Genomic DNA, 56,979 nt, shown 5'->3' with positions numbered 1-56,979 from the left:
GCACGCCGAGCCGGCCAGCGTGCGCGGCGACCTGGACGACCTCGGCATCCTCGCCCGCAACCTGATCGACAACGCGGTGCGTTACTGCGGCGAGCACGGGCGCATCGAGATCGCCTGCGGTACCGAGGACGATGGCCGCACGGCGTGGCTCGCCGTGCGCGACAACGGGCCGGGCGTGATGCCCGATGAGCGCGAACGCGTCTTCGAACGCTTCTTCCGCGGCAGCCACGGCAATGGCGAACGCGGCAGCGGCATCGGGCTATCGCTGGTCCAGCGCATTGCGCAGGCGCACGGAGCGGAGATCGATGCGGGTGACGGCATCGCCGGCCGCGGCTTCGGCTGCCGGGTGCGCTTCATCGCCGCACCCGACAACACCTGACGGCCGCTACTCGGCACGCCACCACGGCTGCGTACCCTCGGGCTGGTGGATCGCCAGCGGCGCGCCGATGACGGGCGTGGCGATATCCACGCCCGCATCGCGCGATAGTCCGTACAAAGTCTCCATCGGTTCGCTCCAGCGGTGGAACGCCAGGTCGAACGTGCTGTTGTGGATCGGCACCAGCCAGCGTCCGCGGAGGTCGAGATGGGCCTGCAGCGTCTGCGCCGGCAGCATGTGCACGTCCTGCCACCGGCGGTCGTAGGCACCGCATTCCAGCAACGTCACGTCGAACGGCCCGAAGCGATCACCGATGGTGCGGAAGCCGTCGAAATAGCCGGTGTCGCCGCTGAAGAATACGCGCGTGTCGCCGGCTTGGATCACCCACGATGCCCACAGGGTCTTGTTGCGGTCGAACAGCGTGCGCCCGGAGAAGTGCTGCGAGGGTGTCGCGGTGAACTGCACGCCGTCGATGTCGCTGTGCTCCCACCAGTCGAGCTGGCGGACCTTTTCCCGCGGCACGCCCCAGCGCACCAGGCGATCACCGACGCCCAGCGGTGTCAGGAAGACGTCGGTCTTCGCGGCGAGCGCGATGACAGTGTCGCGATCCAGGTGGTCGTAGTGATCGTGCGACAGCACCACGGCGGACAGCTGCGGCAAGGCCTCGAGCGACAGCGGCGGCGCGTGGAAGCGCTTGGGGCCCGCCCATTGCACGGGCGATGCGCGCTCGGCGAATACCGGGTCGGTGAGCCAGAAGCGGCCCTGGAGTTTCAGCAGCACGGTGGAATGCCCCAGGCGATACACCGTGCCATCCGGCGCCTGCGCCAACTGGTCCGCCGACAGTGCCTGCACCGGAATTTCGCTGGCGGGCACCGTGCCCGCCGGCTTGCCGCCGACCAGAAAATCCCACCAGAGCTTGCTGGTCTCGCGCCAGCCCAACGAGCGCGGTTTGCGCTCGTTCTGGAAGCCGTCTTCGCCATATTGCGGCGACTGCGGATAGGCGAGCGTGCTGCAGCCGGATGTACCGGCGTAGGCCGCGGCCGTCGCCGACACGCACACCGCAGCGGCCACGCGCTTCCAACGGCGACGCCGGGGCGCCTTGGCTTCGATCTGCTTACTCATCGCGCAAACTCCGCATCGATGTGGGAAACACGTACTGGATCATCGAGGCCGCCGCGGTGTGCCCCGGCAGCATCAGCGCGCTTTCCTGCGCCACCGGCACCTGCCAACGCAGATCGATGCAGCCCAACTCGTCGGCCATCGCGCGCGCCGCGTCGAACAGCGCCGAGGCGGCACCGGAGGGTCGGGCATCCGCGGATACGAACAGCGACTCCAGGTTGAAGTAGTAGGCCCGCTCGACCATCGAGAAGCCGACGGTACCGAACGCATAACCCTGCGGCACGCCATCGCGCTCGGCGATCCACGCCCACGCACGCAACGGGGCTTCAAACAGGGCCTCCATCAATTCCAGCACGCGCCCGCCGGCGGCGCGCTGGGCGCTGGCCCCGGTTGGCAGTTCCGCCATATGGCGGTCGCAGAGGTGCATCAGCGCAGCCGCATGGGTGCGCGCCACGCGGGTGACGCGGACGTGCGGCATGGGCGCGATGGCGCGGATCGCGGGCGCAGCGATGGCTTCGCGGCGCCGGGGAGATACGGTCAATGACATGGAGAGTTCCTCAGGAAGGAGACGGACTTCGCCTAGAAGCCGCGCGAAACACCGATGAACAACGAGGCCGCCTGGTCCTTGCCCTCCTCCACCAGCGGGCTGTCGCGCAGTGCGTCCGGCAGCGCGCGGTACTCCAGATTGCCGAGCAAGGCCCAGCGCTTGGCGAACGGGTGGACCACGGTGACGCTGGCGCGCGGCATCGTGACCGCGCCGGGACGGTAAGCGACCACGCCGCGTGCGATCTCCTCGTCGAGCGTGCCGTAGTAGTAGTTGGCCATGTCGTCCGATAGGCGAACGGCACCCACCGACGGAATCACCCGGGTGCGACCCAACGACCACGGGTAGCTGTAATCCAGCGCGACCGCATACCCGTCGCTGGTGCCGGTGACGTCGCCACGCACATCGAGCTCCAGCTTGCCGGCGACGCCTTTCCAACTGGCCGCCATGCCGAGGTCGACACTGTCGTTGCGGTCTTCGAGCAGGCTGCGGTCGATGCCGCGCCGCGCGAGTTCGGCCACGCCGAAATCGTCCGCGTCGATGCCGTCCAGGCGGCCGGCGACGAAGGCACGCAGCTCGAAACGGTCGTCCGCGTGCAGACGGTAGCCGAACGCGGCGCCGCGCAGGTAAAACCGGTCGCCGTCGTAGGCGATGTTCGGATACAAGCGCGTGCGCGTGCCTTCGCCGGCGTACTCGCTGTCGCGATGGACGACCGCAAGGCCGGCACTCCAGCGCGAGGACACCTCATCCTGCGCCTTGGCATCGGTGCGCTCGACGACCTGGGCGGCGGCGGACAGGGGAAACAGCAACAACAGGGGCGTGCAGGCGCGCAGCGCGCTCATGGGGGCCTCGACGTGGGGGAACCGGATACCCGGCCACGCCATGCTCCCGCAGGCTCTTTAAGAACTCCTTAAGCCCGCTTCAGAGGTCGATGATGCCCCGGCGGACCGCGATGGTGACCGCATGCGTGCGGTCGTTGGCATCCAGCTTCGCGAGGATGTTCTTCATGTGCGCCTTCACGGTCTCCTCGGAGATGGTGAGCAGCTGGGCGATGCGCTTATTGCCGTTGCCGTCGGCCACCTGCCGCAGCACCTCGATCTCGCGCAGCGTCAGCGCATCGTCGGATGCATGTTCGGCGATGCCGGCGGCGATCTCGGCAGGAATCCGGCGGCGGCCGGCGTGCACGCTGCGGATGGTATCGACCAGTTCGCGGCGCAGCATGCTCTTGAGCAGGTAGCCCGAAGCGCCGGCCTTGAACGCGCGCAATGCCTGGGCGTCGCCCTGGTAGGTGGTCAGCACGACGACCTTCGCATCAGGGAATTCGCGATGGATCGCCCCGATGGCTTCCACGCCGTTCATCTCCGGCATCTGCAGGTCCATCAGGGTCACGTCGGGGCGGCAATCCCGGAACACCTGCAGCGCCTCGACGCCATTGGCGGCCTCGCCGACCAGTTCCATGTCGGACTGGCCTTCGATCACCGCCGCGATGCCTTCGCGCAGTAGGGGATGGTCATCGACGGTCAGGATGCGGATCGGCATGGGCGTGGTCTTGGCGGATGCCAGGCACCGGATCCCGGACCTGTTTCGCCACGATACGGGGGGCGTCGCTACACAGGCAACTACACGGCCGTTGGCGCGTGCCGCCCACCCCCATTCGGGGGATCGGGCACTTGCCCCGATTGGGGTTATCGATGACGCGGCCACCCCGCACGATGGCGCTGGCTTGCCGCCTCCCCGTTGCTCGCCCCTCCCCCACATCGCCGCTCGAGGACAACGCCGTGGATGCCTCCCCGTCCCTGTTCCCGCACGTCTCCGCCGTTGCCGCGCCGTCCGCCTGCTACGTGTCCCCGCCCGATGCGCATCTGGAGAGTCGCGGCCTCAGCCCACGCGCGCTGACGCGTGCGCTGGACTACATCGAACGCCATATCGGCGACACGATCACGCTCGCCGACATCGCCGGCGCCGCCTGCATCAGCCGGTTCCATTTCGCCCGCCTGTTTCGCGTCAGCACCGGCCGCAGCCCGATGGAATTCGTGCTCGCCAAGCGCATCGCGTTGGCGAAGGAACAGCTGGCCCGTGGCCCGCAGAAGATCTCCGCCACCGCGGCCTCGCTGGGCTTCTTCGACCAGAGCCATTTCACCCGCACCTTCCGTCGGATGACCGGCTATTCCCCACGCGAGTTCTGCCACCTGCACGCGCCGGTAACCCGCACGGCGTGACCCTGCCTGTCGCCGCCGCACCGTGCGGCGGCCCTTTCCCCGGAGTCCTGCGATGGCCAAGGTCCTGATCCTCTACTACTCCGCCTACGGGCATATCGAAACCATGGCCCAGGCCGTCGCCGAGGGCGTGCGCGCGGGCGGCGCTAGCGTCGACATCAAGCGCGTACCGGAGCTGGTGCCGGAAGACGTCGCGAAGAAGTCGCACTTCAAGCTCGACCAGGCCGCGCCCGTGGCGACTATCGCCGAACTCGCCGACTACGATGCCATCGTTGTCGGGACCGGCACGCGCTTCGGGCGCATGTCCTCGCAGATGGCGAACTTCCTGGACCAGGCCGGTGGCCTGTGGGCCAAGGGTGCGCTGCACGGCAAGGTCGGCGCCGCGTTCACCTCCACCGCCACCCAGCACGGTGGGCAGGAGACCACGCTGTTCTCGATCATCACCAACCTGCTGCACTTCGGCATGGTGATCGTGGGGCTGGACTACGGTTTCGCCGGGCAGATGAAGCTGGACGAAGTGACCGGCGGCTCGCCCTACGGCACGACGACGATCGCCGGCGGCGACGGGTCGCGGCAACCGACGCAGAACGAACTGGACGCCGCCCGCTACCAGGGCCGCCGCGTCGCGGAAACCGCGATCAAGCTGCACGGCTGACGTCCGCGGGCAGCGCGCACGCCGATGCAAGCCGGCGTGCGCGCCGGCGCGCGACAGTGGCGCGTTTCCTTCACATCTGGAGCCCGACATGCCCACCGCCTCCCCCGCCGCCGGCAAGACCCTGCTCACGCCGAGCGACCACACGCTGGTCCTGATCGACCACCAGTCGCAGATGGCGTTCGCCACGCATTCCATCGACGTCGCGATGCTGCGCAACAACGTGGCCCTGGTCGCGAAGGGCGCCGCCGGCTTCGGCGTTTCGACGCTGCTGACGACGGTCGCCGAGAAGTCGTTCTCGGGCCCGCTCTTTCCCGAGATCCCCGAAGCCTTTCCTCAGGCGAAGGTGTACGACCGCACCACCATGAACTGCTGGGAAGACACGGCCGTCGTCGGGGCAGTGAACGCTTCCGGGAAAGGCCGCATCGTGCTCGGCGGCCTGTGGACCAGCGTGTGCATCGTCGGACCGGCCCTGTCCGCGCTCGACCAGGGCTTCGAGGTCTACGTGATCGCCGATGCCTGCGGCGACGTCACCGCCGAGGCGCACGAGCGTGCGATGCAACGCATGATCCAGGCCGGCGTGCGCCCACTGACCAGCGTGCAGTACCTGCTGGAATTGCAGCGCGACTGGGGGCGCAGCGCGACCTACGACCTGACCACCGGCATCGCCAAGGTGCATGGCGGCGGCTACGGGCTCGGCATCCAGTACGCCAAGAGCATGTTCGGCGCATCCGAAGGCGGCCACTGACGGCGCGCGCGATGGCCGCCCACACCGCTTCCGTTACGCATCCGGGCACGACATCGACCGGCTTGCTGGTGTTGCGTCTCGCTGCCGGTGGCTTCTTGCTGCCGCATGGCTTGGGCAAGTTGCTGGGTTGGTTCGGCGGGCCCGGTATCGCGGGATTCGCGGCCGAACTCCAGCACTTCGGCCTGCCCTCCGCACCACCGTTGCCACTGCTGCTCGCTGCGCTTCAGACCGCCCTGGGCCTGATGGTGGTCGTCGGTGCATTCACGCGCATCGCGGCACTGGGTTCGGCGGCGTTCCTCAGCGTTACCGTCGCCTTGAACCTGTCGCATGGCTGGTTCTGGATGCACGGGGGTATCGAGTATCCCCTGCTGTGGGTGCTGGCCAACCTCGCGGTCGCGCTAATTGGCCCAGGCGTCTTGTCCTTCGATGCCCTGCGCGCGGCGCGCACGGAAGGCGCGCATGGCCGTTGACGATACGCGCCGCCAGGTGCTGAAGACCGTGGCGGCTGCCGCCACGCTCGCGGCACTGCCCCGCGATGCCCGCCCCGGAGAGTCCCGCATGGCCGACCTGATCCTGCGCAATGCGCGCATCACCACGCTCGACACCGCCCTGCCGTCCGCCAGCGCGATCGCCTTCGCCAATGGGCGCGTACTGGCGGTGGGCGACGACGCCCAGGTGATGGCGCATGCCAACGACGGTACGCACGTCATCGATGCCGGCGGGCGCCGGCTGGTGCCGGGCCTCAACGACAGCCATACCCACCTGATCCGCGGCGGGTTGAACTACAACCTCGAACTGCGCTGGGACGGCGTGCGCTCGCTGGCCGACGCGATGGCGATGCTCAAGGCGCAGGTGGCTATCACCCCGGCGCCGCAGTGGGTGCGCGTGGTGGGCGGCTTCAGCGAATCGCAGTTCGCCGAGAAACGCCTGCCGACGCTGGACGAGCTCAACGCGGCCGCGCCGGACACGCCGGTCTTCATCCTGCACTTGTACGACCGCGCGTTGCTCAACCGCGCCGCACTGCGCGCGGTGGGCTACACGAAGGACACGCCGAACCCGCCGGGCGGCGAGATCCAGCGCGACAAGGCCGGCAACCCGACCGGTCTGCTGCTGGCCAAACCCAATGCCTTGATCCTGTACGCCACGCTGGCGCTGGGGCCGAAACTGCCGGCGGAATACCAACGCAACTCCACCCGGCACTTCATGCGCGAGCTCAACCGCCTGGGCATCACCTCGGTGATTGATGCGGGCGGCGGCTTCCAGAACTATCCGGAGGACTACCGGATCATCGAGCAGCTGCACACCGACGGGCAGCTGACCGTGCGCATCGCCTACAACCTGTTCACCCAGAAAAAGGGCGAGGAGCTGGCCGATTTCCAGCGCTGGTCCGCGATGCTCACGCCCGGCCAGGGCGACGATCTGCTGCGCCACAACGGCGCTGGCGAGATGCTGGTGTTCTCGGCGGCGGACTTCGAGGATTTCCGCGAACCGCGCCCGGACCTCCCCGCCACGCTCGAGGGCGAGCTGTCCGGCGTGGTGCGCTTCCTCGCCGAGCAGCGCTGGCCGTTCCGCATCCACGCCACCTACGACGAGAGCATCACCCGCGTGCTCGACGTTTATGAGCAGGTGAACCGCGAAGTGCCGTTCGATGGGTTGCATTGGATCGTCGACCATGCGGAAACCATTTCGCCGCGCAACATCGACCGCGTGCGCGCGCTCGGCGGCGGCATCGCCATCCAGCATCGCATGGCGTACCAGGGCGAGTTCTTCGCGCAGCGCTACGGCAAGGACGCGCTACGGCATACGCCACCGGTGCGGCGCATGCTGCAGGCCGGCGTGCCGGTCGGCGCCGGCACCGATGCCACGCGCGTGGCCAGCTACAACCCGTGGGTGGCGCTGTACTGGCTGGTCAGCGGGCGCACGCTCGGCGGGCTGCAGATGTACGGCGACGACAACCGGCTGGAGCGCGAGGAAGCGCTGCAGCTGTGGACGCACGGCAGCGCGTGGTTCTCCACCGAGCAGGCGCGCAAGGGCCGGCTGGCCGTCGGGCAGTTTGCCGACTGCGCGCTGCTGTCGGCCGACTTCTTCAACGTTGCCGAGGACGAAATTCCCAACATCACCAGCGTACTGACCGTGGTGGACGGCCGCATCGTGCACGGCACTGGACCGTTCGCGCCGCATGCGCCCGCGCTGCCCGCACCGATGCCGGACTGGTCGCCGGTCAATCGCTTCGGCGGCTACCAGGGCGGCACGCTCGCCCAAGCCAGCGCGGCACTGGCGCATGCGCACGGCCCGACCTGCCGCGTGCACGCACACGAGCAGGGACACGCCCATGCGGCGCACCGCGTCGTCCCCGCGGGCGACCTGCAGGCGTTCTGGGGCGCGCTCGGCTGCGCGTGCTTCGCGTTCTGACCATGTCCGCGTCCGCCACGCATGGCCCCTGGTCGCCACTGGGACAGCCTACGTTCCGCGCGCTCTGGCTCGCGATCCTGGTCGGCAACATCGGCACGTGGGTCCACGATGTCGCGGCCGCGTGGATCATGGCCGAGACGACCAATTCACCGCTGATGGTCGCTGCCGTGCAATCGGCCACCACGTTGCCGGTCGTGGTGCTGGCCATCGTGGCCGGTACGCTGGCGGACATCGTCGACCGGCGCCGATATCTGATCCTCGCGCAGTTGTGGATGCTGCTCGTGGCCAGCACGCTGGCCGTGCTCGCCCACCTCGACCGGCTGGGTCCATGGACGCTGGTGGCGCTGACGTTCGCGCTCGGCATCGGCGCGGCGATGGCGATGCCGGCGCAGCAGGCCACCACACCGGAACTCGTGCCCAAGCCGATGCTGGGGCCGGCGGTGGCGCTGGGCTCGCTGAGCATGAACATCGCACGCGCCATCGGACCGGCGCTGGGCGGCCTGATCGTCGCGCAGGCCGGCATCGCCTGGGCGTTCGCCGTCAACGCGGTGACCTTCCTCGGCGTGGCCATCGTGCTGTGGCGCTGGCGCCGCGCGCCGACTGCCTCGGTATTGCCGCCGGAAACCTTCGGTATCGCCCTGCGCGCCGGGCTGCGCTACGCCTCGCGCGACAGCGTGCTGAAGGCCGTGCTGGTCAAGGCGGGCTGGTTCTTCACCTTTGCCAGCGCGCTGACCGCGCTGCTGCCGATCGTCGTGAAGCAGGACCTGCACGCGAGCGCGGGCACGTACGGCCTGCTGCTGGGTTGCATCGGCGCGGGCGCCATCGGCGGCGCGATGCTGCTGCCCGGGCTGCGCACGCGCATGGATCCGGACCGGATGGTGCTGTACGCGACGCTGACGTATGCCGCGTGCGTCCTCGCCATCGCGCTGCTGCGCTGGGTGCCCCTGCTTTATGCCATCGCGCTGCTGGCCGGCTTCGCCTGGATCGCGGTGCTGTCTTCGTTGCAGATCGCCGCGCAGACCGCGGTGCCGGCGTGGGTGCGTGCACGCGCACTGTCGCTGTACATCGTGGTGTTCTCCAGCGGCATGGCAGCGGGCAGCCTGGGCTGGGGTTGGTTGGCGCAGACGTTCGGCACACCGCGTGCGTTGCTGGCCGCCGCCCTCGGCACCGCGGTGGCGGCCGTCATGGGTGCGCGCTTCCGCTTGGGCGAAGCCGCGCACGTCAATGTGACGCCCTCGGGCCACTGGCCGCAGCCGGTGGTCAGCCCGGACCTCCACGACGATCGTGGGCCGGTGCTGGTGACGATCGAATACCGCGTCGATCCGGCACGGCGCCACGACTTCCTGCAACGCCTGCAACCGCTTGGCCATGCGCGGCGCCGGAACGGCGCGCTCCAGTGGGGCGTGGCGGAGGACAGCACGCAATCCGGCGTGTACCTGGAGTACTTCGTCGACGCCTCATGGCGCGAACACCTGCGCCAGCACGAACGCGTGACCGAAGACGAGCGCGTCCTCCAGGACGCCCTGCTCGAAACGCTCGTCGATCCCGTGCAACGGCCGCAGGTACGTCATTTCATCGGCGGTGCGCCGGGCGCCATGTTGCCGACAGCACCTTCGAGCCACGGAGGTTTGGCATGAATTGGAAATTCATCGCCGGGCTCCTGCTCGGTTTCGGCATCGGCTTCGGCTGCCGCGCCTTCGGTGTGCCGGTGCCTGCGCCTCCGGTGCTGGTCGGTGCATTGCTGGTCGTGGCGATGACCAGCGGCTACATGCTCGCGGACCGTGCCATGGTCCGGCGTGAAGCGCGGCATCGACGCGATTGCGGTGGGCCGACCGGCCAGGGCGCGCGGAGGGATGCGCCGTGATCACGGCACTGGTCGGCATCGCACTCGCTCTCGCCATCGGCTTCGCCTGCCGCTGGCTCGACATCCCGGTTCCCGCGCCACCGCGTTTGCAGGGGGCACTGCTGGTGGTCGCGATGACGGCGGGTTTCCTCGCCGCGGACCGGCTGCTCGGCTGAAGCAGTCGGATACGAAGAAGGGTGCGCCATGCGCACCCTTCGCTTCACCACGCCATCGCGCTTACTGCATCGTCGGCAAGTCGAACACCAGCACCTCGGCGCCGATGCCACGCTCGATGCTGACCAGCGGCTCGTCCCGATACAGCAGCGCGTCGCCGGCCTTCAACGCCTGGCCATTCACGGTCGCTTCGCCGCGCGCGATGTGCACGTAGCCCAGACGACCCTGTGCAAGGCGCAGTTCGCCCTTTTCGCTGCCGTCGAACAAGCCCACGTACATGCGCGCGTCCTGGTGGATGCTCACCGAGCCGTCGGCACCGTCCGGGCTGATGGCCAACCGCAGGCGGCCCTGCTTGTCGGTGGCGGGGAACGACTTCTCTTCGTACGAAGGCTTTACACCCTGGCGATCGGGGATGATCCAGATCTGCAGGAAATGCGTGGTGCCGGTTTCGCTGTAATTGAACTCCGAGTGCTGCACGCCGGTGCCGGCGCTCATACGCTGCACGTCGCCGGGCACGATGCTGGAACTGTTGCCCATCGAGTCCTTGTGGCCCAGCGCGCCTTCCAGCACGTAGCTGATGATCTCCATGTCGCGATGGCCATGTTCGCCGAACCCGCGGCCGGCGGCCACGCGGTCTTCGTTGATCACGCGCAGCGGACCCCAATGGACGTGCTTGTCGTCGAAGTAGTTCGCGAAGGAGAAGCTGTGCCAGGAATCCAGCCAGCCGTGGTTGGCGTGGCCGCGCTCGTGGGCAGGACGCAGGGTAATCATGGCGGGAACTCCTTCAGTGGTGGATGTGGCGCGCAGCATGAATGAATGCATTTATGGAATAAATAAGACAAAATCTAATTACTTGTTCCATTTATGGAATTATAGCCGCTGGGCGACACCAGCGCGCCCATCCATCGAGCCTGCCCGCCCGCTGCGCCGGCGTCGCGGATCCTGGTGCGCGCCGGGGCCATCATCGGGGCCGCGTCATCGCGTCGCAGTGAAGGTAGTCGAGGATGCGGGGCGGCAATTCCCCTCACCCCTGTTGGCCGTGTGCATTAAACTTGCGCGGTTTCCGTTCGAGCCCGTGTCTTCATGCCCTTCGTCGTCACCGAAAACTGCATCAAGTGCAAGTACACCGACTGCGTGGAAGTCTGCCCGGTGGACTGCTTCCACGAAGGCCCGAACTTCCTGGTGATCGACCCGGATGAATGCATCGACTGCACCCTGTGCGAACCGGAATGCCCGATCAACGCGATCTATCCGGAAGACGACGTGCCCGCCGGCCAGGAAGGGTATGTCGCGCTCAACGCGGAACTGTCCAGGGCGTGGCCGGTGATCACCACGCGCAAGGACCCGCTGCCCGACGCGAAGGAATGGGAAGGCAAGCCGGACAAGCTTCCGCTGTTGGAGCGCTGAACATCCCCGATGCAATGAAAAAGGGCGCCGATGGCGCCCTTTTTCTTTCCAGCGATGTCCCTGGCGGGATCAGCCGCCGAGCTTGGCCTTCAGCGCCGCCAGCAGTTTGACCGCCGCCGGGTTGGTGGCCGGCAGACCACGCGGATCCACTGCGGACACATAAGCACCGGCGTCCACCGCGCTCACGCGCACCAGGAAGCTCGCGCCTTCGTAGCTGACGTCGTACGTGCCGAGCAACTGCGCGCGGCTGGCGATCGTGGCGCCCTCGACACCGGCCAGCGCCTCGCCGACGCGGGTGAACGCATCGTCACGGCTGCCCGCAACGGTGAAGCCACCCGCTGCATTCGACGTGGCACCGGCGGAAGCGGCCGGACCGACGTTCGGAACCTGCATCGCGCCGCTGGTGTTGGGCACGTTGAGATCCGGCGGTACTTCCAGCGGGCGGGCTTCCGGCGCGAGCGCGTAATCGCCCTTTGCGCCCTTCTTGAACCACGAGCAGCCGGCGACGGACACGACCAGCAGCACCAGGGCAAGCGGACGCACGAGGGAAGACGAAAGACGCATGAAATTCTCCTGGGTTCAGGCCGCGATCGTTTCGCGGCTGGATTGTGCTTCCAGCGACTGGGCCAGCGTGGCCAGTCGGTCGGCAGTGGGGGCATGGACGTCGGACAGCGACAGCAGCGGCAGGCGCAGGCCGTGGCCGATGCCCTGGCGCTGCAACAGCGCCTTGACGGGAATGGGATTGGATTCGACGCCGAAGAAGGCGTAATGCTCTTGCAGCTGCTCGTCCAGCGTAGCGACCGCATCGGCATGTCCGCCGCGCGCCAGATCGCACAGGCGACGGAACGTGTGCGGCAACGCATTGGAGCCGACCGAAATCAGCCCATCGGCGCCGGCCAGCATCGCGCGACCCGCGGTGGGATCGTCGCCACTGAGGATCGCGAAGCTTTCGCTGCGCAACGCCAGCAACGCGGCCATGCGCTCGGGTTCGGCGCGTGCTTCCTTGATGCCGATGATGTTCGGATGGTCGACCAACTGCGCCACGGTTTCCGGCAGCAGGTCGCAACCGGTGCGGCCCGGCACGTTGTAGAGCACGACGGGCAGCCCGCCCTGGTCGGCGACGGCACGGTAGTGCGCCACCAGGCCCGCCTGCGTCGGTCGCACGTAGGGCGGCGTCACGACCAGGGCTGCGTGCGCGCCACCCTCGGCGGCGCGACGGGTGGCGGCAATGGTCTTGGCGGTGTTCATCTGGCCGGTGCCCGCCAGCACCGGCAGCGCGCCACCCACCGTTTCCACAGCGATGCGCAGCAGCGTGTCGTATTCCTCGTCGGAGAGCGCGGCGGCTTCGCCTGTCGAACCGGCCACCACCACACCCTGCGTGCCCCCGTCCAACTGCTGTTTGAGCAGCGCGCGCCAGGCTTGCAGGTCGAGTTCGCCCGACGCCTGGAAGGGCGTGGCCAGTGCGGTGATGCTGCCGGAAAGGTGCAAGGGAGGTTCTCGGTGGGAGGATCCGGGCGCCCGGCGGCGCAAGTAAGCGCGGTTATCCCGGCACGCCCGCAATGTCCGCTGCATGTTACTTGCGGGCTCAAAGGGCGGGCAAGTATGCTGCCAGCGTCGCCGGGCACTGGCCCGGCTGCCATTCAGCCAGACCGCAATGCCGGAAGCTCCTTTGACCGATTCCACGCCCCGGCCTTCGCCGACCGAAAACCATCTCCTGATCACCGCCTATACGACGCATCCGGAGTCGCCGCTTCTGTCGGTGACACGCCGGATCGCGGACAGCGGCTGCAATCTGGTGGACGCACGGCTGTCGACGGTGGGCCGCGATGTCTCGGTGACGGCACTGGCTACCGGCTCCTGGGATGCGGTCGCCAAGCTGGAAGCCATGCTGTCGCGCCTGGAGCGCGACGAGGGTCTGAAGCTGGTCTTCTACCGCACCGGCCCGAAGGTGGTGCAGTCCAACCTGCTGCCCTACATCGTGGAAGTGGTCGCCGCGGACAAGCCCGGCATCCTGTTCCAGCTGGCCGACTTCTTCGACCGCCAGGGCATCACGATCGAGAACCTGCAGAGCACGCGCTATCGCGCGATGCAGACCGGCGCGGAGATGTTCTCGGCGCAGGTGACGATCGGTGTTCCCGCCAACATGCACATCGCCGCGTTGCGCGACGATTTCCTTGAATTCTGCGACCATCTGAATCTGGACGCGATCATGGATCCGATGAAGTTCTGACGATGACGGCCAAAGGCGCGAACGCTCTGCCCAAGTCGACACTGAAACTGCCGCTGGCGCTGTCCGGCGGGGAGACCACCACCCTCGCCGACTACGCCGGCCAATGGCTGGTGCTGTACTTCTACCCGAAGGACAGCACGCCCGGCTGCACCACCGAGGGCCTGGACTTCAACGCCCTGCTGCCGAAGTTCAAGAAGCTCAACGCCACCGTACTGGGCGTCTCGCGCGACTCGGTGAAATCGCACGACAACTTCTGCGCCAAGCAAGGCTTCAAGTTCGCCTTGGTCAGCGATGCCGACGAGAAGCTCTGCCAGGCCTTCGACGTCATCCACGAGAAGAACATGTATGGCCGCAAGGTGCTGGGCGTAGTGCGCAGCACCTTCCTCATCTCGCCCGACGGCCGCATCGCGCAGGAATGGCGCGGCGTGAGGGTACCCGGCCATGCCGAGGCCGTGCTGGAAGCCCTAAAGGCCCACCAAGCCCAGTGACCAAATCCTCTTCCACTCCGACCACCATCCCGCGCCGCGGCGGGTCATGGTGGCGCGCTGCTGTGCGCGTTTCCGCGGCACCCGTTGTTGCGTCATGTGTTCACACATCTTCCTCCATGAGGTTGCCTGAATGACCCGTAGCAAGCGTATCTATGTGTTGGACACCAACGTGCTGATGCACGACCCCACCGCGCTGTTCAAGTTCGAGGAGCACGACGTCTACCTGCCGATGCAGGTGATCGAGGAGTTGGACAACGGCAAGAAAGGCACGTCGGAAGCGAGCCGCAACGCGCGGCAGGTCAGCCGTTTCCTCAATGAACTCGTCGAGGCGTCCGGCCTGGACAATGTGGCCGCCGGCATTCCGCTGGTGCAGCCCAACAGCCTGCAGCTGCGCGGCTCGAAGAGCGCCGGCCTGTTGCGGTTCCAGACCAGCCATTTCGAAGCGGGCAAGAGCTTCGGTGCGGTCATCCCGGACAACGCCATCCTCGGCGCGATCCTCGCGCTGAAGGAGCAGGAGCCCGAGATCCCGGTGGTGTTCGTCTCCAAGGACATCAACCTGCGGATCAAGGCGGCGATCGCCGGCATCGTGTCGGAGGACTACGAGAACGACCGAGCGCTGGACGATTTCAGCCTGCTGTATACCGGCGCGGATCCGCTGCCCGAGGACTTCTGGCAGCGCTACGGCAAGGACCTGCGCTCGTGGACCGACAAGGGGCGCACGTACTACGAAGTAACGATGGAGAAGGATGCGGGCTGGTACCCCAACCAGTTCCTCTACCTGCCCGGCGACGACGAATCCGAATTCCGCGTCGCGCGCGTGGAAGGCGACAAGGCCACGCTGCAGATCGTCGACGATTTCCGTCACAGCCAGCACGCGGTGTGGGGCATCAACGCGCGCAACCGCGAACAGAACTTCGCGCTCAACGCACTGATGGATCCGGAAGTCGACTTCGTCACCCTGCTCGGCACCGCAGGCACGGGCAAGACGCTGCTGGCGTTGGCGGCCGGCCTGGCGCAGACGATGGACCAGCAACGCTACCGCGAGATCATCATGACCCGCGCGACCGTCAGCGTGGGCGAGGACATCGGCTTCCTGCCCGGCACAGAAGAGGAAAAGATGACGCCGTGGATGGGCGCGCTGACCGACAACCTGGAGGTGCTGACGCATAACCAGGAAGGCGGCGCATGGGGCCGTGCGGCGACCAATGACCTGCTGGCATCGCGCATCAAGATCCGCTCGATGAACTTCATGCGTGGCCGCACGTTCCTGAGCCGCTACCTGATCCTCGACGAAGCGCAGAACCTCACGCCGAAGCAGATGAAGACGCTGATCACCCGCGCCGGCCCGGGCACCAAGATCGTCTGCCTGGGCAACGTGGAGCAAATCGACACGCCCTACCTGACGGAGACGACATCGGGCCTGACCTACGCGGTGGACCGCTTCAAGAACTGGGCGCACAGCGCGCATATCACGCTGCGGCGTGGCGAGCGCTCCCGCCTGGCGGATTACGCATCGGAAGTGCTATAGCGCCTTGGGCCGCTGCGCTGACGCTCTCAGCGCGGCGGCCCTACGCTCATCGTCATGCACGATCCCTACACACCGCCGCAAGCATTCGTGTCCCCCGTTCTGGACGGAGGCGCGCTCACTGCCGGTGGCATGCAGTGGCGGCGCATTTTGCTGGGGGGGACCGCGCTGTTCGTAGGGCTACTCGCTTGGGCCGTCGCGGCCGGCTTCATGACGCCCACCGTCGCATTCTGGCTCAGCCCCGACGGAGAATGGCTCAATGTTGCGGTGCATGTCCGGAAGACCGTTTATTTCGCTGTGGCATCGGCCTGTTACTGGTGGTTCGCTTCAGGCTTGCGAGAGCGACGACTAGCGCACGTGATGCTCACCTGGTTACTGGTTCAAATACTCGACGCAACGTTGGTCATGGCCGTGATGCAGGTATGGCCAAATCAGCTTGCGTGGAAGCCCCGGCTATTGGAATTCTTGCCTGCGCTCATTGGCTGGGGATTGAGTTGGCTCTGGACGAAGCGCCAGCAGCATGTCCGGCGCGCGGATCCCTGATACCGCCATGGGCCTGCACCTTCCCCGCTGGGTCTGGATCGGCGCGGTCGCGCTGGCCTGCGTGGCGGGGATGGTCAACGTCATCGGCTACCTCGGCTTCGAACACCAGGCGGTCAGCCACCTGACCGGCACCACCAGTCTTTTGGGTGCCGCGCTCGCACAGGGCAATCTGCGCGCCGTGGCGCACCTGTGGGGCATGCTGATCGCCTTCTGCCTGGGCGCCATGCTCAGCGGGCTGATCATCCAGGATCAGACGCTCAGGCTCGGGCGTCGCTACGGCGCGGCGCTCGCGCTGGAGGCCTTGTTGCTTCTTGCTGCGATTCCGTTGTTCAAGCAAGAGCAGATCTGGGGCGCATTGCTGGCCGCCACCGCGTGCGGCCTGCAGAACGCGATGGTCACCACCTACAGCGGTGCGGCGGTGCGTACCACGCACCTCAGCGGCATGTTCACCGATCTCGGCATCGGCCTCGGCCACCTCCTGCGCGGCATGCCGCTGCAGGTACGGCGACTGACGCTCAGCGGGTTGATCATCAGCGGCTTCCTGGGAGGCGGCGTGCTTGGCGCGCTGCTGTACCGGCAGTTCGGTTATGACGCCCTGCTGGCGCCCGCCCTGCTGACCGGCCTGACCGGCACGGGCTACGTGGTCTACCGGCAGTGGCGACAACGAGGATCGGTCGCCGACGCCTAGGCCAACCAGGGCGACGCGGTGGCACAATCCCCGCATGACGCCTCCTTCCGTGGTTTCCGCCCTCACCATCGCCGGCTCCGATTCCGGCGGCGGCGCGGGCATCCAGGCCGACCTGAAGACCTTCGCCGCGCATCGCGTACACGGCGTGTCCGCGATCGCCGCGCTCACTGCCCAACACACGCGCGGCGTGACGGCGGTGAACGTGCCGCCGATGGATTTCCTGCGCGCGCAACTGGACGCCTGCTTCGACGACTTCGACATCCGCGCGGTGAAGCTGGGCATGCTCGCCACCTCCGAGGTGATCGGCGTGGTCGCCGATGCCTTGCACGATCATCGCCCCGCGACGATCGTGGTCGATCCGGTAATGGTGGCGACGAGCGGCGCCAAGCTGCTCGAAGACAGTGCGCTGCATGCGCTGCGCACGCAGCTCCTGCCCCTGGCGCACGTGGTGACGCCCAATCTCCCTGAAGCCGAACTGCTGCTCGGCCGGCCGATCCCCGACGCCGCCGCCATGCGCGGCGCCGCGCAGGATCTGCTCGCCCTCGGCGCACGCGCTGTATTCCTCAAGGGCGGCCACCTGCCCGGCGACGGCGACGTGGTGGACCTGTACGTCGATGAGTCGGGCATGACGGAAACCTCGCACGCCAGGTTGGCCTTGGAGGCGCACGGCACCGGCTGCACGCTGGCTTCCGCCATTGCCGCGCGTTGCGCGCTAGGCATGCCGATGAAGCAGGCATGCCTGGCAGCCTCCGACTACGTGCATGCGGCATTGCGCGGCGGCTATCGCCCCGGCCGCAGCGACATCCTCGTGCTCGATCACTTCGGAGCGGCGCCCGACGCATGAACACCTTCGACATCGACATCGCGGCGCTCGATATCCCGTTGTGCTCGCCGGATGGGCATGGCTACACGCTGCTCGCGCGCATCCCGGCGACCGCGATCTCCGCACTGCTGTGGATTCCTGCACTCGGCGTGGCCGCACGCCACTACCTGCCGTTCGCGGACATGCTGGCGGCGCGCGGCACGGCGGTGTTCGTGCACGAATGGCGCGGCAATGGCAGCAGCACGCAGCGGGCCGGTCGCCGCCAGGACTGGGGTTACCGCGAACTGCTGGGCACCGACCTGCCGCTGAGCCACGCCGAGATGCAACGTCGCTTGCCCGGTCTGCCTCACGTGACCGGCGGCCATAGCCTGGGCGGACAGCTCGCGGCCTGCTACCTAGGCGCAGAGCCGACGGCATTCGAGCGGTTGTGGCTGGTCGGCAGCGGCACGCCGTACTGGCGTACCTTCCCCGGCTTGCGCGGCTACGCCCTGCCCCTGTTCTATCAATTCGCCCCGTGGCTGGCCCACGCCTGCGGCGCCTTGCCCGGCCGCCGGCTCGGTTTCGGCGGCGACGAGGCGCGTGGCGTGATCCGCGACTGGGCGCGGGTCGGCCTCAGCGGACGTTACCGCGCGGCAGGCTGGCCGGCGGATCTGGAAGCCGGCATGCGCCAGGTGCGCATCCCCATCGACGGCGTGCTGTTCGACGACGATTGGCTGGCACCCGAAAGTTCGCTGCGCGCCCTGATAGCGAAGATGCCCGATGCTCCGTCGCGCATCGAGGTGCTGCATCACGTTGCCCTCGGCACGCGCGCCGATCACTTCGCGTGGATGAAGCAGCCGCAGGCGGTGGTGGACGCGCTGCTTGCCTGACCGCTGGCTCAGCAGCCCACGACGATGCAGTCGCGGCCTTGAGCCTTCGCGCGGTAAAGCGCGCCATCCGCACTGTTGATCCAGTCGGATACCGTCGCGATGCCCGGGTGCGGTTCGGACAGGCCGATGCTGACCGTGCAGCGCAACCCGCGGGCGGAGAAGGAATACGCCGCCACCTGCCGGCGCAGGCGCTCCGCGGCCACGATCGCCTCCTCCCAGCGCGTGTTCGGCATGACGATGCCGAACTCGTCGCCGCCGTAGCGTCCGCCGGTGTCGCTGTCGCGCAGGCAGGCCTTCAGCAGCCGCGCGAACTCCTCCACCACCTCGTCGCCGATAGTGTGGCCGTAGCCGTCATTGATGTCCTTGAAGCGATCGATGTCGATCAGGACCAGCACCGCAGGACGCGTGAGCCGCTGGTAGCGCTGGAGTTCGGACGTCGCTGCATGCAGCCACTGCTGGCGGTTCATCAATCCGGTGGCGGCATCGAAGCGTGCCATCTTCTCCAACAGCACCTTCTGCTGCCGGGCCTTGCGAGACAGCGAATGCGTGGCGATGCTGATCGCCATCGGGTAGATCGCCAGGAACGGAAGGCAGGCGAGTACGACGGGATAGCTCGTGAAAGGATCGAACGCGAACCCCCATGCCGCACTCGCCGCCACACAGGTCAGCACCATCGCGGCGAGCGTGCGCTGCGCGAAGCGGCCACCGCCGATGATGATCTTGTCCATCGTCAGCATCACGGCGAGCAACATGCTCGGCAGCGCGTCGAACTGCATGGCAGCGATCCAGAAACCGCCCATCGCCGCGTCGAACGTCAGGTTCTGGAACTCGGCCTGCAACGGTTCTTCGACCTGCGCCTTGACCCGCAGGTAGGCCAGGTGGGGCCAGAGCGCCGCGTTGGCGACCAGCAATGCCCACAGCCAGGGCGAAGCCCCGTGCTCCCACAGGACCGCCGCGACGCAGATGCCTCCCAGCCCCAGCCCCAGCGCGCGCATCCGGTACATGCGCAAGCCGTAGCGTGAGCGGTTCTGTTCCGCCATGTCGCGCGCAGCATCGATGGGCAAGGGGATCCAAGGGTGCCGGGTTGGCCGGATTTTCGACCAATCGCGCCGATGGCACCAGCCCGCGCCGTACGGCCACAGGCTCCGTTATGCCAAACCGATCACATCGTCGCACTCAGGCGGCGGGATATCCCTGCGGATTCAACGACTGCCAGCGCCATGCATCCCGGCACATGGCTTCTACCCCGAGTTCCGCGCGCCAACCGAGCGTGCGCTGCGCGAGCGAAGGATCGGCGTAGACCTCGGCGACGTCGCCGGGTCGTCGCGCCACCACCTGGTATGGGATCTCGCGCGCCGCCGCGTCGGCGAACGCCTTCACAAGCTGCAGTACGCTGATGCCCTGGCCGGTACCCAGGTTCACGGTGAGATTGCGTCGCTCACGCGCGACGAAATCCAGTGCGTCGGCGTGCGCGCGGGCAAGGTCCATGACGTGGATGTAGTCGCGCACACCGGTGCCGTCCAGCGTAGGCCAGTCGCCGCCGAAAACGCTCAGCCGCTCGCGCCGCCCCACGGCCACTTGGCAAATGAAGGGCATCAGGTTGTTGGGTATGCCGCCCGGGTCTTCGCCGATAAGCCCCGATACGTGCGCACCGACCGGGTTGAAATAGCGCAGGTTCACCGCGTGGAAATCGGCATCGGCGCGGCACAGGTCGCCAATCAGCTCCTCCATGACCAGCTTGGTGCGGCCGTAGGGATTGGTGACCTGCAGGTGCGCGTCCTCGCGGACGGGCACGCTGGCGGGGTCACCGTAGACGGTCGCGGAGGAGCTGAACACCAGGCGCTTCACCCCGGCCTGCTGCATGCCGTGCAGCAGGTTGAGCGTGCCGCCGATGTTGTTGTGGAAATAGTCCAGCGGACGCTCACAGGATTCGCCCACCGATTTCAGCGCGGCGAAGTGGACCACAGCGTCGAAGGGCTGCCGGGCGAAGAATCCGCTCACGGCTTCGCGGTCGCGCAGATCCAGAGGCTGGAAAGGAACCGGCCCGCCGGTGATCTGTTGCAGACGTGCCAGCACGCCCGGCGAGCTGTTGCTGAAGTTGTCGGCCACCACCACCTCGTGGCCACGCTCGACGAGCACCACGTAGGCATGCGCGCCGATGTAGCCCGCGCCACCGCACAACAGGATCCGCATCTCGACTCCCCCGGTCGTGTCGCCGTCCATTCCCGTGGACGATCACAAGGGATACGCAAGCGACGCCCCGATCAGGCCAACGACCGCGGGGTTGTCCTGCGTTCGACGGTTTGGACGTTGATCGGCACGACAAGGGGCACGGACCCGGGGAACGTCCGCACCGCGCCACCGTATAGACTCTTCTAAGCGCTACACCTACAGGGGATTTCCACATCGATGAACGCTCCACTGCCCACCCTGGACCAGGCCAGGATCGCCGTGATTGGACTGGGGTATGTCGGCCTGCCGCTGGCCGTGGCCTTCGGCCGCAAATACCCCACGCTGGGATTCGACATCAACGGCAAGCGCGTCAGCGAACTGCGCGGACACCACGACCATACGCTGGAAGTCTCCGCCGACGAACTGCGCGACACGCCGCAGCTTGAGTTCAGCGACGATCCGGCAGCCTTGGCCTCGTGCAATGTCTTCATCGTCACCGTGCCCACGCCGATCGACGACTACAAGCGCCCGGACCTGCGGCCGCTGGAGTCGGCGAGCCGCACGGTAGGCCGCGCCATCGGCAAGGGCGCCGTCGCGATCTACGAATCGACGGTGTATCCCGGTGCAACCGAAGAAGCCTGCGTGCCGATCATCGAGCGCGAATCCGGCTTGGCCTTCAACCAGGACTTCTATGCGGGCTACAGCCCGGAACGCATCAACCCGGGCGACAAGCAGCACCGCCTGGAAACCATCATGAAGGTCACGTCCGGCTCCACGCCGGCGGTCGCGGATTTCGTCGACGCGCTGTACGGCAGCATCATCACGGCTGGCACGCACAAGGCCAGCAGCATCCGCGTGGCGGAAGCGGCGAAGGTCATCGAGAACACCCAGCGCGACGTCAACATCGCGCTGATCAACGAACTGGCGCTCATCTTCCATCGCCTCGGCATCGACACCCACGAAGTGCTGGAAGCCGCGGGCACCAAATGGAACTTCCTGCCGTTCCGCCCCGGACTGGTCGGCGGCCACTGCATCGGCGTGGACCCGTACTACCTGACCCACAAGGCGCAGCAGATCGGCTACCACCCCGACGTGATTCTGGCCGGCCGCCGGATCAACGACGGCATGGGCAGCCACGTGGCGCGCCGCGTGGCCAAGCTGATGGCGCGCCGCAACCTGCCCACCGCCGGTGCGAAGGTGCTGGTGCTGGGACTGGCGTTCAAGGAGAACTGCCCGGACGTGCGCAACACGCGCGTGGTGGACATCGTGGCCGAGCTGCGCAGCTACAACGCACAGGTCGACGTGCACGACCCGTGGGTCAGTGCCGACGAGGCCAAGCACGAATACGGGCTCGATCTGGTGGCGGAGCCACAGGCGGGCCAGTACGATGCCGTCATCCTCGCCGTCGCCCACCGGCAATTCAGCGAGCGTGGTGCAGACGGCATCCGTGGTTTCGGCAAGCCGGGCGCGGTGGTGTTCGACGTGAAGCGCACCCTGCCTCGCCACGCGGTGGACGACTGCCTGTAATCCCTTCCTCCCCCAGGAGTACCTGATGCGCGTACTGGTCACCGGCGCCGCCGGCTTCATCGGCTCCCACCTCAGCGAGCGCCTGCTCGCGCGTGGCGACGAAGTGCTGGGCTACGACAACCTCAACGCGTATTACGACCCCTCGCTGAAGGAAGCGCGGTTGGCCCGCCTGACGCCGAAGGATGGCTTCAGCTTCGTGCGCGGCTCGCTGGAAGACCGCGCCGCACTGGACGCCGCGTTCGACGACTTCAAACCGCAGCGCGTGGTGAACCTGGCGGCACAGGCAGGCGTGCGCTATTCGCTGGAGAACCCGCAGGCCTACGTCGACAGCAACATCACGGGCTTCCTGAACATCCTCGAGGCCTGCCGCCATCGCGGTATCGAGCATCTGGTGTACGCCTCGTCCAGCTCCGTCTACGGTGCCAACCGCAAGCTGCCGTTCGCGGTGGAGGACAGTGTCGACCACCCGGTCAGCCTGTACGCCGCCAGCAAGAAGGCGAATGAGCTGATGGCGCACACCTACAGCCACCTGTTCAACCTTCCGACCACGGGCTTGCGCTTCTTCACGGTCTACGGCCCCTGGGGTCGGCCGGACATGGCGCTTTTCCTGTTCACCCGGAAGATCCTGGCCGGCGAGCCCATCGACGTGTTCAACCACGGCCGCCACACGCGCGACTTCACCTACATCGACGACATCGTCGAGGGCGTGATCCGCACCCTGGACCGCGTCCCCGGCGCCGATCCGGACTACGACCCGCTGGCGCCGACGCCGGCCAGCTCGCTCGCCCCGTATCGCGTTTACAACATCGGCAACCACCAGCCGGTGGAGCTTTTGCGCTACATCGAGGTCCTGGAGGAGTGCCTGGGCCGCACGGCGGAGAAGCGGCTGCTGCCGCTGCAGCCGGGCGATGTTCCCGACACCTACGCCGACGTGGAGGCGCTGAGCCGCGACACCGGCTACTCGCCCTCCACACCCATCGAAACGGGCGTGCGTCGCTTCGCCGAGTGGTACCGCGCGTTCTACCAGGTCTGAGGCTCGCCCCGCCGGACGTCGTCGTGCGTCCCGCATTGGCCGGATTCCCGCATTGCCCCCGTTGTAGTGGGCATCAGCAGATACAGGGGATCCTCGATGAAACGCGTCTTCACCGGCCTCAGCGCCCTCCTCCTGGCCGTGTTCCTGACGTCCTGCGCGACGTCGTCCGGCAGCGAGAGCGCTCCGCCCGCCACCAGCACGTTGGCCACCGATGCCTACCACATCGGCGTCGACGACATCGTGCAGGTCTCGGTGTGGCGCAACCCCGAACTGGGCATCACGGTGCCCGTGCGTCCGGACGGCATGATCTCCGTGCCGCTGGTGGGCGACGTCGCAGCCGGCGGTCGCACCCCGGCCGAAGTGGCGAAGGATATCCAGGAGCGCCTGGCCACCTACGTGCGCGATCCCCAGGTGGCGGTGATCCTCACCGACCTGCGCAGCCATGAATACCTCTCGCGTGTTCGCGTCACCGGCGCCGTCCGCCAGCCCGTCTCGCTGCCTTACCGTCCCGGCATGACCGTGCTGGACGCGGTGCTGGCCGCCGGCGGCATCACCGAGTTCGCCGCCGCCGATCGTTCCGACCTGCATCGCAAGACGCCCGAAGAAACCCGCACCTACGCCGTGCGCCTGGACCGCATCCTCAACCGGGGCGACCTGAGCACCAACTACACCGTGTCGCCCGGCGACGTCATCACGGTCCCCGAGCGTACTTTCTGATGAGCCAGAGCAACCTTCCCGCACGGCGCGGCTATTCCGCGCCGGCTGCGCCGTCCACTGCGCTCTCTCCCAACGACCTGGCGCCCATCCTGATCCGCGAGGCGCGCCGTCATCGGGTCGCGCTGGTCGGCATCTTCGCCGCCGTCGCACTGCTGACGCTGGTCGTGGGCTTGCTGGTGCTGCCGAAGAACTACACCGCGTCCACCACGATCCTGGCGCAGGAGAGCGACATCATCCAGCCGCTGCTGGAAGGCCGCGCCGTGGCCACCGAAGTCGTCGACCGCGCGGGCATCGCCCGCCAGGTGATCTATAGCCGCAAGGTGCTGGAAGACGCGATGAAGACCGGTGGCTGGCTGGAAGACAAGCCCAGCGCCATCGAGCAGGACCGCCTGATGGAGCAGATCAAGGGCCGCATCGCGATCACCAGCCCGCGTCCGAACCTGATCCAGATCACCTACCGCGACAGCGACGCCAAGCGCACCTACGATGTCACCGAGCACCTCGGCGAGATGTTCATCAAGGAAAGCCTGGCAGCGAAGGAACGCGAGAGCCGCGAGGCCTACGAATTCATCGACAAGCAGGTACAGGACTACCACGCCAAGCTGCTTGAGGCGGAAGAGCGCCTGCGGTCCTACCGCTCGGCCAACACCGATGCGCAGCCCGGCAGCGCCACCGACGCCAACACCCGTATCAGCGCGTTGCGCACCACGGTCGAGCAGACCCGCATGTCGCTGCTGGAACAGCGTTCGCGCGAGGGCGCGATCGCTTCGCAGCTCTCGGGCGAATCCGCAGTGACCGCCGTGCAGACGCGCGAGAGCCTGTATCGCGGCCAGTTGCTCGAGCTGCAGGGCCAGCTGGACCGGCTGCTGCTCAACTACACCGAGCAGCACCCCGACGTGGTCCGCGTGCGCCACCAGATGGCCGACCTTCAGCAGGCGATGACCAACGAACAGAATCGCCGCGCGGCCGCACCGCAGGGCGCCAGCCCGTTCGACGAAGCGCAGATGAACCCGCTCTACCAGGAGCTGCGCAGCCAGCAGGCGCAGACCCGGCGTGAAGTGGCGGCCACCGCCTCGCGCATGGCGATCGCGGAATCGATGCTGGGCGACGAACTCAATCGCAGCCGCCGCATTGCCGACTCGGAGAGCGCGCTCGCCGAGCTGACCCGCGACTACGAAGTCAACCGCGACATCTACCAGGACCTGCTGCGTCGTCGCGAGAATGCGCGCGTTTCCATGCAACTCGATCGCGAGGAGCGCGGCCTGACCCTGCGCGTGCAGGACCCGGCCACCATGCCGCTGCGTCCGACCGGCCTGCGCTTCATGCATTTCGCCATTGGCGGCCTGCTGATGGCGGTGGGCATTCCGCTGGGCCTGCTGTTCCTGCGCGCTCGGTTCGATCCGCGTATCCGTTCGGCGCAGCAGTTGCAGCGGATGACCGACCGACCGCTGCTGACCGTCGTGCCGACCTACCACTCGCCGCGTGATCGCCGGCAGGAACTCAGCCGCAACGCGATGAGCGTCGGCATCCTGGCGCTCGTCATCCTCGCGTACGGGCTGGCGTTCGGCCTCAAGCAGCTTGCTGCTGCCTGAGGCCCAGCCATGAACCCACACGCCACCATGGAAAAGCCCGTGACCCCGGACAACGAACGACTGCACGGCGTGCCCCACCGCGCCGAACCCTCCCGCTCGCTGGCCCTCATGGACGAGCCGAAGGCGCTGACGCCGCGCGAGCTCGAAGATCGTCGCGTCATCCACCGCAACGACTCGGTCCGCGAACAGGCCGATGCGTTCCGCGAACTGCGCACGCGCCTGCTGACGCTGGGCGGCGAGCGCAATTTCGTCACCCTGGTGGCGCCGGTTTCGCACGGCTGCGGCGGCAGTTTCGTCGCCCGCAATCTGGCGGCCGCCTTCGCGTTCGACGACACCAAGAGCTCGCTGCTGATCGATTGCGACGCGCTGCACCCCACCCAGCACACCGCGCTGCACGTCGATGCCGGTCATGGCGGCCTGATCGACTACCTCGAGGATTCAGACGCCGATCTGGCGCGGATCCTCTACCGTACCGGCGTGCCTCGCCTGCGTCTGATCCCCAGCGGTCGCCAGCGCGAGATGACGGGCGAGGCGTTCAGCTCATTCCGCATGCGCGCGATGGTCGACTCGCTGCGCAGCCGCTATCCCGACCGCTACCTGGTGCTGGACAGCCCCTCGGTGCTGGGGTCCCCCGATGCGCGCATCCTGTCCGAACTGGCCGACCTGGTAGTGCTGGTCGCCGGCTATGGCAAGGTCACGCCGGACAAGCTGGAAAAGGCCATCGGCAGCTTCCCCGCCGACAAGGTAGCCGGCGTGGTGTTCAACGAAATCCCCTGAGAACGCCAAGGAGCTTCGGCATGCGACCTTCCCGCCTCCGCATTTCCGCGCTAGCAACGTCCGTGCTGGCCGCGTTCTCCGGCCATGCCTCCGCCGCCCGCGTCGACTACACCATCGACCTGGGCATGGAGCGCAACAGCAACGTGACGATGGCGCCGTCCGATCCGATCGAGCAGCGCTACCTGCGGGGCGGCATCGGCTTCAGCATCACCGAGAGCATCTCCGCCCTCCAGCTGAGCCTGGACGGGCGCGCCGAATATAGAGACTACGAAGACGACATCTTCGCCGACACGGTCGATGGCACGCTATCGGGAAGGATGAATTGGGTCGCCATTCCCGACCGGCTCTTCGTCGTGGTCGAAGACAACCTCACGGTGCAACCCGTGGATTCGCTGGTGCCCGACGGACCCGGCAACCGCCAGCAGGTCAACGTCTTCTCGGCCGGTCCGACGATGCTCTTCAATTGGTCGCCGCAACTGCATGGCCAGGCGGAACTGCGCTATGTGAACAGCGACGCCGAAGTGACCGAGGAGTTCAATTCTCAGCGTCTCGCCGCCGCCTTGCGCACGATCCGGGAGCTCACGCCCACCAGCCGTATCTCGCTGAACCTGCAGGCGCAGCGCGTGGATTTCGACGACGACATCGTCGCCCGCGACTACAACCGCTACGACCTGTACGGCCGCTATGTCCGCGAGCTGGCGAATTTCCAGTTGGGCGCGGATCTGGGCTATTCGCGCATCGACTACCGCCAGGGCGAATCGCGCTCCGAACCGCTGTTGCGTGCCGACGCAGAATGGACGCTGTCGCCGCACAGCCAGCTGACCGCCGTGGTGTCGAGCCAGTTCTCCGACACCGCCACCGATGCGCTGGCCGGCATCCAGTCCGAATCCACCGTGCCGGTCAACGTCCTGACCGGCGACGCGGTGGTGAACGCATCCCCCTACGAGGTCCGCAGCCTGGACCTTGGCTACAGCTACACCGGCACGCGCTTGAACCTGTCGCTGACGCCGTTCGTGCAAAAGCGCGACTACGTCGATTCGGACGAGTTCGACCAGAAGACGCGTGGCTCGCGGTTCGACCTGCACTGGCTGATGCGTCGCGGGCTCTCGCTGGGCACCTACGCCACCTGGGAACGCCTGGACTACACGCAGCTCGGGCGCGAGGACAAGACGACGCGGGTCGGTGCCAGTCTGGAATACCAGTGGGTACGTCGCTGGGCGGTGCGGTTGCACGCAGAGCGCTACAAGCGCGAGAGCACCGACCTGAACCAGGACGTCGCACAGAACATCGTCTACCTGAGCGTCGCTTACTCCAACCGTTGAGGGCACCGGCATGCGCGCCTCGCCTTCCAAGCTGAAAACCCATGGCATTCCCAGCGCGATCCTGCTCGGGTTCGCCCTGGTGGCCGCCGCGATCGGCCATTGCGGCGCCGCGGATGCGCCCGAAAGCACGCCACAGTCCCCCGAGCGGGCCGTCGCGGCCCCGCCGCCGCCCACCGCAGCGCCTGCCACGGCTCCGGCCGTTGCGACCGGCGTGGACCAGTTGAAAATCGATCTGTCATCCGTCGACCGGCGATCGCCCGCCTTCGGCCGCTTCCGCAGTTGGGTCGACAGCGCCGTGTCCGGCAGTCCTGGCTATGCGTTCTCTGCCAGCGACGCCGCGTTGATGGCGTTGTCGGGCGGCGGTGACAAGTATTGCAAGCTGGCCATCCGCATGGTCGAGCAAGAAGTGAACGAGGCCGAAAGCGCCATCGCTTCGGGCGGACGTCCGGCCATCGCGGGCGACTCCTATCTCGAAGTCGGACCCCGGATCGCCGATCTGGCGATGACGCTGCATGCCTGCCGGCCCGACATCGCTCCCGCCCAGCAACAGCGCTGGTCCGCTCTCGCCGAGCAGGCGGTCTGGAACGTCTGGAACCCGGCGCGCGCGCAATGGGGCGGGCGCACCCACGCGTGGACGGGCTGGTCGATCGACAACCCGGGCAACAACTACTACTTCAGCTTCATCGAAGCCACCATGTACTGGGCGCTGGTGAGCGGCAGCCCGACCTGGATGGAAGAACTGCGGCAGCGGCGCCTGCCGCCATTGAAGGCCTACTACGCCGACCTGCCGGGCGGCGGCAGTCGCGAGGGCACCGGTTACGGCGCCGCGCAAATGCGTCTGTTCGGTCTCTACCGACTGTGGAAGGACAGCACGGGCGAAGACCTGGCCGCGGCGAACACGCATGCACGCGACAGCATCCCCTACTGGGTGCACGCCACTGTGCCCACGCTGGACCGCTTCGCGCCGATCGGCGACCAGGCGCGCAGTTCGGTGCCGGAGTTGTTCGACTACCACCGTCGGCTGGTGCTGGAAGCGCGCCAGCTGACCACGGACGCCGATGCGCTGGCGCTCTCGTCCTGGTGGTTGCGCAACATCTCGGTGCCGCGGATGAGCCAGGGGTTCAATTCGCGCTATGACCTCCTGGCCGCCGGCGAATCGAACGAGGCACCCAAGGCATTGGTCTACTACGCGGAAGGCGCCGGCCACCTGTTCGCGCGCAGCGACTGGGGTAAGGACGCGATGTGGATGTCCTTCGTCGCCGGCCCCTACAACGAAAGCCATGCCCACCAGGACCAGGGCGGTTTCACCCTGTTCGCGCGCGACTGGCTGGCCGTGACCGAAAACATCTGGACCCACAGCGGCATCCAGCAGGGCACCCCCGTGCACAACGTGGTGCGGTTCGAACGGGCAAACGCCGATGCGCAGCAATGCGCCGCGCCGCGCGGCGACACCGTCGTACACCAGTGCGAATCCACCCGCTCCCGCTCGAAGGTGACCGTCACTCCCCGTCCGGACGGCGGCGTGACGGCGCTCGCCGACCTGACCCCGGTCTACCGCGACAACCCCGCCCTGCAGTCCTGGCAACGCCGTATCGACTTCGGCGGACGCAAGCTGCTGGTTCGCGACGACTTCCGGTTGGGAGCGGGTACACGCGCCATCTTCCAGGTCAACGTACCGGAGCGCCCGGTGGTCCAGGGCAACGAAGCTGTGGCGGGCCGTTTGCGCATCCGCGTGCTGGAACCGGCCAACGCGACCCTGCGCGTGCATACCTGGAGCGACGACGATCCCCAGGAATTCCGACGGGGATGGCGGGTGGACGTAGCCGGTGGCCAGGACGGCTATACCGTCGAACTGAGCGAAAAATAGGGCCTTTCACCGTCCTGCCCGCAGCTTTCAGCGCACCGGGCACGCCATCACACTCCCGTGAACTCCCCTGCCGCTGGCTGAACCGGCGCGCATTTCTGTGACCCAGGGCGTCCGTTTTGGAAAATGCCCCACGTTATGATCCGCCCCGCCGTTGCGCGGATCGCATGTAGCGAGGGGGCGCTGCAGCGGGTAGCCACCAGCCTCAGGGCTGTCGTCTTCCAATTCTTTCGTGCGCGGTTTTCTTGCCAGGAGAACCCCCTTGTCGCGCACGCCCGTTTCCCCCCGCACCGCCCGCCGGCTCCCCGTCGCCCTGTTCCTCGGCGCCGCCGCACTTACCTCTTTGACCGCTGCCAGCGCGGCTGGCGGCCTGTTCGGCCAGCGCGCCCAGGCCCTCGCCTCCGACGCCTGGACCCGGGCCGAAGACGACTTCGCCGACCTGCGTGACGCAGGGCGCGACAACGTCATCCGCTTCTGGACCCGCACCACCTCTTCCGCCAAGGCGGCGCGCCGCGCACGCGAACGCGTTGCCGTGACCCCTTCGATCGGCAGCGGATCGCTCGGAAACCTAGGTAGCACCACCCCCTCCATCGGGACCGACTCCAGCCCCGTGCTCAGCAGCGGCGGGCGGGTCAGCTCCAACTCCTCCCGTCCGCGCGTGGTCAACCTGCCCCTGCCGGTGCCTGCCGTGGACAAGAGCTCCGCCGCCTACACCCGCTTCAAGGGGTGGGTGGATTCGGCCGTGGCCGGCAGCCGCGGTTACGGCTTCAGCGCCGCCGAGGCCGCGTTGATGTACCAGCTTTCACCCGAAGCCAAGTACTGCACCCTGGCCATCCAGATGGTCGAAGAGCAGGTCACCGCTGCCGAATCGGCGATCGCTGGGGGTGGCCGTCCCGCCGTCGCCGGCGACTCCTATCTGGAAGTCGGCCCGATGATCGCCGACGTCGCATCGACCATGACCGCCTGCGCAGGCAGCATCACCTCCAGCCAGCGCACCCGCTGGTCGGCCTATGCCGAGCAGGCCGTGTGGAATGTCTGGAACTACAACAGCGCCCAGTGGGGCGGTCGTGCCCAGCCGTGGTCGGGCTGGTCGGTGACCAATCCCGGCAACAACTACTATTACAGCTTCGTCGAAGCCACGATGTACTGGGCGCTGGCCAGCGGCAGCAGCACCTGGTTCAACTTCCTGCGCGATAACAAGCTGGCGGCGATGCAGACCTACTTCGCCCGTCTGCCCGGCGGCGGCAGCAGCGAGGGTACCGGCTACGGCACCTCGCATATGCGCCTGTTCTCGCTGTACCGCATCTGGCGCGATGCCACCGGCTACGATCTGGCCAACGCCAACAGCCATGCGTCGGACAGCATTCCGTATTGGATCCACGCCACCGTGCCGACGATGGATCGCTTCGCGCCCATCGGCGACCAGGCGCGCAGCTCCGTCCCGGACCTGTACGACTACCACCGCCGTCTCGTGCTCGAAGCGCGATCGGTCAACACCAACCCGGTGATCCAGAACCAGGCGACGTGGTGGCTGAACAACATCTCGATCGCACGCATGGGCTCGGGCTTCAACTATCGCTACGACCTGCTGCCGGCCGGCACCACCGCCACCGTGCCGACCGATCTGATCTACCACGCGCGCGGCACCGGCCACCTGTTCGCCCGCACCGGCTGGACCCGCGACGCGATGTGGGTGGCGATCGTCGCCGGCCCGTACAACGAGAGCCACGCCCACCAGGACCAGGGCTCGTTCACCCTGTTCTCCGGCGACTGGCTGGCCGTCACCGCGAACATCTGGAGCCATAGCGGCATCAACCAGGGCACGGACGTGCACAACCTCGTTCGCTTCGTTCGCAACGGCACCGTCGCGCGCCAGTGCGAATCCACGACGAAGGCGTCGACGATGACCGTCACGCCGGGCAGCGGCGGCGCGTTCACCGCGGACGCCAACCTGACGCCGTCGTTCTGCAACGCCGACGCGGTGACGAACTGGCAGCGCAACTTCAACTTCGCCAACCGTCGCCTGACCGTGCGCGATACCTTCAGCATCACCAGCGGCACCACTGCGACGTTCCAGGTGAACGTACCGGTCGCGCCCACCCTGGTGAACAGCCGAGAAGCGACGGCCGGCCGCCTGCGCGTACGCGTGATCGAGCCGGCGAACGCGACGATCAACTCCAACTTCAGCAGCGGCAAGTACGTGGAAGACGGCGCTCGTTTCCGCATCGACGTACAGGGCGGCACCACCGGTTATGTGGTGGAGCTGAGCGAGATCTGATCCTCAAAAGCCGTACAGCGTCTGCCGCCCGCGCTTGCGCAGGCGGCGACGCATGTCGAGCAAAGGTGTCGGCACGTAGCTGACCGACATCAGGCCGATCCGCTCCAGCGTCGGCCGCTCGAACAAGGCGCGCACCAGCAGCCGGCGTGCCGGCGAGGGGCAGCGTGCATGGATCAGGTGGCGCGCGAAGTCCGTGCGGATCGCGCGCAACTTCCAGCGGATATCGCGACGCGGCAACCCCAGCGATTCGCCGAGTTCGCGCGCGTTGCGTATCTCCGCCAGCGCACAGCGCTCGATTCTGCTCGTCAGGCTGCCTTCGGCCGGTGTGTAGTGGCCGACCAGTCCTTCACAGGCGCGCACGCGCCAGCCCGCGTGCGCGATACGCAGCCACAGGTTGTAGTCCTCGGCACCGATCAGTTCCGGCGCCTCGAAGAAGCCGCCCAAGCGTTCGAAGACACTCCTGCGTACGACCGTCATCGACGTGCAGATACGGTTCGCTCGCCACAGCAGATCGAAGTCCATCTCTTCCGGCAGCATCAATCGATCCAGGCGCGCGGCGCCATGCAGCAGGCCGACATCTTCATCTCCCGCGAGCGCCAACTGCGCCTGCATCTTGTGCGGCAGCCAACTGTCGTCCGCATCCAGGAACGCGATCCACGCGCCGCCCGATGCACGGACCCCGGCGTTACGCGCGGCCGCGGGACCAGCATTCTCCTGCTGCAGCAGGACCACGCGGCCGCCGTAACCGGCGACGATCCTGGCGATCTCCGTGCGGTCCGGCGATCCATCGTCCACCACGACCACTTCGCGCGCGGGCAAGGTCTGCGCCATCACGCTGTCCAGCGCATGCGCGAGCGTGGCGGAGGCATTGAAGGCGGGGATCACTACCGTGTAATCGGCGGCCGTCACGGGGGAAGACGGTGCCATGGTCAGGCGGGCCTCGACACGGGACTTCGCTTCAGCAACGCGTGCGCCATGTAGTGCAGCATGCACCACGCGGAGCGCGGCCAGTTCAGCTGCTCGGTCTCACGGTAGATGCGCCATTGCCACCCGGCCGCGCGCAACTTGTTCGCCGACACGGAGCCGCCACGCACCAGGTAGTACGCCAATGGACGCGCCTCCGGCACGCGCTCGGCGTGGCCGGCGCGGCGCACCCGGTCCAGCCAGAACACGTAGTCTTCGTGCCCCATCTTCTGGAAGGCCACCTCGCCGAGCGAGCGCACGTAGATGCCCGTGAGATTGCCGATCCGGTTGCTGTAGAGCATGCCCGCATAGTCGACGCGCTCCGGCGGCACCACCATCGTGAGCGCGCGGCCATCCTCGGCCACCCGCTGATAGGCGGTGTAGCAGACGCGGGCGCCGGTGCGGGCCATGTGCGCGAGTTGCAGCGCGAGCTTTTCCGGATCCCACCAGTCGTCGCTGTCCAGGAAGGCGACATGGGTGCCCCTTGCCGCCTGCAAGCCACGGTTGCGTGCCGCGGCGACGCCGCCATTGGCCTGGTGCACGGCCACCACGCGAGGATCGCGCTTGGCGTAGGCATCCATGATCGCGGCCGAGCTATCGCGAGAGCCATCGTTGACCAGGATCAGCTCGACCTCGCGATGACTCTGCGTCAGCACCGACTCGATCGAACGCTCCATGGTCGCTTCCGCGTTGTATACCGGCATCACCACGCTGACGAGCGGAATGCGGGTGTCCGTCGCGGGCGCCGCGGCGTTCATGCCGCCGCCTGCGCCTGTCTACCGCCGGCCCACGATGCGCGTGGCGGCGGCAGGTGGTAGTCGCGATAGTCGCCGGGATTGCCTTGCATGCCGGCTTCGGCAGCCTTCACGATGTTGTATGCCTCGCGCGCGCTGACATAGTGCAGCACGTACTTCTGGCCGTCGTTGTAGGCGGACTCCAGGTAGTCGTGCATCGCATCCACCGGCGGCCCCAGCAAGGTGTCGATATCGCCTTCCTGGGTGCCGTGGGTATGGATCTTCACGAAGACCCATTCTGGCTTGCCCTCGACATGGACACCGGCATGCACCCAGGCATCGACGCGCTCGGGTGTGGGCGGCTGGCCCTTGCGCACGTCGGCATTCTCGATGCGCGGCACCAGGCCCATGCGGCGATCCTTCCAGTTCAGGCCCAGCGGGCCCTGGATGAGCATCAGATCGCCGGTGGCCTGGCCGCCAACGCGCACCGGCACGCCGGTGTCGTGCGACTTGGGTGCATGCGCGTCGTCGGTCGCGTAGTAGATGCTGTTGATCGTGCGCGTCTGCGTGTCGCTCGGCGCCGACGGCAGCGTGAAATCGGCATAACAGCCTAAGTCGCGGAGCAGGATCAGCTCGTTGTCCAGTCCGCACCAGCGTCCATCCGGACGCGAGTTGTCCAGGCACCAGTTGCCATGGATGAAGCCGAAACGCAGCTCTCCGGTGGCGGGGTCGCGCGGTAACGCGCCATGGCGCTCGTGCAGCACGCGGCAGAACCGGGCCATGCCTTCGTTGAAGTTCGCCTCGGTGTCGTTATCGTGGTGCAGGTGCACCTCGATCTCGCCATAACCATCGCTGCACAGGGCCGACAACTTGTCGAGATACTCGGGAACGTACTCTTCTTCGGGATAGAAGAAGCTGTGCTGCGGCGGCCGCCCATCGGCGTCGCGGTAACGACCGGCCAGCGTGCGATAGTCGCGGCACCAACGATCGACGCGCTCGCGCTGCTTGGCTTCGTCGGCGCCATGCCACATCGGCTCGAAGTGGTCGACGAAGCAGAACATCACGTGCACAGGACCCGCCGACGCAGGCACGCGCGGTCGGCGAAGGTAGCTGCCAATCCAGATCTCCATGTTGCGCGAACGCAACAGCTTCCACACGGCCAATGCGGCCACCGCGAGAATCGCGACCGGAACCGCCAGCCAGACCAGGATGTTCAAGCGTCCCCCTTGCTTTTCAGCGTGCGCTCACGCCTTCGTCACCATCGAAAACGCGGCAACGGCGGCACACCGGCCATCGGGGATCAGTGGAGATGCGGTAGCGCGCGCAGTTCGAATCCTTGCGCCTTCCAGGCAGGGATCAATTGGCGCAGCAGTGCCAGCGAATGCGCGCTGTCGTCGTGCATCAGCACGATGTCCCCCGCCCGAGGCGGGTGCCGTTGGATCGTTTCGAGCAGGTCCGGGACGGGCCGCCGGCTGTAGTCCAGGCTGTCGTAGGACCAGTAGTCGATCCGATGCCTGCGGCTGGCGAGCTTCGCCAGCATGGGCAGCGTCAGCACGCCGCGCGGAGGGCGGAACGCATGCCGAACGCGGCCATCGATGCCTTGAAGCACGCGCTCGGTGCGATCGATCTCTTCGAGTTGCTGCGCGAGCGTCAACGAATCGAAGATAGGATGCGAGTAAGAGTGGTTCCCCAGCGTGTGGCCTTCGGCGGCAATCCGACGGGCCAGGTCGGAATGGCGCTCCGCCTCGCGCCCGATGAGGAAGAAGCTGGCCTTGGCATCGTGCTCGGCCAGCAGGTCCAGTAGCTGGGGCGTGAACTCCGGGTGCGGGCCATCGTCGAAGGTCAGGTACAGCGTGCGTCCGTCTTGCGCAGGGCCCGCCGTCGCCAGCCAGCCATTGGGCAGGAAGCGCAGCAGTTTGAGTCGTCGCGGACGTGGATTCATGGTGATGCGCAGGGAGGGGAAGGACGGCTCACGACAGGCGTCCCTGTACGGCCATGGTGCACGAATCGCAATCCGGCGGATCGTAGAGGCCATGGTACCGCTCCGCCATGGTCCGGAACGAGGCCTCGGCCTGCGCCCAGGCCTGGCCCGCGCGGCCCATCCTGCCCGCCTCGTCGCCTCCTCGCAGCAGCGCGATCAGCGCCGTCGCGAGGGCGGCCACGTCGGCGGCCGGCACAAGACGGCCATTGACCCCGTCGCGGACGATCTCGCGGTTGCCGCCCACATCGGTGGCCACGATCGGCAATCCGGCCGCGCATGCCTCCAGTAGCGCGATCGAATAGCCTTCGCTGGCCGACGAGAGCGCGAACACATCCATGCCCGTCAACAGACGCGGCACATCGTGGCGGTCGCCCAGGAACCGGACCGCATCCGACAGCCCCGCCTGCTCGGCCTGCGCTTCCAGCGCACCGCGCAGCGGTCCGTCGCCGACGATGGCGAGCACCGCTTCCGGCACCTGCATGCGGACCTTCGCGAACGCGCGCAGCAGCAGCGCGTGGTCCTTCACCGGCTGAAGCCGTCCGACCGTACCGATGACGCGGCTGCCCACCGGCCAACCCAACTCGGTGGCCAGCGCCTGGCGCCCCGTCGTGTCGGCGGGCTTGAAGCGCTCCAGGCGGATCCCGTTCGGCACCGACAGCAGGCCACGCCGCGGTCGAACGCCCTCGTCTGCGAAGCGCTCGCGCGCCGCTTCGCAAACAGCGACGGCGTAGTCGGTGAAACGCATGCTCAGGCGGTACAGCCATTCCTGACGCCCACTGCGCACCCGTCCGCCCATGCCGTGGCGCGTGTTGATCCGGCACTTCAAAGGCAGGCCCAACGATGCGATGACGGCGTAGTAGTGCGCCATTGCATTATGGGTGTGGAGCACGGCGTCCGGCGATTGCCGGAGCAGCGCGCGGGCGCGCCGCAGCGCATGCAGATCCATCCCGGGCCGCTTGCCGCAAGCATCCACGCGCACGCCGCTGGCGAGCAACTCCTTGGCCAGCAAGCCCAGTTTGAAGAGGCAGATCACCCGGCACTGGTGCCCTGCTTCGCGCTGGCTGGCGATCAGGTCCACCACGGTGCGCTCCAGGCCACCACGATCCAGGTTCTCGACGAAATGCACGATCTCCACGCTAGCCCTAGCCCCTTAGTTCAGACACGGTGACACGCTGCTTGCCGGTCGGCGTCAGCGGAATTTCGTCCGTGAAGCGGAAGTCCAGGGCAACGCTGTCGCCCACTACCTTGACCAGCTCGCGCCGCACGAGTTCGATCACCGACGGATCGAAGCCCTCGTCGCGCACGATCAGGATCTCGAAGGCATCCAACTGCTTCTGCACCACCTGGTAACGACGCACGCCTGTCGCGGCCAGGAAGGCGTAGACGATGTACTCGCCCGGCACGAACCGCCCATCCGGCGTGCGCAGCGCGTCCAGCTTGCGTCCATCCACGCTCGCAAGCCGCGGCAACCCGCGCCCGCAGGCGCAGCGCCCGTGGCCCGGCGTGGCCAGATCGCCGTTGACGTAACGCAACAGCGGCATGCCGTAGTTGTGCAGGTCGCTGACCACCAGCTCACGCGGACCCTCCGGGCCGGCTCCTTCGCCGTGGCCCAGCTCCACCACCAGGTGGTCGGCGTTCACGTGCAGGCCGTCGCGGTGTTCGCACTCCGCCGCGATCAACATGAACTCGCGGCACCCATAGGTGTTGTAGGCAGGCGCGCCGAAGGCCTGCTCTATACGCTGCTTCTGCGAGGCGTGCAACGCCTCCGCCGCGCCGAGGATGCGCATCGGCGCGTGCACGCGCCGACCGCTGGCGATCAGCCAGTCCGCCATTTCCACGATCGGTGCGACATACGACACGATGGTCTCCGGACGGAAGCGATCGATCGCGTCGGCGTACTCGGCCATGCGCGTGCGGTCCATCTCGAACGCATTCAGCATGCAGCGGTTGAAGGCCCCGTGGTAGAGCCGGTCCTTGCGCTTCTGCGCGCCGATCGGCGTACCCCACAAGTACAGCGTGCGTTGGCCCAAGCGCGCACCCGCCCAACCATAGCCGCGCCACATGACCGCGACGCGACGCTCGTAGCTCTCGCGCGTGTACCCGAATTTCAGCGGCTCACCGGTCGAACCGCCGGTGGTCTTGTAGAGCAGGCCCTGCCTGTACGGATCGGCGATGAGGCGATCGAAGTTGGCGCGGATCGTAGGCTTGTCGAGTACCGGCAGGCGGGCGAAGTGCGCGAGGTCGCGTATGTCATCCGGCGCAGAGATGCCCAGCGCGCTCCACGTTTCCCGGTAATAGGGCACGTGCTCCCAACAGTGACGGATCAGCTGCTGCAGCTTCTGCCACTGGAGCGCGTCGATCTGCTCGGGCGCCAGCCATTGCTGGCGCTCGTACTCGCGCAGGTAGGCCAGCGTCTTGCGGCCGCGCAGGCCCGATTCATAGGCCGGGAACAGCACATGGCGGAAAAGCGGTTCGTAAAGACCGGTCATGAGATCCCCTCCCCTGCTCGATCGTGCGCCCAGGCCAACAGCCGCGCGCCGGCGTGCGGGCGACCCGCCGCGAATCGCCGGTGCAGCTGCTGGAGATGCTCGATGTCGTCGCGCGTCCAGCAACGCAACAGCAGCGTGAACAATGCGTACGAAAGCACCAGCAGCACGCCACCCAGCAGCACCGCCGCCCAGGGCACCAGGTGCCCACGCAACGGCCATGCCAGCGCCGCGGCCAGCGCACCGGCCAGTAGCACGCGCCCCAGCGCACCCCAGGCCGGCCGCGCATGGCTGACCTTGATCGCGAGTGAGATGTACAGCGTGGCATTCACTGCTGCCACGGTCAGGTAAGCGGCCACGGCTCCCACCAGCGCGTAGTGCGCGATCAGCACGGCGGCCAGCGTCAGCTTGAGCGTGCCGCTGGTGATCGCGAGCACCAGGATGCTGCGCTGCCTGTCCGCACTGACCAGCAGACTGGACGCGCCCTGCGCCATCGTCGTCATGCAGGTGGCGAACAGGCACGCGGAGAACAGCGGTCCGGCCGCCCAGTACTCGCGCCCGTACAACAGATGGATGACGTCATCGCCGAACACGAGGCCGAACGCCATCAGCGGCACGGCCAGCAGCGAGAGGTAATGCGTGGTGCCGACGAAGCGCCGCGCCGCGACTTCACGGCCCTGGCTCAGGGCATTGGCCATCATCGGCAGCAGCAGCGCGCCGAACACGCCCGGCACCAGGGCCGCCGCGCCCACCGCGAGCTGGTAGGCCACCTTGAATTGGCCGGCATCGTGGCTGTCTGCATACAGGTTGAGGAACATCACCTCCACCTCGCTCGCCACCAGGAAGCTGACCGACACGGTCAGCGCGGTCCATCGCATGTGGTGGCTGATCCGGGCGCGCAGCGCCGGCGGCAGCACCACGCCGGGCTGGCGCGGGGGCAGCAACGGGCGGATCTGCCGCAGCGACATGACATAGAAGACGATGCCCGACAACGAGAACACCGCCAGCAGCCACTCGACGGGGGCGTCCAACTGCCATGCCGCGATCACCAGCAACAGATTGATCGGTGTCGAGACAAGCGCCACGATCGCCGTCGCGCGGAAGTTCTCGAATCCCTTCGCCACGCCGATGTTGAACATGTACGACGAACGCAGCGCCACGCCCACGATCAGGAAGCCGAGCAGCAGCGTGTGGTTCATGCCCGGGGCGACATGGTCGCCGGCGAAGATGAACAACGCGGCGCCCGCCAACAGCACGAACAACATGAACACCCGCTGCGCTTTCCGCAGGTAGCTCAGCACGTACGGGATCTGCTCCAGATGCCCCGCGCCCCGCAGTTCGGCGACGAACTTGATCGCCGCGCTGGCCGTGCCCGAATTGGTCGTTGCCACGCCCATCGCGACCAGCCAGATGACCAGGCTGTAGGTACCGAATCCGTCCGGGCCCAGGTGACGGGCGATGATGATGGACGTGAGCATGCCGAGCACGTACTCGGTGTACATGCCCACCGAGGAGAACAGGGTGTTGCTGAGCGTGCGCGAGCGTTCGTTCATGCCATCGCCAACAGGACCTTGACGGTCAGATACAGGCCGATAACGCCGATTACGGCGTAGGCGGGCCAACGGATGATGTCCTTCTCCAACGAGAACGCCGGAAGGCTGGGGTACGTATTGCGCATGCGCGTGTAGTGGCCGACGACCATCGCCACCAGCAGGTACAGGATCACCACGTAGCTGCGGCTGAGGAAGAACGCCGCGGTGAAGAAGCCCACCAGCGAAATCAGCATGCACAGGCTCAGCGTCTTGTCCGTGCGCCACTCTTTCAGCGCAACCTCGTCGGGTACGTCCATCGGCACGTCGTCGATGATGTCGTCCTCGCGGTTCACGATGGCCATCATCATCCGGAAGCAGTACCCCACGATCGCCAGCCAAACGGTGAAGCCGACGATGCCGGTCTCGGCCAGCACCAGCACGAAGGAGTTGTGCGCGGTCAGCTCATGCAGGTCCGAGTAGCCACCCGCGCCGATGCCGAACACCGGACTGCCGATGAACATCTGGATGCCTTCGTACCAAGATTCCACGCGCCCCATCGCCGAGGCCTCGGAAACGTCCATCTCCTGCATGCGCGAGGGCAGCATCATCAGCCCACCCAGCGCACCGGCGCCCAGCAGGCTCGCCCAGAAGATGCCGCGCGTGCGCCAGATGTACACGCCCAGCATGGCCACCAGCGCCAGCAGCGTGCCGCGGGAATTGGTCAGATAACAGCCCCAGACCAGCAGCACGATCGCGGTCCACCAGAACAGGCGCTTCAACCCGAGCCAGCCTCCCCGCGAGCTCAGGTAGAAGGCCATCGGCAGGCACATCACGAACAGCAGGCCGAGGTCGTTGGGGTCGTTGAAGATGCCCACGTACTGGATGCGCGTGCCCTGCGAGAGCTCGACGCCGGTCCAGCCGATGCCCGTGCTGGCCTGGTCGATGCCGTGCACCGCCAGCACCGACGCGCAAATGACGAACACCGACATGACCGCCTGCATCCGCGCACGCGTATCCACCGTGTTGGCCAGCAGCACGTAGGCCAGCAGCACCGGCGCGAAAACGAAGAAGACGAACAAGGCACCGCCCGCCCAACCGTTCACCACCTTGGACACCATGGCGATGAACAGGAATATCGGAATCAGCAGGAATTGCGGCTGGTTGAACGACTTGCGCTGCGAAAACAGGAACAGTCCGGCCGCCAGCACCAGCGCGATCGACTGCATGGGCGGGCCCGGTGATTCGGCCACCGCCGGGTAGTCCTGGGGCCTGATCAGCACCAGGACGAGGTACAACAACATGAAAAAGAACATGATCCCCTGTCGCTCCCGTGCCTCAGCCTGTGCGCAATCGCGAGGCGTAGGTGAACAATTCCGGCATCGCCATCATGGCCTTGAACCATGGCATGTCCATGTGGCGCTCCACCGGCAGCCGGGGAAGCGAGAACTGGGTGCGCGGCCCGAGCCGACCGATGCCGGCCACGTAGCTGCAGGCCAGGCGGAACCCGGCCGAACGCACGGCTTCGACGGTGTCGTGGTTGAACGCATCCGGGCCACCCACCGGGTAGGAGATGACCTGCACGGGTACGCCCAGCTCGCGCTCCAGCGCGTCCTTGGAGCCCTGCACCTCGGCCACCATCCGGTCCAGCGGCAGCTTGGCCAGCATGCGGTGGTCCACGCCATGCGAGCCGATCTCCATACCGCCGCGCTGCATTTCGCGCAGCTGGTCCCAGGTCATAGGCTTGCAGTCCGGGTGCCCGGCCGCACGCGGGATGCCCCAGTCCGATTCCAGGCGCGCGACGAGCGCCGCCTGGCCGTCGTCGTCCAGCAGCTTCACGCGGTACAGCAGGTCGGCTGCCTGGCGGCGGCGGTCGGGCAGGTCCGCTTCGACCGTCCAGTCCACGTCCAGCTCGGGCACGTGCACGCGCGTGCCGGCCGGCGCCGAGCACAGCATGTGCACCAGCCAGTCGTAGGCGTAAGGCCGGCCCGAATCGATGTGGCCGGTAGACACGAAGAACATCGCCGACATGCCCAGCTCGCGCAGGATGGGGAAGGCGATGCGGTAGTTGTCGTCGTAGCCGTCGTCAAAGGTCACCAGCGCTGCGCCTTCGGGCAGCGGCTTGCCCTGCTCGATCAGATCCACGACCTGATCGAAACGCATGGGCACGAAATGGGTCTTCAGGTGCTGCATCTGCTGGCGGAAATCCTCCGCCGACGCGCTGATGAGCTCCGGATCGAAGCTGAAGCCCTGCGGGTCCTGCGACTCCAGCACCCGGTGGTAGGCGAGCACGCGCAGCTCGCCGTGCGCCTTCGGCCGCACCCGCTGCAGGAACGGCAGCGCGCCCAGCCGATGGCACCATCGGGCCAGCAACTGCCGGCGCCCGACGCGCGCGGCCACGCTTATCGATGATCCCCTGGTCATCATCTTCCGCAGTTTCGGCAACCTTGCCTGTGCCCCTGAATACGCAGAAAGCACCTCTCAGCGGCCAGTCCACGGGCTGGCCGGATCGGCCCCCGTATCACGTATGAATGGGGAAAGCAGAAATCATGCGCCGCTACGGCGTGGGCAGCGATACAGGGGCGCGGCACTGATGTCGGACGATACCGACTTCGTCAGCATGTACGAAGAGCTGGGGCTGAATGCCGAATGCGGCATGGCCGCCTTCAAGCAGGCCTATCGTCGGCGTGTGGCCTTGCTCCACCCCGACACGCAGGGCCAGGCTTCCGACCTGCCGCGCCTGCAACGGCTGAATCGCCTGTACGAATCGGCGATGGAATTCCACCGCGTGCACGGTCGCCTGCCGGGCGCTCCGATCGCGCCGCAGCGTCCGCAGGCGCCGCGCCTGGAGCGGATCGCACCCGCGATGCCAGTAGAAGACGACGGCTTCGAACCGCCGCGTTCGCGCCGCCGTTATCTGTTGCTCGGCGCCTTGCTGGCTGCCCTGCTCTACTGGCTGGGTGCGAACCGCACCTCGATTCCGACCCTGGATCCAGGGGCCCCCGGCGACAGCGCGTCCGCCGCATGGCAGCCACGTTCGCCGAAGCAGCTCGAACTGGGCATGGACCTCGACCAGGCGCGACGGATCCTGGGCGAGCCGACCACCGAACACGCCGCGCGCTGGCAGTACGGGCCATCCTGGGTCGATTTCGAGTGCGGCAAAGTCACCGGCTGGTACAGCGCGCCTGCGCAGCCGCTCGAGGTAGGCCGCGACTCCGCGCACCAGGCGAGCGAAGGTCCGCACGGCGCGGCCACGTGCGGTTGAACGACGACGGCGAAGGAGACAGGGACATGTGGAGCGATACCGCCAAACTGCTGAGGAAGGCCCAGCGCCGTCTGTGGATGAAGTACGCCCTGCGCGGCGTGGGCGGCAACGACAACCATGCGCGCCTGGAACTGGCGTACCGCATGCCGGACCCCTGGAACATGGAGTCGCCGATGGAGCGTGCGCGCTTCGAGGCGACCAACCGGGTGATCGAGCAGGCGTTCGGCCGTGTCGGCTCCGTGCTGGAGATCGGCTGCGGTGAAGGCCACCAGACGCAGTACCTGGCCAAGCTCAGCGACGAACAGTACGGGCTCGACGTCAGCCCCGCCGCGATCGAGCGCGCCCGCGTGCGGCTACCCCAGGCCCACTTCGCCGCCGCCGACCTGTTCCAGCAACCGTGGGGCGAAGAACGCCATCGCTTCGACCTGGTCACCGCGTGCGAAGTGCTCTATTACCTCAGCGACCCCGCCGCGACGATCGCCCGCATGCGCCACCTGGGCCGTTGCGGTCTGGTGACGTTCTTCGCGCCGGCCTGTGGCCGCGTGGGGCCGCACGTGGAGGCCATTCCCGGCCTGCAGAAAACCTGGATCCACCATGGCGGCACCGCTTGGCTGATCGCCTGGTGGCGCGATGAGTGACCCCTCGGCCGCCCTACAGGGGCGTGGCGTGGTGTATTTCGGCAATGACTGGAACGCGGAGAACCGCACCAGCAGCCATCACGTCGCGACCTGCCTGGCGCAACGGATGCCCGTGCTCTACGTGGATTCGCCCGGCATGCGCGCACCCACCACCTCCGGACGCGACCTCAAGCGCGCATGGCGCAAGCTGACGGCCGCGCTCAAGCCGCCTGTGCAGGTGCGCGAGGGCTTGTGGCACTGCACGGTCCCGCAGCTGCCGTTCCGCCGCATTCCCGGCGTCGATGCCTTCAATCGCGTGTTCAGCCGTTGGGCCGTTCGCCGTGCGATACGCAAGACCGGCATCGACCGCTATCTCTCGTGGTTCGTGGTACCACACCCGGGGTTCCTGGCCCACCGGCTGGGCGAGGATTTCTGCGTGTACTACTGCATCGACGACTATGCCGCGCATCCTGGCGTGGATGCCGACCTGATCGGTCGCCGCGACGATGCGTTGAGCCGTGAAGCCGACCAGTTGTTCGTCGCGCCGCCCGCCTTGCTGCCCATCAAGCAGGCGATCAACCCAACCACCACCTATGCGCCGCACGGCGTGGACCTGGACCTGTTCCTGACGGCGCGCGCGCCGGAAACCCCTATCGCCGAGGGCGCACGCGGGCTGAACGGTCCGGTGATCGGCTACATCGGTTCGTTGCACGAGTGGATCGACATCGAACTGATCGCCTGGCTGGCGCAGGCGCGGCCGCAGTGGAGCTTCCTGCTGGTGGGCCACGCCGCCGCCGACGTGTCCGCGCTACGCGCGCTGCCTAACGTGCGCCTCGCCGGCCCGCAACCCTATGCCACGCTGCCGACCTGGGCGAAAGCCTTCGATGCCGCGATCATCCCGTACCGGATGAATCGCCAGGTCGCCAACGCCAATCCGCTGAAGTTGCGTGAATACCTGGCCACCGGCAAACCGGTGGTGAGCACATACAACCCCGAGATCGCGAAGTTCGCGCAGTGGGTCCGCATCGCCGAAGACCGCGAGAGCTTCCTCGGTGCGCTCGATCAGGCCTTGGCCGACGACAGCGCCGCCGCCGCCGAGGCCCGCGTGGCCGCCGTCGCTGCACAGACTTGGGACCGCCGCGTCGACGACGTGCTGGCGACGGTCGCGCGCGCGCTCGATGGCCGATGACACTCTATTCCATGATGACCCTTTCCCCATGACCCAACCCGCTTCCACCCGCCTCCGCGTCGCCCTCGTCGGCGCTGGCTACGTTGCCACCCATCACCTGGCTGCGCTCAAGCAACTGGATTTCGTCGACGTGGTCGGCATCTGCGATCCGCAACTGCCGGCCGCGAAGGCGCTCGCCGATCGTTTCGGGGTGAAGCGCGTGGCTGCGCGCCTTGACGACCTTGCCGACCTTCAGCCGCAGGCCGTGTACGTCCTTACGCCACCGGCCTTCCACGCCGCCATCGCGCTGCAGGCGATGGAGATGGGCTGCCATGTGCTCGTCGAGAAGCCCATGGCCGACACCGTCGCCGACTGCGAGGCCATGATCGCCGCCGCGCGCACGCGCAAAGTTCAGTTGGGCGTCAATCACTCCGACCTGTTCGATCCGGTGCTGATGCAGGCCGTGCAGGCGGTGCGCGACGGACGCATCGGCGACGTCGTCTCGGTGGAGATCGTGCGCAATTCGGAGTACCCGCCTTACGCGGGCGGCCCGTTGCCGGGTTCGGTCACGCAGGGCTCCTACCCGTTCCGCGACCTCGGCGTGCACGGCCTCTACACCATCGAAGCCTTCCTCGGCCCGGTGCAGGACCTGCGCGTGGATTACCAAGCGCGTGGCACCGATCCGAACCTGCACTTCGACGAATGGCAGGCGCATGTCCAAGCGCGCGATGGCGTGGGCCGGCTGCTGTTGTCGTGGAATGCGCGCCCGATGGAGAACCGCGTCTTCGTGCGCGGCACCCGCGGCACGATCGAAGTCGACCGCTTCCTGCAGACCTGCCGCATCCACCGCGTACTGCCGGGACCGAAGTTCATCGGCATCGTCGCCAACGCGTTCTTCAGCGCGGTCAAGGATGTCTTCCGGGTACCGTGGAACGTGGTGCGTTTCGCGACCGGCATGCTCAAGCCGTCCCCGGGCATCCGCCGCGGCGCCGTGGAATTCGCGCGCGCCGCCCGCGACAACGCCACACCGCCTTTCACCGGTGACGACGCACTGCGCATCGCGCGCCTGCTGGAGCCGGCCTGCGCCGCGCCCGATGCCGAACGCATCGCGCTGCTCGAATCGCGCTACGTCGACCTGCCGCCCGCCGACGCCCTGGTGACCGGTGCTGCAGGTTTCCTCGGCAAGCGCGTGGTGGCGCGCCTGCGCGAACAGGGCAAGATCGTGCGCGTGCTGGTGCGCAGGCCGGTGGCGGCTTATACCGCCGATGCCGGTGTCCAGACGGTCGTGGGCGACCTGGGCGATCCGCGCATCGTCCGCCATGCGGTGCGCGGCGTGCCGCTGGTTTACCACGTGGGCGCCGCGATGCGGGGTGGGCCGCGCGATTTCGAGGCCGGCACCGTCTGGGGCACGCGCAACATGATCGAGGCGTGCGTGGCCGAATCGACCGCACGCTTGGTCTACGTCAGCTCGATGAGCGTATTCGATCACGCCGGCCGCGATCCGGCGGCCGTGATGACTGAATCCTCGCCGCTGGAACCGCATCCGGAATGGCGCGGTGCGTATACCCAGACCAAGCTGTCGGCCGAACGCAGCGTGCTCGATGCCATCGCGCAGCACGGCTTACCCGCCGTGATCGTGCGGCCCGGCCAGATCTTCGGTCCCGGCGCGGAGAAGGTCACGCCGAACGGCGTGATCGGTCTCGCCGGCCGCTGGGTCGCCGTGGGCGATGGCGCGATGGCGCTGCCGCTGGTCTACGTGGACGACGTGGTGGATGCGCTGGTCTGTGCGGCAGAAGCACCGCTGCCGACGCAGCGCGTGTTCAACGTGGTGGATACCTCGCCGGTGACCCAGCAGGATTACCTGGCGCGTTGCCGTCGTAAGCTCGGCAGCGAAGTGAAGGTGGTGCGCGTTCCGCGCTGGACGTTCATGTTGCTCGGCTTCGGCGTGGAGCAACTGGGCAAGGTCCTGCGCCGCGACGTCCCGCTGACGCGCTACCGCGTGCGCTCGCTGCGCCCGCTTGCCAACTTCGACACCACCGCCGCACGTACGGACTTGGGCTGGACGCCGCGAACCGGCGTGGAGAAGGGGCTGGATGCGACGTTCGGTTAATGACGGCGCGCCGACCGCACGTTACGACGTGCGGGTCGAGCGGCTGCCGGACATGGAGGCGCTCGAAGCCCGCTGGCGGGCGCTTGAAGTTCGCAGCCGCTGCAGTTTCTTCCTGAGTTGGATCTGGATAGGTACCTGGCTGCGCACGCTGTGCCCCTTGCCGCGTGCGCGTCTGATGTCCGTGTGGTTGGACGGCGAATGCGTCGGCATGGGCATCGTGGTCGAGCAACGCCGGTGGTTCGCGCTCGGCCTCAAGCATGTCCGCCTGCACCAGGTGGGCGAACGTGTCGCCGACAGTATCACCGTCGAATTCAACGGCGTGCTCTCGCTCGATGGCTGCGAGCATGACGTGCTCGCCGCCTGCGTGGCGCACTTCGAGCACCGCGAACGCCACTGGCTGACCCTGTACCTGCCGGGCCTGGACATGGATGGCATTCCGCTTGAACGCCTTCGTTCGCCGCAGCTGCGCCTGCAGATGATGGCGCGACCTACGCCTTACGTGGACCTGGCCACCCTGCGGCTGACCCATCAGGACTACGTGAGCACGGTGCCCGGCAGCAGTACGCGTGCGCGCCTGCGCCGCACGGCGCGCAAGTTGACGGACCAGTTCGGCCCGCTCGCCTGCAGCACGGCGGTGACGCTGCAGGATCGGCTGGCCTTCTTCGAGGAGCTCGCGCGACTGCACCAAGCGCATTGGGATGAAGACACCGGCGAGCAGGGTGCGTTCGGCGATCCGCGCGTCATCGCGTTCCACCGCGCGCTGATCGCCGCCTCCACCTCGGACGCGGGCGTGCATCTGATGCGGCTGGAGGCCGGCGACGCGACCGTGGGCTATCTCTATCATCTGGTCTGGCGCGGCACGAGTTGCTTCTACCAGGCCGGCATCGACTACCGGCAGGTGGGCCAGGCCGGCAGTCCGGGCCTGCTGCTGCTCGCCAGCGCCATCAACGAATTCCTCGGCAACGGCTTCGACCGTTACGAGCTGATGGCGGGCCACGTCGACTACAAGCGGGCGCTGTCGATGGCCGAGGGCCGCATGGGATGGCTGTCGGTGGACCGGGTGGGCTGGCGTGCGCGCATCGTCGACCTCTACCGTCGTCGGCGCGGCGACGAGATCGTGCCGTGAGTCTGCGCACGCGCTTACGCCCGCTGGATGACCTGTCCAACGACGATCTGCGCGCGTGGGAAAAACTGGCGAAGTCTTCCGCCGCGTCGGTGCCGTTCCTGCACCCGGGCTTCGTGCTCTCCGCCGCGCGGTGGCTCACTCCCGATGCGCCGCCGTTTGTCCTGACGGTGGAGCGCGACGATGCCTTGCTCGGTCTCACCTGTCTGCAGCGCCGTGCGCCGAACCTGTTCGTGCCGGTGCCGCACTGGCGCGCCTACCGGCACCAGCACGCCTTCCAGTCCGGAGTGCTGCACCTGCCTGGCGAGGCCATCGAAGTCGCGGGCGCCATCGCCGCACGCATGCGCGAGGGCACCCTGCGCGATCGCGCGATCGTCTGGCACAACGTCGCCGGCGACGGCGAACTGTGGGCCGCATTGCGCGACCAGGCGGACCTCGCCTGGTCGCAGACCGCGCTCTCGCAGCGGCCCGTGCTGCGGCGCCACCCCGACGACGTGCCGGCGGCGGCGCGCGTCCGTGCCGCCACCGTCAAAGATCTTCGCCGGCGACTGCGTCGCTTGCAGGAGCGCGGCGACGTCAGCCTGCGCGTCCTGCAGGGGACGGAGGCGGACACGGCGGCGGCGATGCGGCACCTGACGCTGGAAGATGCCGGCTGGAAGGGCGAGCGAGGAAGCTCGATGTTGGCCTCGGAGGGCGAGCGCACGTTCTTTCTTGAACTGGTGCCGCGACTAGCCAGCAGTGGCGGCATGGTGTTCGTGGAAACGCTGTGCGGCGACCAGGTGGTGGCGAGCAGCAGCAACCTCCACCTGGGCGGCGGACTGAGCGGCTTCAAGACCGGGTGGGACCCTGCGTTTGCGACGAGCAGCCCGGGCAAGCTCAACGAGTGGCACCTGCTGCAGGCACTGGACCAGCAATGGCCGGAACTCACGCTGTTCGACAGCCAGGCGCACGAAACGTCCTACATGGCCGAATTGTTGCCGGACCGACAGCCGATGGTATCGGGCATCCTGCACGTGGGCCGCCCGCACCGCATCGCAATGGCCGGCGTAAGACCGTTGCGACCCCTCGCCTATCGGCTGGGACACGACGACTGAGGCACGCGGATCAGGCGATCTGCGCGTGGTGCCAGGCAATCTCTTCGGCCGACATGCTCAGGTGCGCCTGCTCCGGCCGGAGCTGCGCCGGTGTCGGCAGGCCTTCGGGCGGCAGGCTGCGCCAGAACCGTCCACGCCCCAGGCGCAGGCTGCGCACGGTGGCGAAGCGACTGAAGCCCATGGCCGCATGCGCACGCAACGATGGCCGGTTGGACACGCTCACATCGGAGAAGTACTCCATCGGCGTGGACTCCACCGTCATGCCCGCGCCCATCATCGCCAGCAACAGGCGGCGGCCGCGCCGCTCGGGCACGACGAAGGCGTCGCGCAGCCACACCTGGGTTTCGTTCAGCGGAACCTGCCAGGCGAATTCGTCCATGTAGCGCGGCACGCCGTGCAGCGCCCAGAACCATGCGACGAGCTGTTCGTCTTCCTCGATAGCGAAGCAGCGCATGCCATGGTCGTAGCGCCGCTGCAGGCGTTCCGGTTTTCCCGACATGCCGTTGGCGCGATAAGCCTGGACCAAGCGCGCCTTGTCGGCTTCGCGCATCTCCAGGAAACGCTGGTTTTCCGCAAGCGCCAACTGGCAGCTGGTCGCCGCGCGACGGCGCAACAGCGCGATGGCGTTGAACTCGATCATGACGTGCCTTCCCCTTGCCGCGTCCGTATTCCCGGGATCCTCGAACGGGATATCCCGATACCTGCCAGCGCGTCCCCGACCAGGCCGCGCGCGAACCCCCACAGGCCTACACCATACACAACCACGCCGACCAATACTTCGGTGGCCAGTCGCAACGGCGCGCCGATCGCGGGCCCCATTGCCCAGCGCCATGCCAGCACCGCGAGCGCCATTGCCACGCTCGCCAACGCGATGCGCAGCAACGCGGGGCTGAGCCCGCGCAGGCGCAACCCATCGATCCGGCAGGCCTGCACCGTCAATACCCATTGCACCAGCGCCGCTACGCCGATCGCCGCGGAAGCCCACAGCACGCCTCCCTTCGACAACGACCACAGCGCCGCGACGAGGCTCGCCATCGTCGCGACTTCGATCCACATCAAACGATGGTTGCGTCCATGCGCCGCCAGGAACGCCGACAGGATGAAGCTACCCGGGCCCGGCAGCGACGCGATCGCCAGCACGCTCAGCAGCGGCGCCACCTGCGCCCACGTGGGCGGCAGCAGCGCCTCCACCAGCGTCGTCGCGCACACCGCCAGGCCAGCCGACATGGGGAACAGCACCAGCGCCGTGAAGGTCAACGCGCGCACCATCAATGCCGGGCGCGCAGCAGGGTCGGCCCGCACCATCGCCGGCATCATCACCGTGCCGATGTGGCCACCGACATAGACCGCAGGCAGCTGCGCCAGGTTGAATGCCAACCCGTAACTGCCGGCATCATGCGCGCCGACCAGGCGTAGCATCAGCGGCTTGTCCCAGTAGCGCGCGCCTTCGCTCAGCACGATTTCGCCGGTGATCGGCGCACCGAAGCGCAGCAGGTCGCGCAGGCGCTTCAGCGGGATTCTCACGGGCGCCAACCAGCTGCTCAGTCCCGTCGCCGACAGCGTGATGCCTGCGATCACCGTCGATTGCGCGATGAAGGCGAGGATCATCGAGTGCCCGCCCAGCGCCGTGGTGCTGACCAGGGTCACCGCGACGATGGCGTAGACGATGTCGCCCAGCGCGGTACCGGCGGCGATGCGGCCGAAGCGCATCTCGCGGGCGAGCAACTTGTCGGGGATCGCACCGATCCGGCGAATGCCGATGCCGAGCAGCGCGCCCGGCAGGTACTCCGCCACGCGCGGCGCCTGCAACCACGACGCGAGCGCCGGCGCTGCGAACCACAGGCCCGCGATCATCACCAGTCCGGCGGTCAGGTAGACCACGCTGGCGGCAAAGATCGCTTCGCGGCCCTGGTCGCCCTTCACCACCACGTACTGGCCGCAGCCCCAAGCGGCCACCCAGTTGCCGGTCAGTGCGACGACCGTCGCCACCGTGACCTCGGCGACGATGTCGGGCGTCAGGTGGCGTGCGACCAGCAGCGTGCCCACCAGCCCGACTGCGCGGCCCAGCAGGCCGCCGACGATGCCGTAGGCGGCCGAGGAAGCGATCTTGGCGAACAGGCCCGGCGCCGCGGTTCCTGCGTCGCTCATGCGTGGCGTGCTCGGGGGCGTGGGTGCAAGCGGTTGTCCTGGACGGCCGGAATGGAGAGTGCGACGGCTGCCGCAGGGTGAGCATGCCTCATCGATTCACCAGCGTGTGCATGCGTGCCGCCTTCCAGTTGCCACGGATCCATTCCATGGCCGGACGTTCGACCAGCCGGTGCAGGAGCGTGGCCAGCGCCAGCGAGAGCGCGGCCGCGCCCAGGCAGGCCAGCCAGGCCGGCACGCCCACATGCTCCAGATGGTGGATCACCACGAAGCCGATGGCCTGGTGGACGAGGTACAGCGTGTACGAGATCGCACCGAGAGATGCGAAGAGCCGCGTATCCAGGAACGCCAGCTTCCCGCGGATGAACAGCGCGAAGATCGCGCAACACACCAGCGCCACCGGCAGGAAGATCGGGCGCTCCCCGATCGCGATGGCAAGCAGCGCGCACAGCAACATCGTCAGGTTCAGCCGCCACTCCGCCGGGTAGCGGTGCAGACGGTAGAACAGGATGCCGATCGCGAAGAACGGGATGAAGCGCAGGATCATCAACTCCCGCACCCAATACGAAAAATGCCAGTGGTGCTTCTCGCACAGGCCCTCGATGGTCGCCAGCACCAGCCAGCCGCCAATGATCCAGTGGATCCGCTTCAGCTGCCCCATCAGGTACCAGAACAGCATCTGCACGTAGAAGAACAACTCGATCTGCAGCGTCCAGTAGGAGCCATCCAGGTGCTCCGCGCCCAGGATCTCCTGCACCATGGTGAAGTTGAGCATCGCCTGCCCGGCGGGCAGCTGCTGCAGCGGCAAGCCCACGCTGTAGACCACGCAAGCGGTCAGCAGTACCGCCACCCAGTAGGCCGGGAACAGGCGGGAGAACCGAGACACCACGAAATCGGCTGCCGTACGGGTACGCTCCAGCGTCATGAAGATCACGAAACCGCTGATCAGGAAGAACAGGTAGACGCCGTACTTCCCCGCCAGCAGATCCACCGGCATGCCCTTGGCATGGCCGATCTGCTCCTCGTAACGCGTTGTGAAGTGGTAACCCAGCACGGCGACCGCGGCGATACCGCGCAGGGCATCCAGTTCCACCATCCGCGAGGGCGAAGACGTTTCGTGACCCACCCTATCCCCCTGCATCGGCATGACTCGGCTTTTACAACGCCAACCACGCCATGCGGCGGACAGTCCGGCGCCGTCATCCCGTTCCCCGCATGCGCATCCTGATCGTCACCTCCCAGTTCCCGATCGCCGGGGAACCGAACCGCGGCCGCCCCGTGTACCAGACCGTGCGCGAACTTTCGCGTCTGGCGCAGGTGAAGGTGCTCAGCCCGATCGCCACGTATCCCCGCTGGGCGCAGCCGCGCAGCTACCTGTACCGCGCGGCCGACGACGGCCACGTGGCCGCCGGCTGCGATGTGGATTACGTCACCTACCCCGCTCTGCCCGCGCTGAGCCGCCCGTTCAACGGCCACCTGTGCGCTCAGGCGCTGGCGCGACCGGTCCGGGCATTCGCGCCTGACGTGGTGTTGGCGTACTGGCTCTACCCCGATGGCTACGGCGCCATGCGCGCCGCGCGCGCGGCGGGCGTGCCTTTCGTGGCCGGCGCGCGTGGTTCCGATCTGCGCGTGCGCGATGCCATCAGCCGCCGCCTGACCCAACCCGTCGTCCGCGCCGCGCAGCGCCTGCTGGTGGTCAGCGAGGACCTGGGCCGCGTCGCCGTCAGCCAGTACGGTGCGGACCCGGCGCGCATCCGCGCGATTCCCAACGGCTGCGATGCCGCCTTGTTCCACCCGGGCGACCGCCGCGCGGCGCGCGAGGCGCTGGGGCTGCCGCAGGATGCGGAGGTGGTCCTCTATGTGGGTCGCCTGGTGCCGGAGAAGGGCTTGCGTGAGCTGCTGCACGCGACACGTCGGCTGGCCGCCGCCCGGCCGCGGGCGCGCGTCGTCTTCGTTGGCGACGGCCCCATGCAGGCCGAACTCGCGGCGGCCCTGATCGCCGAACCGGGATTGCCGCTGCACCTGGCCGGGGGCCAGGCACCGGCGGAAGTCGCGCGCTGGATGGTCGCTTCGGACCTGGTGACGTTGCCGAGCTACTCGGAGGGCCATCCCAACGTGCTGGTCGAGGCGCTCGCCTGCGGTCGTCCGGTGGTCGCCACGCCCGTGGGGGGTATCCCGGAAGTGGTCGATGCCGCCAGCGGACTGCTGGTGCCAGCCCGCGATGCGGATGCGCTGGTCGACGCGCTGGCGCAGGCGCTCGACCGGCGATGGGACGAAGCGGCACTCGCGCAACGTTTCTCCCGCGACTGGCAGCAGGTGGCGCGCGAGACGCTGCTGGCCTGCGAGGAAGCCGTCGCCGGGGCACAGACCGCGCGCAGCGGCTACGCGGCCGATTCGGCCTGACACCAACACGGACACGGACAGGGGATACGGCACATGTGCGGAATCGCGGGTTTCATGGGTCCCGATGTGGTCACGGCCAGCGCACGCGATGCATTGGAGCGGATGATCCATCCGCTCGCGCATCGCGGCCCGGACGGTTTCGGCTTCCATGCGGCGCCCAGCATCGGCCTGGCGCATGCGCGGCTGTCGATCATCGACCTGTCCACGGGCGACCAACCGATCCACAATCCGCGCCGCACCGTGTGGACTGTCTTCAACGGCGAGATCTTCAACTTCGTCGAACTGCGACAGATGCTCGAGGCCAAGGGCCACCACTTCTACACGCACTCCGACACCGAAGTGATCGTGCACCTCTACGACCGTTACGGCGAGGATTTCGTCCAGCACCTCAACGGGCAGTTCGCCATCGCGTTGTGGGACAGCGAGCGCCAGCGCCTGGTGCTGGCGCGCGATCGTGCCGGTATCCGGCCGCTCTACTACACGCGCCAGCGCGGCCGCATGTGGTTCGCCTCGGAAGTGAAATCACTGCTCGCGGTGCTGCCCGAATGCGCGCACCTGGAAACGCAGGCGCTGCTGCAGACGCTGACCTATTGGGCGCCGGTGGATCCGGAAACCCTCTACCAGGGCGTGCAGAGCCTGCCGCCCGGGCACGTACTGACCGTCGAGCGCGACGGGCGCCAGCACATGCGCCGCTACTGGGACTGGACGTTCCCGGACGCGCAGGACACCTCGCCCGCGCGCTACCCGTTGACGCTGGAACAGGCCACCACCGAACTGCGCGAATTGCTGGTCGACGCCGTGCGCCTGCAGCTGCGCGCCGACGTGCCGGTGGGCGCCTACCTCAGCGGCGGCCTGGATTCCTCCGGCATCGTCGCGCTGATCCGCGGCTTCACCGACACGCCGGTGCGCACGTTCTCGGTGGCGTTCGAAGATGGCGAGTTCGACGAGAGCGAATACCAGCAGGCGATGGTGCGGCACCTCGGCACCGAGCACACCACGCTGACCTGCACGCGCCGCGACATCGGCGAAGCCCTGCCGCGCCTGATCCGCCACACCGAGACCCCGGTCCTGCGCACCGGCCCCATCCCGCTGATGCTGCTGGCCGGCAGCGTCCGCCGGCATGGTTACAAGGTCGTCCTGACCGGCGAAGGGGCCGACGAAGTGTTCGGTGGCTACGATCTGTTCAAGGAAGCGAAGATCCGCCGCTTCTGGGCACGCCAGCCCGATTCCCGGATGCGCCCGCGCCTGCTGCAGAAACTGTACGGGTACCTGCCTAACTCCCCCGTCAGCAACCCGGCGTTCGCGCAGTCGTTCTTCGGCCAGGGCATGGAGCATCTGCACCGGCCGATCTTCGCCCACGTGCCGCGCTGGACCACCTCGCAGCGCGCACTCGCCTTCCTGTCGCCCGAACTGCGTGCCACCGCCATGCGCTGGGATGCGCTGGAGGCCTACGAACAGACGCTGCCACCGGACATGGCGCGCTGGAGCGATCTGGCCCGCGACCAGTACGTGGAGGCGAAATCGCTGCTGGCCGGCTACCTGCTGTCTTCGCAGGGTGACCGCGTGGCGATGGCGAACTCCATCGAAGGCCGCTTCCCGTATCTCGACCATCGCGTCATCGAATTCGCCAACCGCCTGCCGCCCAGCTTCAAGATCCGCGGCATGACCGAGAAGTACCTGCTGCGTCGCGCACTGGCCGACCTGCTGCCGCCGGACATCGCGCAGCGGACCAAGCAACCGTACCGCGCCCCCGACAGCCAGAGTTTCTTCTTCGATGGCAAGCCGCTGGACTACGTGGCCGACCTGTTGTCGCAGGAGTCGATCCGCGAGGCGGGCTACTTCGATGCCGCTGCGGTCGGGCGTCTGGTGGAAAAATGCAGGCAGGGCCGGGCCACCGGCTTCGGCGACAACCAGGCCTTCATGGGCGTGCTGTCCACGATGCTGGTGCACCGGCAGACCGTGGAGACACGCCTGGCGCCGGCCGGGGCCACGGCACAGCCTTCGGGCGCGATCGCGTAACACCGACCACGCGGCATATCGAGGAATCAAGGCATGGATTGGCGGGTCAAGGGCATCATCCAGAAGGTTCTCGGCGCGTTGCCCGGTGGGCATACGATGCACTTCCACTTGCAGCGGCGTTTCGGCGGCCTGCGCGATTTCGATGGCGAGCTCGCGACCAAGGTGGACGACTGGGAGATCATGGTCGGCCATCTGCGCGATGCTGGCATCGTGTTGCCCGGGGTGCGCGCCTTCGAGATCGGCACCGGCTGGTATCCGACCTTCCCGTTCGCCTGTTATCTGGCGGGTGCCGCGCGCGTGACCACCTACGACCTCAATCCGCACCTGCGCATGGACCTGACGATCCGCTGCGCGGAGGTATTGGGTGGCTTCCTGGGGCGCATCGCGACTGCGGCGGGCACGCCGCTCCCTGAGGTCGAAGGCCGTCATCGGCGACTGCTCGATGCCCTGCGCAAGGGATCGGACCTGGAAGCCGCCAGCGATGGCGTGATCCACTATCGCGCGCCCGCCGACGCCACCCGCAGCACGCTGCCCGACGGCGATGTGGATGTCGTGTTCTCCAACAGCGTGCTGGAACACGTGCCGCCGGACGTCATCGACGCGATGTACGCCGAATCGATGCGCGTCCTGTCGCCGCGCGGGGTGATGTTCCATTCGGTCAACTGCGGCGACCACTACGCCTACGTGGACCGCAACGTCCACCAATTGAATTACCTGCGCTACTCCGACGAGGAGTGGCAGCGCTGGAACAACGCCTTCCTCTACCAGAACCGCCTGCGCGCGCACTGGTTCGTCGATGGCGCGCGCCGGCACGGCTTCGACATCGATCTCGACACCCGCACCACGCGGGCGGAACGGATGAAGCAACTGGCCGCCATGCCGGTGCATCCGACGTTCGCGGACGTGCCCGCTGAACAGCTCTGCATCACCAGCGTGGACTTCATCGCGCGCAAGCCGGCGTCGACGACGGCCGCCTGAAGACGGTGCTGTGTTACGGAGCGCCGGCCGCCGGCGCTGCCGGCGCGGGTTCCGATACGGCGGCCGGCGCGGGTGCGATGCGCAACAGCTTGCCATCGGGCGCCGGCGCGTCGACCAGCACGTAGAGCGCGCCGTCCGGCCCTTGCCGCACGTCGCGGATGCGCTGATTGCGGTCCACCAGCAGGCGTTCCTCATGCACGACGCGATCGCCGTCCAGTTCGAGCCGGATCAGCGCCTTCGAGGCGAGCGCGCCCAGGAACAGATTGCCTTTCCAGCCCGGCAATGCATCGCCGGTGTAGAACGCCATTCCGCTGAGACCGGGCGACTTCATCCACACATGGTGAGGCGGTTCCATCCCGGGCGCGGCGTTGCCTTGCGACCCGGGCACCGGACGCCCGCTGTAGTCCACGCCGTGGGTAACTACC

At 67.5% G+C, this 56,979-nt stretch carries 56 protein-coding genes (2 of these 56 cut by a window edge); 34 read left to right on the top strand and 22 right to left on the bottom strand.

The genetic code is table 11. The features are described 5' to 3' along the window. Positions 1-379 carry the 3' end of an ATP-binding protein gene (locus BM365_RS16650; RefSeq protein ID WP_093490575.1) on the top strand. It extends 998 nt beyond the left edge of the window, so 379 of the gene's 1,377 nt are visible here — the last part of the coding sequence; its start codon lies off the left edge, out of view; it ends in the stop codon at positions 377-379. A 6-nt stretch (positions 380-385) separates the two neighbouring features. Here the strand turns inward: BM365_RS16650 and BM365_RS16645 are convergent, their stop codons facing one another. The 4 genes from BM365_RS16645 to BM365_RS16630 all read right to left on the bottom strand — a co-directional run bounded on the left by BM365_RS16645 (position 386) and on the right by BM365_RS16630 (position 3,578). Further along, positions 386-1,498: an MBL fold metallo-hydrolase gene (locus BM365_RS16645; RefSeq protein WP_093490574.1), complete on the bottom strand. Its 1,113-nt coding sequence runs from the start codon at positions 1,496-1,498 to the stop codon at positions 386-388. Next, positions 1,491-2,042, bottom strand: a complete 552-nt coding sequence (locus BM365_RS16640) for a GNAT family N-acetyltransferase (protein WP_093490573.1) — start codon at positions 2,040-2,042, stop codon at positions 1,491-1,493. Before BM365_RS16640 ends, BM365_RS16645 begins: the two co-directional genes overlap by 8 nt. A 32-nt stretch (positions 2,043-2,074) precedes the next feature. Further along, a complete protein-coding gene (locus BM365_RS16635) occupies positions 2,075-2,881 on the bottom strand; it encodes a MipA/OmpV family protein (RefSeq protein ID WP_158253505.1) in 807 nt (268 codons plus the stop codon). A gap of 79 nt (positions 2,882-2,960) precedes the next feature. Further along, positions 2,961-3,578, bottom strand: coding sequence for a response regulator (locus BM365_RS16630; RefSeq protein WP_093490571.1), 618 nt, complete (start codon positions 3,576-3,578; stop codon positions 2,961-2,963). A gap of 239 nt (positions 3,579-3,817) precedes the next feature. Between BM365_RS16630 and BM365_RS16625 the strand changes: the two genes are divergently transcribed. The 8 genes from BM365_RS16625 to BM365_RS16590 all read left to right on the top strand — a co-directional run bounded on the left by BM365_RS16625 (position 3,818) and on the right by BM365_RS16590 (position 10,086). Further along, on the top strand, positions 3,818-4,258 hold the full coding sequence (locus tag BM365_RS16625; protein WP_158253504.1) for a helix-turn-helix domain-containing protein: 441 nt from the start codon (positions 3,818-3,820) through the stop codon (positions 4,256-4,258). A 52-nt stretch (positions 4,259-4,310) separates the two neighbouring features. Then, positions 4,311-4,910 (top strand): NAD(P)H:quinone oxidoreductase, encoded by a 600-nt coding sequence (gene wrbA, locus BM365_RS16620; RefSeq protein WP_093490569.1) that lies wholly within the window; start codon positions 4,311-4,313, stop codon positions 4,908-4,910. An 88-nt stretch (positions 4,911-4,998) separates the two neighbouring features. Further along, positions 4,999-5,655: a hydrolase gene (locus BM365_RS16615; RefSeq protein WP_093490568.1), complete on the top strand. Its 657-nt coding sequence runs from the start codon at positions 4,999-5,001 to the stop codon at positions 5,653-5,655. Positions 5,656-5,666: 11 nt separating this feature from the next. Further along, positions 5,667-6,125 (top strand): DoxX family protein, encoded by a 459-nt coding sequence (locus tag BM365_RS16610; protein ID WP_093490567.1) that lies wholly within the window; start codon positions 5,667-5,669, stop codon positions 6,123-6,125. An 88-nt stretch (positions 6,126-6,213) separates the two neighbouring features. After that, positions 6,214-8,067, top strand: coding sequence for an amidohydrolase (locus tag BM365_RS16605; RefSeq protein ID WP_093490850.1), 1,854 nt, complete (start codon positions 6,214-6,216; stop codon positions 8,065-8,067). Then, positions 8,064-9,704 carry an MFS transporter gene (locus BM365_RS16600; protein ID WP_175502115.1) on the top strand — a complete coding sequence of 547 codons (1,641 nt, stop codon included), beginning with the start codon at positions 8,064-8,066 and terminating at the stop codon, positions 9,702-9,704. The genes BM365_RS16605 and BM365_RS16600 overlap by 4 nt, the downstream gene beginning before the upstream one ends. Further along, positions 9,701-9,931 (top strand): XapX domain-containing protein, encoded by a 231-nt coding sequence (locus BM365_RS16595; protein ID WP_093490565.1) that lies wholly within the window; start codon positions 9,701-9,703, stop codon positions 9,929-9,931. The genes BM365_RS16600 and BM365_RS16595 overlap by 4 nt, the downstream gene beginning before the upstream one ends. Next, entirely contained in the window at positions 9,928-10,086 is a 159-nt protein-coding gene (locus BM365_RS16590; protein ID WP_093490564.1) for a DUF1427 family protein, read from the top strand. Before BM365_RS16595 ends, BM365_RS16590 begins: the two co-directional genes overlap by 4 nt. A gap of 61 nt (positions 10,087-10,147) precedes the next feature. Here the strand turns inward: BM365_RS16590 and BM365_RS16585 are convergent, their stop codons facing one another. Then, positions 10,148-10,855, bottom strand: a complete 708-nt coding sequence (locus BM365_RS16585) for a pirin family protein (RefSeq protein WP_093490563.1) — start codon at positions 10,853-10,855, stop codon at positions 10,148-10,150. Between the two features lie 312 nt (positions 10,856-11,167). Here BM365_RS16585 and fdxA point away from each other — a divergent pair, with 312 nt between their 5' ends. Continuing rightward, positions 11,168-11,491 (top strand): ferredoxin FdxA, encoded by a 324-nt coding sequence (fdxA, locus tag BM365_RS16580; RefSeq protein WP_056881145.1) that lies wholly within the window; start codon positions 11,168-11,170, stop codon positions 11,489-11,491. Positions 11,492-11,560: 69 nt separating this feature from the next. Here the strand turns inward: fdxA and BM365_RS16575 are convergent, their stop codons facing one another. Further along, complete coding sequence (locus BM365_RS16575) at positions 11,561-12,055, bottom strand: hypothetical protein (RefSeq protein ID WP_093490562.1); 495 nt, start codon at positions 12,053-12,055, stop codon at positions 11,561-11,563. Between the two features lie 15 nt (positions 12,056-12,070). Further along, positions 12,071-12,979 carry a 4-hydroxy-tetrahydrodipicolinate synthase gene (dapA, locus tag BM365_RS16570; RefSeq protein ID WP_093490561.1) on the bottom strand — a complete coding sequence of 303 codons (909 nt, stop codon included), beginning with the start codon at positions 12,977-12,979 and terminating at the stop codon, positions 12,071-12,073. A 166-nt stretch (positions 12,980-13,145) separates the two neighbouring features. On the opposite strand from dapA, the gene BM365_RS16565 reads away from it, so the two are divergent. From BM365_RS16565 to BM365_RS16535, 7 genes are all read left to right on the top strand, one after another. Then, positions 13,146-13,721, top strand: coding sequence for a glycine cleavage system transcriptional repressor (locus tag BM365_RS16565; protein WP_093490560.1), 576 nt, complete (start codon positions 13,146-13,148; stop codon positions 13,719-13,721). Positions 13,722-13,723: 2 nt separating this feature from the next. Continuing rightward, a complete protein-coding gene (locus BM365_RS16560) occupies positions 13,724-14,209 on the top strand; it encodes a peroxiredoxin (protein WP_093490559.1) in 486 nt (161 codons plus the stop codon). A gap of 130 nt (positions 14,210-14,339) precedes the next feature. Continuing rightward, entirely contained in the window at positions 14,340-15,737 is a 1,398-nt protein-coding gene (locus tag BM365_RS16555; protein WP_093490558.1) for a PhoH family protein, read from the top strand. Positions 15,738-15,791: 54 nt separating this feature from the next. Further along, the gene (locus BM365_RS16550; protein WP_093490557.1) at positions 15,792-16,277 is read left to right on the top strand and encodes a hypothetical protein; all 486 of its coding nucleotides are present in this window, start codon (positions 15,792-15,794) and stop codon (positions 16,275-16,277) included. A gap of 7 nt (positions 16,278-16,284) precedes the next feature. Then, entirely contained in the window at positions 16,285-16,965 is a 681-nt protein-coding gene (locus tag BM365_RS16545; protein WP_093490849.1) for a YoaK family protein, read from the top strand. Positions 16,966-16,999: 34 nt separating this feature from the next. Continuing rightward, complete coding sequence (thiD, locus tag BM365_RS16540; protein ID WP_093490556.1) at positions 17,000-17,809, top strand: bifunctional hydroxymethylpyrimidine kinase/phosphomethylpyrimidine kinase; 810 nt, start codon at positions 17,000-17,002, stop codon at positions 17,807-17,809. Continuing rightward, positions 17,806-18,657, top strand: coding sequence for an alpha/beta hydrolase family protein (locus tag BM365_RS16535; protein ID WP_093490555.1), 852 nt, complete (start codon positions 17,806-17,808; stop codon positions 18,655-18,657). The genes thiD and BM365_RS16535 overlap by 4 nt, the downstream gene beginning before the upstream one ends. An 8-nt stretch (positions 18,658-18,665) precedes the next feature. Here BM365_RS16535 and BM365_RS16530 read toward each other — a convergent pair whose 3' ends face one another. Both BM365_RS16530 and galE read right to left on the bottom strand, forming a co-directional pair. Beyond that, the gene (locus BM365_RS16530; RefSeq protein ID WP_093490554.1) at positions 18,666-19,721 is read right to left on the bottom strand and encodes a diguanylate cyclase; all 1,056 of its coding nucleotides are present in this window, start codon (positions 19,719-19,721) and stop codon (positions 18,666-18,668) included. A 112-nt stretch (positions 19,722-19,833) separates the two neighbouring features. Further along, positions 19,834-20,850 carry a UDP-glucose 4-epimerase GalE gene (gene galE / locus BM365_RS16525; protein ID WP_093490848.1) on the bottom strand — a complete coding sequence of 339 codons (1,017 nt, stop codon included), beginning with the start codon at positions 20,848-20,850 and terminating at the stop codon, positions 19,834-19,836. 216 nt (positions 20,851-21,066) lie between these two features. On the opposite strand from galE, the gene tviB reads away from it, so the two are divergent. From tviB to BM365_RS16485, 8 genes are all read left to right on the top strand, one after another. Further along, a complete protein-coding gene (tviB, locus tag BM365_RS16520) occupies positions 21,067-22,356 on the top strand; it encodes a Vi polysaccharide biosynthesis UDP-N-acetylglucosamine C-6 dehydrogenase TviB (RefSeq protein ID WP_093490553.1) in 1,290 nt (429 codons plus the stop codon). A 25-nt stretch (positions 22,357-22,381) separates the two neighbouring features. Beyond that, positions 22,382-23,389 carry an NAD-dependent epimerase gene (locus BM365_RS16515; RefSeq protein ID WP_093490552.1) on the top strand — a complete coding sequence of 336 codons (1,008 nt, stop codon included), beginning with the start codon at positions 22,382-22,384 and terminating at the stop codon, positions 23,387-23,389. Positions 23,390-23,485: 96 nt separating this feature from the next. Beyond that, positions 23,486-24,106 carry an XrtA/PEP-CTERM system exopolysaccharide export protein gene (locus BM365_RS16510; protein WP_093490551.1) on the top strand — a complete coding sequence of 207 codons (621 nt, stop codon included), beginning with the start codon at positions 23,486-23,488 and terminating at the stop codon, positions 24,104-24,106. Next, positions 24,106-25,698 carry an XrtA system polysaccharide chain length determinant gene (locus tag BM365_RS16505; protein ID WP_093490550.1) on the top strand — a complete coding sequence of 531 codons (1,593 nt, stop codon included), beginning with the start codon at positions 24,106-24,108 and terminating at the stop codon, positions 25,696-25,698. Before BM365_RS16510 ends, BM365_RS16505 begins: the two co-directional genes overlap by 1 nt. Before the next feature lie 9 nt (positions 25,699-25,707). Next, entirely contained in the window at positions 25,708-26,475 is a 768-nt protein-coding gene (locus BM365_RS16500; RefSeq protein ID WP_093490549.1) for a P-loop NTPase family protein, read from the top strand. Positions 26,476-26,495: 20 nt separating this feature from the next. Then, a complete protein-coding gene (locus tag BM365_RS16495; protein WP_139227450.1) occupies positions 26,496-27,797 on the top strand; it encodes an outer membrane beta-barrel protein in 1,302 nt (433 codons plus the stop codon). 10 nt (positions 27,798-27,807) lie between these two features. After that, positions 27,808-29,664 (top strand): heparinase II/III family protein, encoded by a 1,857-nt coding sequence (locus tag BM365_RS16490; protein ID WP_093490547.1) that lies wholly within the window; start codon positions 27,808-27,810, stop codon positions 29,662-29,664. A 259-nt stretch (positions 29,665-29,923) separates the two neighbouring features. Continuing rightward, positions 29,924-31,939 carry a heparinase II/III family protein gene (locus BM365_RS16485; RefSeq protein ID WP_139227449.1) on the top strand — a complete coding sequence of 672 codons (2,016 nt, stop codon included), beginning with the start codon at positions 29,924-29,926 and terminating at the stop codon, positions 31,937-31,939. A 3-nt stretch (positions 31,940-31,942) separates the two neighbouring features. On the opposite strand, the gene BM365_RS16480 is transcribed toward BM365_RS16485, so the two are convergent. From BM365_RS16480 to BM365_RS16440, 9 genes are all read right to left on the bottom strand, one after another. Further along, positions 31,943-32,866, bottom strand: a complete 924-nt coding sequence (locus BM365_RS16480) for a glycosyltransferase family 2 protein (protein ID WP_093490545.1) — start codon at positions 32,864-32,866, stop codon at positions 31,943-31,945. Positions 32,867-32,868: 2 nt separating this feature from the next. Continuing rightward, a complete protein-coding gene (locus tag BM365_RS16475; protein ID WP_093490544.1) occupies positions 32,869-33,660 on the bottom strand; it encodes a glycosyltransferase family 2 protein in 792 nt (263 codons plus the stop codon). Continuing rightward, positions 33,657-34,853 carry a hypothetical protein gene (locus BM365_RS16470; protein WP_233210836.1) on the bottom strand — a complete coding sequence of 399 codons (1,197 nt, stop codon included), beginning with the start codon at positions 34,851-34,853 and terminating at the stop codon, positions 33,657-33,659. Before BM365_RS16470 ends, BM365_RS16475 begins: the two co-directional genes overlap by 4 nt. 83 nt (positions 34,854-34,936) lie before the next feature. Then, complete coding sequence (locus BM365_RS16465) at positions 34,937-35,578, bottom strand: polysaccharide deacetylase family protein (RefSeq protein WP_175502105.1); 642 nt, start codon at positions 35,576-35,578, stop codon at positions 34,937-34,939. Between the two features lie 28 nt (positions 35,579-35,606). Next, a complete protein-coding gene (locus tag BM365_RS16460) occupies positions 35,607-36,752 on the bottom strand; it encodes a glycosyltransferase (protein WP_093490543.1) in 1,146 nt (381 codons plus the stop codon). 7 nt (positions 36,753-36,759) lie between these two features. Continuing rightward, positions 36,760-38,106 (bottom strand): phenylacetate--CoA ligase family protein, encoded by a 1,347-nt coding sequence (locus tag BM365_RS16455; RefSeq protein ID WP_093490542.1) that lies wholly within the window; start codon positions 38,104-38,106, stop codon positions 36,760-36,762. Further along, positions 38,103-39,656: a lipopolysaccharide biosynthesis protein gene (locus tag BM365_RS16450; RefSeq protein ID WP_093490541.1), complete on the bottom strand. Its 1,554-nt coding sequence runs from the start codon at positions 39,654-39,656 to the stop codon at positions 38,103-38,105. Before BM365_RS16450 ends, BM365_RS16455 begins: the two co-directional genes overlap by 4 nt. Next, positions 39,653-40,948: an O-antigen ligase family protein gene (locus BM365_RS16445; RefSeq protein WP_093490540.1), complete on the bottom strand. Its 1,296-nt coding sequence runs from the start codon at positions 40,946-40,948 to the stop codon at positions 39,653-39,655. The genes BM365_RS16450 and BM365_RS16445 overlap by 4 nt, the downstream gene beginning before the upstream one ends. Positions 40,949-40,970: 22 nt before the next feature. After that, entirely contained in the window at positions 40,971-42,032 is a 1,062-nt protein-coding gene (locus BM365_RS16440; protein WP_233210835.1) for a polysaccharide deacetylase family protein, read from the bottom strand. Positions 42,033-42,225: 193 nt separating this feature from the next. Here BM365_RS16440 and BM365_RS18045 point away from each other — a divergent pair, with 193 nt between their 5' ends. The 6 genes from BM365_RS18045 to BM365_RS16415 are packed head-to-tail and all read left to right on the top strand — an operon-like array spanning position 42,226 to position 49,009. Beyond that, on the top strand, positions 42,226-42,897 hold the full coding sequence (locus BM365_RS18045) for a J domain-containing protein (RefSeq protein WP_158253502.1): 672 nt from the start codon (positions 42,226-42,228) through the stop codon (positions 42,895-42,897). 26 nt (positions 42,898-42,923) lie between these two features. Beyond that, positions 42,924-43,535, top strand: a complete 612-nt coding sequence (locus BM365_RS18040; RefSeq protein ID WP_158253501.1) for a class I SAM-dependent methyltransferase — start codon at positions 42,924-42,926, stop codon at positions 43,533-43,535. Further along, positions 43,528-44,703 carry a glycosyltransferase gene (locus BM365_RS16430; protein ID WP_093490538.1) on the top strand — a complete coding sequence of 392 codons (1,176 nt, stop codon included), beginning with the start codon at positions 43,528-43,530 and terminating at the stop codon, positions 44,701-44,703. The genes BM365_RS18040 and BM365_RS16430 overlap by 8 nt, the downstream gene beginning before the upstream one ends. A 28-nt stretch (positions 44,704-44,731) precedes the next feature. Further along, entirely contained in the window at positions 44,732-46,792 is a 2,061-nt protein-coding gene (locus BM365_RS16425; RefSeq protein ID WP_158253500.1) for an NAD-dependent epimerase/dehydratase family protein, read from the top strand. Then, entirely contained in the window at positions 46,776-47,918 is a 1,143-nt protein-coding gene (locus BM365_RS16420) for a GNAT family N-acetyltransferase (protein ID WP_093490536.1), read from the top strand. Before BM365_RS16425 ends, BM365_RS16420 begins: the two co-directional genes overlap by 17 nt. After that, entirely contained in the window at positions 47,915-49,009 is a 1,095-nt protein-coding gene (locus BM365_RS16415) for a GNAT family N-acetyltransferase (RefSeq protein ID WP_158253499.1), read from the top strand. The genes BM365_RS16420 and BM365_RS16415 overlap by 4 nt, the downstream gene beginning before the upstream one ends. Before the next feature lie 10 nt (positions 49,010-49,019). Here the strand turns inward: BM365_RS16415 and BM365_RS16410 are convergent, their stop codons facing one another. The 3 genes from BM365_RS16410 to BM365_RS16400 all read right to left on the bottom strand — a co-directional run bounded on the left by BM365_RS16410 (position 49,020) and on the right by BM365_RS16400 (position 52,280). Continuing rightward, entirely contained in the window at positions 49,020-49,649 is a 630-nt protein-coding gene (locus tag BM365_RS16410) for a GNAT family N-acetyltransferase (RefSeq protein ID WP_093490534.1), read from the bottom strand. Further along, on the bottom strand, positions 49,646-51,157 hold the full coding sequence (locus tag BM365_RS16405; protein WP_093490533.1) for an oligosaccharide flippase family protein: 1,512 nt from the start codon (positions 51,155-51,157) through the stop codon (positions 49,646-49,648). The genes BM365_RS16410 and BM365_RS16405 overlap by 4 nt, the downstream gene beginning before the upstream one ends. Positions 51,158-51,245: 88 nt before the next feature. Continuing rightward, on the bottom strand, positions 51,246-52,280 hold the full coding sequence (locus BM365_RS16400; RefSeq protein ID WP_158253498.1) for an acyltransferase family protein: 1,035 nt from the start codon (positions 52,278-52,280) through the stop codon (positions 51,246-51,248). An 89-nt stretch (positions 52,281-52,369) separates the two neighbouring features. Between BM365_RS16400 and BM365_RS16395 the strand changes: the two genes are divergently transcribed. From BM365_RS16395 to BM365_RS16385, 3 genes are read left to right on the top strand one after another with little or no spacing between them, the layout of a single operon-like run. Continuing rightward, positions 52,370-53,557 carry a glycosyltransferase gene (locus tag BM365_RS16395; protein ID WP_158253497.1) on the top strand — a complete coding sequence of 396 codons (1,188 nt, stop codon included), beginning with the start codon at positions 52,370-52,372 and terminating at the stop codon, positions 53,555-53,557. A gap of 33 nt (positions 53,558-53,590) precedes the next feature. Beyond that, positions 53,591-55,576: an asparagine synthase (glutamine-hydrolyzing) gene (gene asnB, locus BM365_RS16390; RefSeq protein WP_093490530.1), complete on the top strand. Its 1,986-nt coding sequence runs from the start codon at positions 53,591-53,593 to the stop codon at positions 55,574-55,576. Positions 55,577-55,609: 33 nt separating this feature from the next. Beyond that, positions 55,610-56,554 carry a class I SAM-dependent methyltransferase gene (locus BM365_RS16385; RefSeq protein WP_104367918.1) on the top strand — a complete coding sequence of 315 codons (945 nt, stop codon included), beginning with the start codon at positions 55,610-55,612 and terminating at the stop codon, positions 56,552-56,554. A 13-nt stretch (positions 56,555-56,567) separates the two neighbouring features. Here the strand turns inward: BM365_RS16385 and BM365_RS16380 are convergent, their stop codons facing one another. After that, positions 56,568-56,979 carry the end of a PQQ-dependent sugar dehydrogenase gene (locus tag BM365_RS16380; protein WP_199186244.1) on the bottom strand. It continues 821 nt past the right edge of the window, so the window shows 412 of its 1,233 coding nt (coding positions 822-1,233); the start codon falls outside the window, past its right edge; the stop codon is at positions 56,568-56,570.

It is taken from the genome of Pseudoxanthomonas sp. YR558, from assembly GCF_900116385.1.
GTDB lineage: Bacteria > Pseudomonadota > Gammaproteobacteria > Xanthomonadales > Xanthomonadaceae > Pseudoxanthomonas_A.
This window is presented reverse-complemented; position numbering and strand designations above follow the sequence as displayed.

Bases quoted from the DNA above. Each gene is read 5' to 3' on its own strand.
- BM365_RS16505 (WP_093490550.1), top strand. From the start codon at position 24,106: ATGAGCCAGAGCAACCTTCCCGCACGGCGCGGCTATTCCGCGCCGGCT.
- BM365_RS16605 (WP_093490850.1), top strand. From the start codon at position 6,214: ATGGCCGACCTGATCCTGCGCAATGCGCGCATCACCACGCTCGACACC.
- BM365_RS16535 (WP_093490555.1), top strand. From the start codon at position 17,806: ATGAACACCTTCGACATCGACATCGCGGCGCTCGATATCCCGTTGTGC.
- BM365_RS16410 (WP_093490534.1), bottom strand. From the start codon at position 49,649: ATGATCGAGTTCAACGCCATCGCGCTGTTGCGCCGTCGCGCGGCGACC.
- BM365_RS16545 (WP_093490849.1), top strand. From the start codon at position 16,285: ATGGGCCTGCACCTTCCCCGCTGGGTCTGGATCGGCGCGGTCGCGCTG.
- BM365_RS16560 (WP_093490559.1), top strand. From the start codon at position 13,724: ATGACGGCCAAAGGCGCGAACGCTCTGCCCAAGTCGACACTGAAACTG.
- BM365_RS16575 (WP_093490562.1), bottom strand. From the start codon at position 12,055: ATGCGTCTTTCGTCTTCCCTCGTGCGTCCGCTTGCCCTGGTGCTGCTG.
- tviB (WP_093490553.1), top strand. From the start codon at position 21,067: ATGAACGCTCCACTGCCCACCCTGGACCAGGCCAGGATCGCCGTGATT.
- BM365_RS16550 (WP_093490557.1), top strand. From the start codon at position 15,792: ATGCACGATCCCTACACACCGCCGCAAGCATTCGTGTCCCCCGTTCTG.
- BM365_RS16480 (WP_093490545.1), bottom strand. From the start codon at position 32,866: ATGGCACCGTCTTCCCCCGTGACGGCCGCCGATTACACGGTAGTGATC.
- BM365_RS16420 (WP_093490536.1), top strand. From the start codon at position 46,776: ATGCGACGTTCGGTTAATGACGGCGCGCCGACCGCACGTTACGACGTG.
- BM365_RS16430 (WP_093490538.1), top strand. From the start codon at position 43,528: ATGAGTGACCCCTCGGCCGCCCTACAGGGGCGTGGCGTGGTGTATTTC.
- BM365_RS16585 (WP_093490563.1), bottom strand. From the start codon at position 10,855: ATGATTACCCTGCGTCCTGCCCACGAGCGCGGCCACGCCAACCACGGC.
- BM365_RS16465 (WP_175502105.1), bottom strand. From the start codon at position 35,578: ATGAATCCACGTCCGCGACGACTCAAACTGCTGCGCTTCCTGCCCAAT.
- BM365_RS16455 (WP_093490542.1), bottom strand. From the start codon at position 38,106: ATGACCGGTCTTTACGAACCGCTTTTCCGCCATGTGCTGTTCCCGGCC.
- BM365_RS16565 (WP_093490560.1), top strand. From the start codon at position 13,146: ATGCCGGAAGCTCCTTTGACCGATTCCACGCCCCGGCCTTCGCCGACC.
- BM365_RS16640 (WP_093490573.1), bottom strand. From the start codon at position 2,042: ATGTCATTGACCGTATCTCCCCGGCGCCGCGAAGCCATCGCTGCGCCC.
- fdxA (WP_056881145.1), top strand. From the start codon at position 11,168: ATGCCCTTCGTCGTCACCGAAAACTGCATCAAGTGCAAGTACACCGAC.
- BM365_RS16515 (WP_093490552.1), top strand. From the start codon at position 22,382: ATGCGCGTACTGGTCACCGGCGCCGCCGGCTTCATCGGCTCCCACCTC.
- BM365_RS16405 (WP_093490533.1), bottom strand. From the start codon at position 51,157: ATGAGCGACGCAGGAACCGCGGCGCCGGGCCTGTTCGCCAAGATCGCT.
- BM365_RS16495 (WP_139227450.1), top strand. From the start codon at position 26,496: ATGCGACCTTCCCGCCTCCGCATTTCCGCGCTAGCAACGTCCGTGCTG.
- BM365_RS16475 (WP_093490544.1), bottom strand. From the start codon at position 33,660: ATGAACGCCGCGGCGCCCGCGACGGACACCCGCATTCCGCTCGTCAGC.
- BM365_RS16630 (WP_093490571.1), bottom strand. From the start codon at position 3,578: ATGCCGATCCGCATCCTGACCGTCGATGACCATCCCCTACTGCGCGAA.
- BM365_RS16610 (WP_093490567.1), top strand. From the start codon at position 5,667: ATGGCCGCCCACACCGCTTCCGTTACGCATCCGGGCACGACATCGACC.
- BM365_RS16445 (WP_093490540.1), bottom strand. From the start codon at position 40,948: ATGTTCTTTTTCATGTTGTTGTACCTCGTCCTGGTGCTGATCAGGCCC.
- BM365_RS18045 (WP_158253502.1), top strand. From the start codon at position 42,226: ATGTCGGACGATACCGACTTCGTCAGCATGTACGAAGAGCTGGGGCTG.
- BM365_RS16425 (WP_158253500.1), top strand. From the start codon at position 44,732: ATGACCCAACCCGCTTCCACCCGCCTCCGCGTCGCCCTCGTCGGCGCT.
- BM365_RS16500 (WP_093490549.1), top strand. From the start codon at position 25,708: ATGAACCCACACGCCACCATGGAAAAGCCCGTGACCCCGGACAACGAA.
- wrbA (WP_093490569.1), top strand. From the start codon at position 4,311: ATGGCCAAGGTCCTGATCCTCTACTACTCCGCCTACGGGCATATCGAA.
- BM365_RS16635 (WP_158253505.1), bottom strand. From the start codon at position 2,881: ATGAGCGCGCTGCGCGCCTGCACGCCCCTGTTGTTGCTGTTTCCCCTG.
- BM365_RS16490 (WP_093490547.1), top strand. From the start codon at position 27,808: ATGCGCGCCTCGCCTTCCAAGCTGAAAACCCATGGCATTCCCAGCGCG.
- BM365_RS16615 (WP_093490568.1), top strand. From the start codon at position 4,999: ATGCCCACCGCCTCCCCCGCCGCCGGCAAGACCCTGCTCACGCCGAGC.
- BM365_RS18040 (WP_158253501.1), top strand. From the start codon at position 42,924: ATGTGGAGCGATACCGCCAAACTGCTGAGGAAGGCCCAGCGCCGTCTG.
- asnB (WP_093490530.1), top strand. From the start codon at position 53,591: ATGTGCGGAATCGCGGGTTTCATGGGTCCCGATGTGGTCACGGCCAGC.
- BM365_RS16385 (WP_104367918.1), top strand. From the start codon at position 55,610: ATGGATTGGCGGGTCAAGGGCATCATCCAGAAGGTTCTCGGCGCGTTG.
- galE (WP_093490848.1), bottom strand. From the start codon at position 20,850: ATGCGGATCCTGTTGTGCGGTGGCGCGGGCTACATCGGCGCGCATGCC.
- BM365_RS16395 (WP_158253497.1), top strand. From the start codon at position 52,370: ATGCGCATCCTGATCGTCACCTCCCAGTTCCCGATCGCCGGGGAACCG.
- thiD (WP_093490556.1), top strand. From the start codon at position 17,000: ATGACGCCTCCTTCCGTGGTTTCCGCCCTCACCATCGCCGGCTCCGAT.
- BM365_RS16645 (WP_093490574.1), bottom strand. From the start codon at position 1,498: ATGAGTAAGCAGATCGAAGCCAAGGCGCCCCGGCGTCGCCGTTGGAAG.
- BM365_RS16510 (WP_093490551.1), top strand. From the start codon at position 23,486: ATGAAACGCGTCTTCACCGGCCTCAGCGCCCTCCTCCTGGCCGTGTTC.
- BM365_RS16595 (WP_093490565.1), top strand. From the start codon at position 9,701: ATGAATTGGAAATTCATCGCCGGGCTCCTGCTCGGTTTCGGCATCGGC.
- BM365_RS16450 (WP_093490541.1), bottom strand. From the start codon at position 39,656: ATGAACGAACGCTCGCGCACGCTCAGCAACACCCTGTTCTCCTCGGTG.
- BM365_RS16555 (WP_093490558.1), top strand. From the start codon at position 14,340: ATGACCCGTAGCAAGCGTATCTATGTGTTGGACACCAACGTGCTGATG.